General features: G+C 71.6%; 57 protein-coding genes, 1 tRNA gene and 1 riboswitch (3 of these 59 running past the window's edge). Of the genes, 29 read left to right on the top strand and 29 right to left on the bottom strand.

Annotated elements, in window-relative coordinates; genetic code table 11:
- A protein-coding gene (gene def, locus ELI80_RS05440) for a peptide deformylase (protein WP_236641347.1) crosses the window boundary here: on the top strand, positions 1-3 show its 3' end. The gene continues 525 nt to the left of window position 1, outside the view; the window shows 3 of its 528 coding nt (coding positions 526-528); its start codon lies beyond the left edge, outside the window; it ends in the stop codon at positions 1-3.
- Positions 1-496 carry the 3' portion of a peptide deformylase gene (def, locus tag ELI80_RS05435; RefSeq protein ID WP_236641346.1) on the top strand. The gene continues 5 nt to the left of window position 1, outside the view, so 496 of the gene's 501 nt are visible here — the last part of the coding sequence; its start codon lies off the left edge, out of view; its stop codon occupies positions 494-496. The genes def (ELI80_RS05440) and def (ELI80_RS05435) overlap by 8 nt, the downstream gene beginning before the upstream one ends.
- 5 nt (positions 497-501) lie before the next feature.
- Positions 502-1002 carry a peptide deformylase gene (gene def, locus ELI80_RS05430; RefSeq protein ID WP_136650097.1) on the top strand — a complete coding sequence of 167 codons (501 nt, stop codon included), beginning with the start codon at positions 502-504 and terminating at the stop codon, positions 1000-1002.
- 66 nt (positions 1003-1068) lie between these two features.
- On the top strand, positions 1069-1992 hold the full coding sequence (gene fmt / locus ELI80_RS05425; protein WP_136650096.1) for a methionyl-tRNA formyltransferase: 924 nt from the start codon (positions 1069-1071) through the stop codon (positions 1990-1992).
- A gap of 63 nt (positions 1993-2055) precedes the next feature.
- On the top strand, positions 2056-3441 hold the full coding sequence (locus ELI80_RS05420; RefSeq protein ID WP_236641345.1) for an MATE family efflux transporter: 1386 nt from the start codon (positions 2056-2058) through the stop codon (positions 3439-3441).
- Positions 3442-3577: 136 nt separating this feature from the next.
- Here the strand turns inward: ELI80_RS05420 and ELI80_RS05415 are convergent, their stop codons facing one another.
- Positions 3578-4408, bottom strand: coding sequence for an ABC transporter permease (locus ELI80_RS05415; protein ID WP_236641344.1), 831 nt, complete (start codon positions 4406-4408; stop codon positions 3578-3580).
- A gap of 122 nt (positions 4409-4530) precedes the next feature.
- Between ELI80_RS05415 and ELI80_RS05410 the strand changes: the two genes are divergently transcribed.
- Complete coding sequence (locus ELI80_RS05410; RefSeq protein WP_136650094.1) at positions 4531-5307, top strand: GcrA family cell cycle regulator; 777 nt, start codon at positions 4531-4533, stop codon at positions 5305-5307.
- Positions 5308-5328: 21 nt separating this feature from the next.
- On the opposite strand, the gene ELI80_RS05405 is transcribed toward ELI80_RS05410, so the two are convergent.
- Positions 5329-5934 (bottom strand): AAA family ATPase, encoded by a 606-nt coding sequence (locus tag ELI80_RS05405; protein ID WP_136650093.1) that lies wholly within the window; start codon positions 5932-5934, stop codon positions 5329-5331.
- A 65-nt stretch (positions 5935-5999) separates the two neighbouring features.
- On the opposite strand from ELI80_RS05405, the gene metG reads away from it, so the two are divergent.
- From metG to argF, 4 genes are all read left to right on the top strand, one after another.
- Positions 6000-7718 carry a methionine--tRNA ligase gene (gene metG, locus ELI80_RS05400; protein WP_136650092.1) on the top strand — a complete coding sequence of 573 codons (1719 nt, stop codon included), beginning with the start codon at positions 6000-6002 and terminating at the stop codon, positions 7716-7718.
- An 18-nt stretch (positions 7719-7736) separates the two neighbouring features.
- The gene (locus tag ELI80_RS05395; RefSeq protein ID WP_136650091.1) at positions 7737-8516 is read left to right on the top strand and encodes a TSUP family transporter; all 780 of its coding nucleotides are present in this window, start codon (positions 7737-7739) and stop codon (positions 8514-8516) included.
- Between the two features lie 54 nt (positions 8517-8570).
- Positions 8571-9491, top strand: coding sequence for an arginase (gene rocF, locus ELI80_RS05390; protein ID WP_136650090.1), 921 nt, complete (start codon positions 8571-8573; stop codon positions 9489-9491).
- A 247-nt stretch (positions 9492-9738) separates the two neighbouring features.
- A complete protein-coding gene (gene argF / locus ELI80_RS05385; protein WP_136650089.1) occupies positions 9739-10665 on the top strand; it encodes an ornithine carbamoyltransferase in 927 nt (308 codons plus the stop codon).
- 406 nt (positions 10666-11071) lie between these two features.
- Here argF and ELI80_RS05380 read toward each other — a convergent pair whose 3' ends face one another.
- Genes ELI80_RS05380 through ELI80_RS05370 form a run of 3 tightly spaced genes read right to left on the bottom strand, consistent with a single transcriptional unit; the run spans position 11072 to position 13448 of the window.
- The gene (locus ELI80_RS05380; protein ID WP_136650088.1) at positions 11072-12184 is read right to left on the bottom strand and encodes a CaiB/BaiF CoA transferase family protein; all 1113 of its coding nucleotides are present in this window, start codon (positions 12182-12184) and stop codon (positions 11072-11074) included.
- 8 nt (positions 12185-12192) lie between these two features.
- Positions 12193-12891, bottom strand: a complete 699-nt coding sequence (locus tag ELI80_RS05375; RefSeq protein ID WP_136650087.1) for a DsbA family protein — start codon at positions 12889-12891, stop codon at positions 12193-12195.
- Entirely contained in the window at positions 12888-13448 is a 561-nt protein-coding gene (locus ELI80_RS05370; protein ID WP_236641343.1) for a DUF721 domain-containing protein, read from the bottom strand. The genes ELI80_RS05375 and ELI80_RS05370 overlap by 4 nt, the downstream gene beginning before the upstream one ends.
- 92 nt (positions 13449-13540) lie before the next feature.
- Here ELI80_RS05370 and mutY point away from each other — a divergent pair, with 92 nt between their 5' ends.
- Complete coding sequence (mutY, locus tag ELI80_RS05365; protein WP_136650086.1) at positions 13541-14566, top strand: A/G-specific adenine glycosylase; 1026 nt, start codon at positions 13541-13543, stop codon at positions 14564-14566.
- A gap of 3 nt (positions 14567-14569) precedes the next feature.
- On the opposite strand, the gene lpxK is transcribed toward mutY, so the two are convergent.
- The 11 genes from lpxK to fabI all read right to left on the bottom strand — a co-directional run bounded on the left by lpxK (position 14570) and on the right by fabI (position 25731).
- On the bottom strand, positions 14570-15553 hold the full coding sequence (gene lpxK / locus ELI80_RS05360; RefSeq protein ID WP_136650085.1) for a tetraacyldisaccharide 4'-kinase: 984 nt from the start codon (positions 15551-15553) through the stop codon (positions 14570-14572).
- A gap of 16 nt (positions 15554-15569) precedes the next feature.
- A complete protein-coding gene (locus ELI80_RS05355) occupies positions 15570-16769 on the bottom strand; it encodes a 3-deoxy-D-manno-octulosonic acid transferase (RefSeq protein ID WP_136650084.1) in 1200 nt (399 codons plus the stop codon).
- 17 nt (positions 16770-16786) lie between these two features.
- Positions 16787-17035 (bottom strand): DUF4170 domain-containing protein, encoded by a 249-nt coding sequence (locus ELI80_RS05350; protein ID WP_136650083.1) that lies wholly within the window; start codon positions 17033-17035, stop codon positions 16787-16789.
- Positions 17036-17110: 75 nt separating this feature from the next.
- Complete coding sequence (locus ELI80_RS05345) at positions 17111-17851, bottom strand: ABC transporter ATP-binding protein (RefSeq protein WP_136650082.1); 741 nt, start codon at positions 17849-17851, stop codon at positions 17111-17113.
- Complete coding sequence (locus tag ELI80_RS05340) at positions 17848-18861, bottom strand: FecCD family ABC transporter permease (protein ID WP_236641342.1); 1014 nt, start codon at positions 18859-18861, stop codon at positions 17848-17850. The genes ELI80_RS05345 and ELI80_RS05340 overlap by 4 nt, the downstream gene beginning before the upstream one ends.
- On the bottom strand, positions 18858-19718 hold the full coding sequence (locus ELI80_RS05335; RefSeq protein ID WP_136650080.1) for an ABC transporter substrate-binding protein: 861 nt from the start codon (positions 19716-19718) through the stop codon (positions 18858-18860). Before ELI80_RS05335 ends, ELI80_RS05340 begins: the two co-directional genes overlap by 4 nt.
- A 1-nt stretch (position 19719) precedes the next feature.
- A complete protein-coding gene (locus ELI80_RS05330) occupies positions 19720-21627 on the bottom strand; it encodes a TonB-dependent receptor plug domain-containing protein (protein ID WP_136650079.1) in 1908 nt (635 codons plus the stop codon).
- A 146-nt stretch (positions 21628-21773) separates the two neighbouring features.
- A riboswitch (cobalamin riboswitch) is annotated at positions 21774-21986 on the bottom strand.
- 18 nt (positions 21987-22004) lie between these two features.
- A complete protein-coding gene (locus ELI80_RS05325; RefSeq protein WP_136650078.1) occupies positions 22005-23543 on the bottom strand; it encodes a phospholipase D-like domain-containing protein in 1539 nt (512 codons plus the stop codon).
- 93 nt (positions 23544-23636) lie between these two features.
- Positions 23637-24143 carry a xanthine phosphoribosyltransferase gene (gene gpt / locus ELI80_RS05320; protein ID WP_136650127.1) on the bottom strand — a complete coding sequence of 169 codons (507 nt, stop codon included), beginning with the start codon at positions 24141-24143 and terminating at the stop codon, positions 23637-23639.
- Between the two features lie 54 nt (positions 24144-24197).
- The gene (locus ELI80_RS05315) at positions 24198-24833 is read right to left on the bottom strand and encodes a LysE family translocator (protein WP_136650077.1); all 636 of its coding nucleotides are present in this window, start codon (positions 24831-24833) and stop codon (positions 24198-24200) included.
- Between the two features lie 34 nt (positions 24834-24867).
- Entirely contained in the window at positions 24868-25731 is an 864-nt protein-coding gene (gene fabI / locus ELI80_RS05310; RefSeq protein ID WP_136650076.1) for an enoyl-ACP reductase FabI, read from the bottom strand.
- Positions 25732-25794: 63 nt separating this feature from the next.
- Here fabI and pdxH point away from each other — a divergent pair, with 63 nt between their 5' ends.
- From pdxH to ELI80_RS05290, 4 genes are all read left to right on the top strand, one after another.
- Positions 25795-26394, top strand: coding sequence for a pyridoxamine 5'-phosphate oxidase (gene pdxH / locus ELI80_RS05305; RefSeq protein ID WP_136650075.1), 600 nt, complete (start codon positions 25795-25797; stop codon positions 26392-26394).
- Between the two features lie 228 nt (positions 26395-26622).
- A complete protein-coding gene (locus ELI80_RS05300) occupies positions 26623-27309 on the top strand; it encodes a cold-shock protein (protein WP_236641341.1) in 687 nt (228 codons plus the stop codon).
- Between the two features lie 6 nt (positions 27310-27315).
- On the top strand, positions 27316-27837 hold the full coding sequence (locus ELI80_RS05295) for a DUF192 domain-containing protein (RefSeq protein ID WP_236641340.1): 522 nt from the start codon (positions 27316-27318) through the stop codon (positions 27835-27837).
- A 106-nt stretch (positions 27838-27943) separates the two neighbouring features.
- Positions 27944-28020, top strand: a tRNA-Pro gene (locus tag ELI80_RS05290).
- A gap of 228 nt (positions 28021-28248) precedes the next feature.
- Here ELI80_RS05290 and ELI80_RS05285 read toward each other — a convergent pair.
- The 6 genes from ELI80_RS05285 to ELI80_RS05265 all read right to left on the bottom strand — a co-directional run bounded on the left by ELI80_RS05285 (position 28249) and on the right by ELI80_RS05265 (position 34660).
- Positions 28249-28539, bottom strand: a complete 291-nt coding sequence (locus tag ELI80_RS05285) for a hypothetical protein (protein ID WP_136650073.1) — start codon at positions 28537-28539, stop codon at positions 28249-28251.
- Between the two features lie 57 nt (positions 28540-28596).
- Positions 28597-28770 (bottom strand): hypothetical protein, encoded by a 174-nt coding sequence (locus ELI80_RS16015; RefSeq protein WP_161596427.1) that lies wholly within the window; start codon positions 28768-28770, stop codon positions 28597-28599.
- Between the two features lie 66 nt (positions 28771-28836).
- A complete protein-coding gene (gene trpE / locus ELI80_RS05280; RefSeq protein WP_136650072.1) occupies positions 28837-30366 on the bottom strand; it encodes an anthranilate synthase component I in 1530 nt (509 codons plus the stop codon).
- Positions 30366-32411, bottom strand: coding sequence for a peptidylprolyl isomerase (locus tag ELI80_RS05275; protein ID WP_236641339.1), 2046 nt, complete (start codon positions 32409-32411; stop codon positions 30366-30368). Before ELI80_RS05275 ends, trpE begins: the two co-directional genes overlap by 1 nt.
- Before the next feature lie 121 nt (positions 32412-32532).
- Positions 32533-33708: an aminotransferase gene (locus ELI80_RS05270; protein WP_136650071.1), complete on the bottom strand. Its 1176-nt coding sequence runs from the start codon at positions 33706-33708 to the stop codon at positions 32533-32535.
- 1 nt (position 33709) lies between these two features.
- Positions 33710-34660: a hypothetical protein gene (locus ELI80_RS05265; RefSeq protein ID WP_136650070.1), complete on the bottom strand. Its 951-nt coding sequence runs from the start codon at positions 34658-34660 to the stop codon at positions 33710-33712.
- A 117-nt stretch (positions 34661-34777) separates the two neighbouring features.
- Here ELI80_RS05265 and ELI80_RS05260 point away from each other — a divergent pair, with 117 nt between their 5' ends.
- From ELI80_RS05260 to lexA, 7 genes are all read left to right on the top strand, one after another.
- Complete coding sequence (locus ELI80_RS05260; RefSeq protein ID WP_136650069.1) at positions 34778-35440, top strand: anthranilate synthase component II; 663 nt, start codon at positions 34778-34780, stop codon at positions 35438-35440.
- Entirely contained in the window at positions 35437-36468 is a 1032-nt protein-coding gene (trpD, locus tag ELI80_RS05255; RefSeq protein WP_136650068.1) for an anthranilate phosphoribosyltransferase, read from the top strand. Before ELI80_RS05260 ends, trpD begins: the two co-directional genes overlap by 4 nt.
- On the top strand, positions 36465-37181 hold the full coding sequence (locus tag ELI80_RS05250) for a uracil-DNA glycosylase (protein ID WP_236641338.1): 717 nt from the start codon (positions 36465-36467) through the stop codon (positions 37179-37181). The genes trpD and ELI80_RS05250 overlap by 4 nt, the downstream gene beginning before the upstream one ends.
- Positions 37178-37981, top strand: coding sequence for an indole-3-glycerol phosphate synthase TrpC (trpC, locus tag ELI80_RS05245; RefSeq protein WP_136650067.1), 804 nt, complete (start codon positions 37178-37180; stop codon positions 37979-37981). Before ELI80_RS05250 ends, trpC begins: the two co-directional genes overlap by 4 nt.
- Complete coding sequence (gene moaC / locus ELI80_RS05240; protein WP_136650066.1) at positions 37978-38451, top strand: cyclic pyranopterin monophosphate synthase MoaC; 474 nt, start codon at positions 37978-37980, stop codon at positions 38449-38451. The genes trpC and moaC overlap by 4 nt, the downstream gene beginning before the upstream one ends.
- A complete protein-coding gene (locus ELI80_RS05235) occupies positions 38448-39629 on the top strand; it encodes a molybdopterin molybdotransferase MoeA (RefSeq protein WP_136650065.1) in 1182 nt (393 codons plus the stop codon). The genes moaC and ELI80_RS05235 overlap by 4 nt, the downstream gene beginning before the upstream one ends.
- 106 nt (positions 39630-39735) lie before the next feature.
- A complete protein-coding gene (gene lexA / locus ELI80_RS05230) occupies positions 39736-40542 on the top strand; it encodes a transcriptional repressor LexA (protein ID WP_136650064.1) in 807 nt (268 codons plus the stop codon).
- Positions 40543-40915: 373 nt separating this feature from the next.
- Here lexA and hemC read toward each other — a convergent pair whose 3' ends face one another.
- Positions 40916-41896, bottom strand: a complete 981-nt coding sequence (gene hemC / locus ELI80_RS05225) for a hydroxymethylbilane synthase (RefSeq protein ID WP_136650063.1) — start codon at positions 41894-41896, stop codon at positions 40916-40918.
- A gap of 61 nt (positions 41897-41957) precedes the next feature.
- On the opposite strand from hemC, the gene hemE reads away from it, so the two are divergent.
- Together hemE and ELI80_RS05215 are read left to right on the top strand one after the other, a co-directional pair.
- The gene (hemE, locus tag ELI80_RS05220) at positions 41958-43067 is read left to right on the top strand and encodes a uroporphyrinogen decarboxylase (protein WP_136650062.1); all 1110 of its coding nucleotides are present in this window, start codon (positions 41958-41960) and stop codon (positions 43065-43067) included.
- 4 nt (positions 43068-43071) lie between these two features.
- Complete coding sequence (locus tag ELI80_RS05215; RefSeq protein WP_136650061.1) at positions 43072-43941, top strand: EamA family transporter; 870 nt, start codon at positions 43072-43074, stop codon at positions 43939-43941.
- Between the two features lies 1 nt (position 43942).
- Here ELI80_RS05215 and hemF read toward each other — a convergent pair whose 3' ends face one another.
- Positions 43943-44809: an oxygen-dependent coproporphyrinogen oxidase gene (gene hemF / locus ELI80_RS05210; RefSeq protein ID WP_136650060.1), complete on the bottom strand. Its 867-nt coding sequence runs from the start codon at positions 44807-44809 to the stop codon at positions 43943-43945.
- A 78-nt stretch (positions 44810-44887) separates the two neighbouring features.
- Between hemF and ELI80_RS05205 the strand changes: the two genes are divergently transcribed.
- Positions 44888-45298 (top strand): hypothetical protein, encoded by a 411-nt coding sequence (locus ELI80_RS05205; RefSeq protein ID WP_136650059.1) that lies wholly within the window; start codon positions 44888-44890, stop codon positions 45296-45298.
- Positions 45299-45301: 3 nt separating this feature from the next.
- On the opposite strand, the gene ELI80_RS05200 is transcribed toward ELI80_RS05205, so the two are convergent.
- The gene (locus ELI80_RS05200; protein ID WP_136650058.1) at positions 45302-46321 is read right to left on the bottom strand and encodes a class I SAM-dependent methyltransferase; all 1020 of its coding nucleotides are present in this window, start codon (positions 46319-46321) and stop codon (positions 45302-45304) included.
- Between the two features lies 1 nt (position 46322).
- The gene (gene clpS, locus ELI80_RS05195; RefSeq protein WP_236641353.1) at positions 46323-46652 is read right to left on the bottom strand and encodes an ATP-dependent Clp protease adapter ClpS; all 330 of its coding nucleotides are present in this window, start codon (positions 46650-46652) and stop codon (positions 46323-46325) included.
- A 247-nt stretch (positions 46653-46899) separates the two neighbouring features.
- Here clpS and ELI80_RS05190 point away from each other — a divergent pair, with 247 nt between their 5' ends.
- From ELI80_RS05190 to ELI80_RS05180, 3 genes are all read left to right on the top strand, one after another.
- Positions 46900-48645 carry a D-alanyl-D-alanine carboxypeptidase family protein gene (locus ELI80_RS05190; RefSeq protein ID WP_268939840.1) on the top strand — a complete coding sequence of 582 codons (1746 nt, stop codon included), beginning with the start codon at positions 46900-46902 and terminating at the stop codon, positions 48643-48645.
- Positions 48646-49046: 401 nt separating this feature from the next.
- Complete coding sequence (gene polA / locus ELI80_RS05185) at positions 49047-51905, top strand: DNA polymerase I (protein WP_136650056.1); 2859 nt, start codon at positions 49047-49049, stop codon at positions 51903-51905.
- On the top strand, positions 51905-52957 hold the full coding sequence (locus ELI80_RS05180) for a cation diffusion facilitator family transporter (protein WP_136650055.1): 1053 nt from the start codon (positions 51905-51907) through the stop codon (positions 52955-52957). Before polA ends, ELI80_RS05180 begins: the two co-directional genes overlap by 1 nt.
- Positions 52958-52988: 31 nt before the next feature.
- Here the strand turns inward: ELI80_RS05180 and ELI80_RS05175 are convergent, their stop codons facing one another.
- Positions 52989-53234: a zinc-finger domain-containing protein gene (locus ELI80_RS05175; protein ID WP_136650054.1), complete on the bottom strand. Its 246-nt coding sequence runs from the start codon at positions 53232-53234 to the stop codon at positions 52989-52991.
- A gap of 103 nt (positions 53235-53337) precedes the next feature.
- On the opposite strand from ELI80_RS05175, the gene ELI80_RS05170 reads away from it, so the two are divergent.
- Positions 53338-54282 (top strand): ABC transporter ATP-binding protein, encoded by a 945-nt coding sequence (locus ELI80_RS05170; RefSeq protein WP_136650053.1) that lies wholly within the window; start codon positions 53338-53340, stop codon positions 54280-54282.
- A gap of 9 nt (positions 54283-54291) precedes the next feature.
- Here ELI80_RS05170 and ELI80_RS05165 read toward each other — a convergent pair whose 3' ends face one another.
- Positions 54292-54672 carry an HIT domain-containing protein gene (locus ELI80_RS05165; protein WP_136650052.1) on the bottom strand — a complete coding sequence of 127 codons (381 nt, stop codon included), beginning with the start codon at positions 54670-54672 and terminating at the stop codon, positions 54292-54294.
- Between the two features lie 29 nt (positions 54673-54701).
- Positions 54702-54716, bottom strand: the final stretch of a protein-coding gene (locus tag ELI80_RS05160) for a DUF5928 domain-containing protein (protein ID WP_136650051.1). The gene runs 1563 nt beyond the window's last position; 15 of the gene's 1578 nt are visible here — the last part of the coding sequence; the start codon falls outside the window, past its right edge; the stop codon is at positions 54702-54704.

Genomic DNA, 54716 nt, shown 5'->3' with positions numbered 1-54716 from the left:
TGACCGGACCCCCGCGCTGACCGCCCCCGGCGACGTGCTGGCGATCGTCCGCCACCCCGACCCGCGCCTGCGCGAGGCGTGCGGGCCTGCCGCGCTGATGCCGCCGCCCGAACGCGAGCGCCTGGCCGCCGACATGCTGGCGACCATGTACGCCGCGAAGGGACGCGGCCTTGCCGCGCCGCAGGTCGGACGGGCGGTGCGGATGTTCGTCATGGACGCGGACTGGAAGTCCGGGGCGCCGTCGCCCCTGATCATGCTAGACCCGCATGTCCTGTCGCGCTCGGACCGGATCGAGACGGCCGAGGAACAATGCCTCTCGATACCGGACACGCCGGTGCGGGTGGCGCGCCCGGCGGCCGTGCGGATGCGCTGGTTCGATCTGTCGGGCCGCGCGTTCGAGGACGAACTGACCGGCGCCGAGGCGCGGATCGCGCAGCACGAATTCGACCATCTCGACGGGATCCTGATCGTGGACGACGTCCGCAGCGGGGGCTGAACGCCGTGCCGGTCCGCCCCTTCGTGCCCTACGGCGACCGCCGCCTGCACACGCCCGCCGCGGCGGTGGAGGCGATCACCGACGAGGTGCGCGGCATCTGGGCCGACATGATCGACACGATGGACGCGATGCCCGGCGTGGGCCTTGCCGCGCCGCAGATCGGGGTCACGCTGCGGCTGGCGGTCGTCGACGCCTCGGACCAGCGCGGGCAGGCGGTGCGGATGGCGAACCCCGAGGTCCTGCACGCCTCCGTCCAGCTGCGCGCCCATGACGAGGCGAGCCCCAACCTGCCCGGCGTCTTCGCCCGGATCGAGCGCGCCCGCGCCGTGACGGTGCGGTTCCTGAACGAGCGGGGCGAGGTCGAGGAGCGCGACTTCGTCGGTCTGTGGGCGACAAGCGTCCAGCACCAGATCGACCATCTGGATGGGCGGATGTATGTCGATCACCTGTCCACGCTGAAGCGCAGGATGCTGGTCGCGAAATCGGCGAAGCTGTCGCGGCGCTGACGTCCCGGCTTCCGGCGCCCCGCGCTTCGCGCTACCAGTCCGCAAACGCTGACAGGGGGACTGCCGATGCGTGTCGTGTTCATGGGAACGCCCGCGTTTTCCGTGCCTGCGCTTCAGGCCATCGCCGCCACGCACGAGGTCGTCGCGGTCTATTCCCAGCCGCCGCGCGCCGCCGGACGCGGGCAGAAGCCCCGCCCCTCGCCCGTGCAGGAGGCCGCGGAGGTCCTTGGCATACCCGTGCGCGTCCCCGAACGGCTTCGCGCGCCCGAGGATCAGGCGGCCTTCGCCGACCTGCGCGCGGACGTCGCCGTGGTCGTCGCCTACGGGCTGATCCTGCCGCAGCCGGTCCTGGACGCGCCCCGGCTCGGCTGCCTCAACATCCACGCCTCGATCCTGCCGCGCTGGCGCGGGGCCGCGCCGATCCACCGGGCGGTGATGGCGGGGGACGCAGAGACCGGTGTCGCGATCATGCAGATGGAGGCGGGGCTGGACACCGGCCCCGTGCTGGCCGAAGCGCGGACGCCCATCGGCCCGACCGACACCACCGGCGACCTGCACGACCGCCTGGCCCGCATGGGCGCGGCGCTGATCGTCGGGACGCTGGCCCGCCTGCCCCTTCCCGCCGTGCCGCAGCCGGACGCGGGCGTCACCTACGCCGCCAAGATCGACAAGGCCGAGGCGCGGATCGACTGGACCCGCCCCGCGCCCGAGGTGGACCGGCTGATCCGCGGCCTGTCGCCCTTCCCCGGCGCCTGGTGCGAGATCGCGGGCGAGCGGGTGAAGCTCTTGCGGTCCCGCCTCGTGCCGGGCAAAGGCGCCCCCGGCGAGGTGCTGGGCGGCTTCGTTGTCGCCTGCGGCGGTGCAAACGGGACGGGCGGCGACAGCAGGCCCGGCGCGGTCGAGGTGCTGGAGGCGCAGCGCCAGGGCAAGCGCCCGATGCCTGCCGCCGAGGTGCTGCGCGGCCTGACCCTCCCCACCCGGCTGGACTGACGCGGGGCGGGGCGCCCGATCCGCCCGTCTTGTCTCGTTCACGGCGCCATGCGATGGGGGCGCATGGCCCCGATCCGTCCCCACGTCGCGCCGACGCTGATGCTGGCCTTGCCGCTGATCGGCAGCCATCTCGCGCGCATGGCCATCGGCGTGACCGACACGCTGCTGGTCGCCCGGCTGGGCGTGGATTCGCTGGCCGCGCTGGTGCTTGCCACCTCGCTGTTCCTCGTCGTCTACATGGCGGGCAGCGGCTACGCGATGGGCCTGATGGCGCGGGTTGCGGACGCCCTGGCGCGGGGCGACGACACCGAGGTCCGCCGCGCCACCCGCATGGCGCTGTGGCTGTCGATCCTGCATTCCGCCGTGATGGCGCCGCTGATGTGGCATTCGGGCGCGGTGCTGACGGCCTTCGAGCAGGAGCCGCAGGTCGCCGCGCTGGCGCAGGAATGGCTGCGGGTCATGCTGTTCGCGATGGCGCCGGTGCTCTGCGCGATGACGCTGAACAGCTACCTTGCCGCGCTCGGCCGCGCGGGGATCGTGATGTGGATCACCGTGCTGGGCCTGCCCTTGAACGCGCTGTTCAACTGGCTCCTGATCTTCGGTCCCGGCCCCTTCCCCGCCTGGGGCATCACCGGCGCGGGGATCGCGTCGCTCGTCGTGAACTGGCTTCAGTTCGGCGCGCTCGCCCTGTTCGCGGCCTGGCTGCCCGCGGCGCGGCGCTTCGATCTGTTCCGCCGCTTCTGGAAGCCCGACTGGACCGCGATGCGCGAGATCTTCGTGCTCGGCCTGCCGATCGGGCTGACGACCGTGGCCGAGATCGGGATGTTCGCCGGCACCAACCTGATGATGGGCTGGTTCGGCCCCGAGGCGCTGGCCGCCCACGGCATCGCCCTGCAGCTCGCCTCGATCGCGTTCATGGTCCATATCGGCCTGTCGAACGCGGGCACGATCCGCATCGGCGCGGCCCGCGGCGCGGGCGACCGCGAAGGGCTGCGGGCCGCGGCGGCGACGGTGATGCTGATGTCCGTGGCCTTCGCCGCGCTGACGATGGCATTCTTCATCCTGACGCCGGGGCCGCTCGCGTGGCTTTACCTCAACCCCGCGGATCCGGCGGCGCCGCGGATCGTGGCGATGGCGGCGGTCCTGATGGTCTATGCCGGCGCGTTCCAGATCGTCGATGCGATGCAGGTGGTCGGGCTGGGCCTGCTGCGCGGGGTGCAGGACACGCGGGTGCCGCTGGTCCTGACGATCGTCAGCTACTGGCTGATCGGGATGCCGGCCGCCTACTTTCTGGCGCTCCACGGCGGGATGGGACCGCAGGGGCTGTGGGCGGGGCTGTGCGTGGGCCTGACCGCGGCCGCCGCGCTGCTTCTGCGCCGGTTCTGGGCGCGGGGCGACGGCTGGATCAGCGCGGGCGAGACCTGGCCCGAGGGCGCGACCCGCGCCTGAGGACGCGGCGGACGCCCGCGTTTTTGATGCGGGCGAGTCCAGGCACGCCCGGCCCGCGGTGAAAGCCTCGCGGCGCGCGCCCGATGGTGACGGACGACGCGGCCCCGGAAGGGAGCGGCTGCCGGTCAGGAAGCCCTCAGGGCTTCATCCGGTAGCCGGTCCTCAGCCAGCGCCAGCCGATCCAGTTCACCACGACCGAGGCCACGAGGCACACCGCCAGCCCGCGCCACGGCGGCGCGTCGCTGACGCCGGCGAAGCCGTAGCGGGCGCCGTCGATCAGGTAGAAGATCGGGTTCCAGTGCGACAGCGTGCGGAACGGCTCGGGCAGCGCCTCGACCGAGTAGAACGTGCCCGACAGGTAGGACAGCGGCGTCACGATGAAGTTGGTGATCGCCGCCATCTGGTCGAACTTCTGGGCAATGATCCCGGCCAGAAGCCCAAGGCCCCCCATGATCAGCGCCCCCAGGACGACGAAGGCCACCGCCCACAGCGGCCGCGCGGGCACGAGGCCCAGCGTCAGCGCCAGCCCCGACGCGATCACCAGCGCCACCAGCCCCGCGCGGAACAGCGAGCCGACGAGATAGCCCGTCAGGATCTCGCCCGCCGACAGGGGCGGCATCAGCGTGTCGACGATGTTGCCCTGCATCTTGGCCGAGATCATCGAGGACGAGCTGTTGGCAAAGGCGTTCTGGATCACCGTCATCATCAGGATGCCCGGTCCCAGGAAGGCCACGTAGGGCATCCCCATGATCTCGCCCCGGTCGCGGCCGAGCGCCAGCACGAACACGACGATGAACAGCCCCGCCGTGATCAGGGGCGCGAAGATCGTCTGCTGCCAGACGGCCATGAAGCGGCGCACCTCGCGCTCGATCAGGGTCCGCAGCCCCAGCCAGTTGACGCGGCCGAAGCGGCGCACGCCCATCTCGCCCAGAAGCTCGCGATCGAGGTCGGTGGAACGCCGGGTCATCTTGCGCGTCATCCTTGAATTCCGGGGGGTCAGGGCTTATTCCCAAGCATCCCGGTTTAAAGACGGCCCTCGGCGGATGTGCAAGCCCGTGCGATCCGGCCGGTCACCAAGGAAGGCTATCCATGTCCTGGACGGATGAACGCGTCGAGACCCTGAAACGCATGTGGGCCGAAGGCCTGTCGGCCAGCCAGATCGCCAAGGACTTGGGCGGCGTGACCCGCAACGCGGTGATCGGCAAGGTGCACCGGCTGGGCCTGTCGAACCGGACCGAGGGCGGCGAGGCGCCGGGCGCCGCCGCCCCGGCCCCGGCTTCGGCCCCGGCCCCGGCGGCCGAACAGCAGCCTGCGGCGCCGGCACCCGCGGCCGCGCGCGCCAGGCCGGCCGCGAACCGCGCGTCCCGCCCCGATGCCGCCGCCGCCGATCCTGGCCGCGACCCTGGCCGCCCCGCCCCGGACGAGCCCGGTCCGCAGCCCGAACCCGAACCCGACGTCGACCGCCCCGAACCCGCCGTCGAGGAACCGGACGAACGCGACGATCCCGCGACCGGCCCCGACCGGATCGAGGTCGAAGATGCGGAGGACGAGGACGACGCGCCCGTGCTGGCCTTCAACCCGCCGCGCCGCCCCATCGTCCCCGCCGGGCAGCCGCTGCCGCCCCAGCCCTCGGCCAACGAGATCTCGCCCGAGGCGCTCGCTTCGGTCCGCGAGGTCGAGAAGAAGGCGCGCAAGCTCACGCTGATGGAACTGACCGAGCGCACCTGCAAATGGCCGATCGGCGACCCCGCGACCGACAAGTTCTGGTTCTGCGGCCTGCCGAGCCAGCCCGGCAAGCCCTACTGCGAGGCCCATGTCGGCGTCGCCTTCCAGCCGATGAGCGCACGGCGCGACCGGCGGCGGTAGGCACCCGCGGGCCGCCTGCGGCTAGAACAGCCACGCGAAGGCCGCGCGATGGCGGGAATGGAAGGCCTTGCGGTGCAGGATCGGCCGCGGCCCGTGTTCGCAATGTGCCAGCACGGTGCGGACCACCGATCCGAAGGGCATGCGGCAGGTGTTCAGGACCGGCACGCCCGCCGCCGCGGCATGCTGGCGGAACTGCTCGGCGCGGGCGACGACGGCGTTGCCGATCTGGTGCGGGGTGCCGCGCACCCTCAACCGCTCGAACCGCATCGCATCGTCGCAGTCCAGCATCAGCGCGACGACGCCGGGCGCGCCCCTTTCGCCGGCAACCTCGGCCAGGAACGGCACCATCATCTGGCCTTCCAGCACCGCGACGGGATGACTGCTCTCGCGCAGACGGCGCATCCAGCGCCCGATCGTGGCGCGCTGCCAACCCAGTTCCGAGCCGTGTTCGCGCCGCATCGTCTCGAAGTCCGGGATGCCGATGTCGTCGAAGCCGAATACCGGAAGCGCCGGCCTCAGCCTGCGGACATGCTGCGCGACGGTTGTCTTGCCCGCACCGGAGGCGCCGGTCAGCGCCACGAGCAGGGGACGGGGAAGCAGGGCGCGGGCCGGGTGGACGAAGCTCATGGGGTGCGGCTTCTCCTTTCAAAAAGCGGCAGCTATAAGCGCCGGACACACGATACAGGCTGACAATGGCGCGCCATCTCATCACCTCTGCCATCCCTTATATCAACGGCATCAAGCATCTGGGCAATCTCGTCGGCAGCCAGCTGCCCGCCGACCTGTTCGCCCGCTACCAGCGCGCGCGCGGGGCCGAGGTGATGTTCGTCTGCGCCACCGACGAACACGGCACCCCGGCCGAGCTGGCGGCCGCCAAGGCCGGGCTGCCGGTCGCCGAGTTCTGCGCCGAAATGCATGAAGTCCAGGCCGACATCGCCCGCCGCTTCGGGCTGTCGTTCGACCATTTCGGCCGCTCCTCCAGCCCGCAGAACCACCGGCTCACACAGCATTTCGCGGGCAGGCTGGCCGACAACGGCCTGATCGCCGAGGTGAGCGAGCGGCAGGTCTATTCCAACGCCGACGGCCGCTTCCTGCCCGACCGCTATATCGAGGGCACCTGCCCCAACTGCGGCTACGACAAGGCGCGGGGCGACCAGTGCGAGAACTGCACCAAGCAGCTGGACCCGACCGACCTCATCGAGCCCCGCAGCGCGATCTCGGGGTCGAGCGACCTCGAGGTGCGCGAGACGAAGCACCTGTACCTGCGCCAGTCCGCGCTGCGGCAGGAACTGTCGGACTGGATCGACAGCAAGACCGACTGGCCGGTCCTGACGACCTCGATCGCCAAGAAATGGCTCAACGACGGCGACGGGCTTCGCGACCGCGGCATCACCCGCGACCTCGACTGGGGCATCCCCGTCCGCAAGGGCGACGAGCCCTGGCCCGGGATGGAAGGGAAGGTCTTCTACGTCTGGTTCGACGCGCCCGTCGAATACATCGCCGCGACCGCCGAATGGGCCGACGCGCGCGGCCTGCCCGCAGCCCAATGGCGGCGCTGGTGGCGGCTGGACGAAGGCGCGGACGACGTGCGCTACACCCAGTTCATGGGCAAGGACAACGTGCCCTTCCACACGCTGTCGTTCCCCGCGACGATCATCGGGTCGGGCGAGCCGTGGAAGCTCGTCGACTACATCAAGTCCTTCAACTACCTGACCTATGACGGCGGCCAGTTCTCGACCAGCCAGGGCCGCGGCGTGTTCATGGACCAGGCGCTGTCGATCCTGCCCGCCGACTACTGGCGCTGGTGGCTGCTGAGCCACGCGCCCGAGGGTTCGGACAGCGAGTTCACCTGGGACAACTTCCAGGCCTCGGTGAACAAGGACCTGGCCGACGTGCTCGGCAACTTCGTGAGCCGGATCACCAAGTTCTGCCGCTCGAAGTTCGGCGAGGTCGTCCCGGAAGGCGGCGATCACGGGCCCGACGAGACCGCGCTGATCGACGCGCTGCAGGTCCGCATCGGCGCCTATGCCGGGTTCATGGAAGCGATGGAGATCCGCAAGGCCGCGGCCGAGCTGCGCGCGATCTGGGTCTTGGGGAACGAATACCTGCAGGCGGCCGCGCCGTGGTCGACCTTCAAGACCGACGAGGCGAAGGCCGCGATGCAGGTCCGGCTGGGGCTGAACCTGATCCGGCTTTACGCCGTGCTGTCGCAGCCGTTCATTCCCTTTGCGTCCGACACGATGCTGGCGGCGATGAGGACGAGCGACCGCAGCTGGCCCGACGACGCGGAGGCTGCGCTTCGCGCCCTGCCCCCAGGCCACGCCTTCGACGTGCCCGAGGTGATGTTCGCCAAGATTTCCGACGAGAGCCGCGAGGAATGGCAGGAGCGGTTCAGGGGCGTCCGGGACTGATGGCCACCGATCGCCGGAATGGCTGATCCCGGCTGGATCCAGCTTGCCGCGTTCTGGCTGCTGGCCGCCGCCGGCGCATGGACGCAGACGCTGACCGGCTTCGCGCTGGGGCTGCTCGTGGTCAGCGGCGCGACGCTGTTTCACCTGCTGCCGGTGCAGGTCACGGCCCAGATCGTGTCGGTGCTGGTGCTGGTGAACGGGGCGATGGTGCTGTCGCGCGACCACCGCGCGGCGGACCGGCCCGCGCTGATCGCGTCGTTGCTGGGCGCGCTGCCCACGATCGCGCTCGGCTACTGGCTTCTCGGCCTGATGGCGACGGGGGCGCTAAACTGGCTGCGGCTGATCCTGGGCGTCTTCATCACCGCTGCGGCGCTGCAACTGGTGGGCAAGCCCCATCCGTGGCCCGAGCGGTCGGGACCGGGCGGGTTCGTCGCCGCCGGGGCCGCGGGCGGGATCATGGGCGGGCTGTTTGCCACTTCGGGGCCGCCGGTCATCTGGCTCCTTTATCGCCAGCCCCTGCCCCTGCAGTCGGTGCGGGTGACGCTGGTCAGCTTCTTCGTGGTGACGCAGGCATGGCGGCTGGGGCTGTCGGTCGCGGACCAGAGCGTGAGCCGCCTTGCCGTGATCGCCGGCATCGGTGCAATGGCCGCGACCGGGGCGGGCACCTGGGCCGCCCGAAGGTTCCCGCCGCCGGTCACGACGTTGACGATCCGCCGCGTCGCGCTGGGGCTGCTGCTTCTGTCCGGCATCGCGCTGATCGTCACGGCGGCGCTGGCGCTGTCGCAGCGGGCCGGTTGACGAACCCGGCCCCTGCCCGCAAGTTGCGCGCGACAACGAACACAGGCGGGAACGATGACCCATTGCATCCTGATCGGCGCGCCGGTCGACAGCGGCCAGCAGCGCCCCGGCTGCCTCATGGGACCCGCCGCCTACCGGGTGGCGCGCCTGCCGGACACGCTCGCAGCGCTCGGCCACACGGTCGAGGACCGGGGCGACCTGACGCCCGGCGAACTCGGGTCCGAGACGGTCGCGAACCCCGCCGTCCACCACCTGTCCGAGACGCTGGGCTGGACCCGAGAGATTGCCCGCGCGGGGCGCGATGCCTGCGGGTCGGGGCTGCCGATCTTCCTTGGCGGGGACCATTCGCTGTCGCTGGGCAGTGTCTCGGGCGTCGCCGCGCACGCGCAATCGGTCGGGCGGCCGCTGTTCGTCCTGTGGCTCGACGCCCATTCCGACATCCACACGCCGGTGACGACGCAGTCGGGAAACCTGCACGGAACGCCGCTCGCCTATCTCGCCGGGCGGCCGGGCTTCGATCACTTCCCCGCCTTCCCCGCGCCGGTGCCGGAAGCGAACATCTGCCTGTTCGGGATCCGCAGCGTGGACCCGGCGGAGCACGCGGCGCTGGAAGCATCCGACATCACCGTCAACGACATGCGGGTGCTGGACGAGTTCGGCTTTGCCGTGCCCATGCGCGCCTTCCTCGACCAGGTGCGGGCGGCGAACGGGCTGCTGCATGTCAGCCTCGACGTCGACTTCCTCGACCCCACCATCGCGCCTGCGGTCGGCACCACGGTGCCGGGCGGCGCGACCTTCCGCGAGGCGCATCTGGTCTGCGAGCTGATCCACGAGAGCGGGCTGATGACCTCGCTCGACCTGGTGGAGCTGAACCCGTTCCTCGACGAGCGCGGGCAGACCGCGAAGATGATGGTGGACCTCGTGGGCAGCCTGATGGGGCGCAAGGTGTTCGACCGTCCCACCCGCTCGGCCTGACGGGGGCCGGACGTCGGGGCTTGACCCCGCCCCGCCGCGCCTGTGAAGTGCGTCGGTCATGTGTGCCAAGCCTTACGCCCCGCCGGCAGTCCCTGCCGGCCTTGCCGTTTTCCCCGGTCCCCACACGGGCATCGTTCCCGGCCCCAATCCCGGCTGTGCCGTGACCGAACGCGCCCATCGCGCGCACCGACGATAGGCCCGCGCCCTTTCGCCGCCACGCCCGAACGCGCTCGCCCAGGATCACGACATGCAGAGCTTCCTCGACATCCACACCACCTCTAAGCAGGATCTCAGGTCCATCATCGACGGCGCCCGCCGGATGAAGGACGCCCGCAACGGCGCCCCCAAGGGCACCCCGGACGCCGAGCAGCCGCTCGCGAACCGCATGGTCGCGCTGATCTTCGAGAAGCCATCGACCCGCACCCGCGTCAGCTTCGACCTGGGCGTGCGGCAGATGGGCGGTCAGACGATGGTGCTGTCGGGCGCTGAAATGCAGCTTGGCCACGGCGAGACGATCGCCGACACCGCGCGGGTCATGTCGCGCTACGTCGATCTCATCATGATCCGCACCTTCGAAGAGGCGACGCTGCAGGAGATGGCGGAACACGCCAGCGTCCCGGTCATCAACGGGCTGACGAACCGCACCCATCCCTGCCAGATCATGGCCGACGTGATGACGTTCGAGGAACATCGCGGCCCGATCGCGGGCAAGAAGGTCGTCTGGTCGGGCGACGGCAACAACGTCTGCGCTTCGATGATCCACGCGGCGGGGCAGTTCGGCTTCGACTTCACCTTCACCGGCCCGCCGCCGCTGGACCCCGAGCGCGAGTGGCTCGACTTCGCCCGCGCGCAGGGCGTCAAGGCCGAGATCGTGCGCGATCCCGCGAAAGCGGTCGAGGGCGCCGACCTGGTCGTGACCGACACCTGGGTCAGCATGCACGACCCGCAATCGGCCAGGGAACGCCGCCACAACCAGTTGCGCGGCTACCAGGTCAACGCGGCGCTGATGGGACGGGCCCGGCCCGACGCGCTGTTCATGCACTGCCTGCCCGCGCACCGCGACGACGAGGTCACGTCCGAGGTGATGGACGGCCCGAACAGCGTGATCTGGGACGAGGCGGAGAACCGGCTGCACGCCCAGAAGGCGGTGATGCGCTGGTGCCTCGGCATGTGACGGGAAGACCGGGGCCGCGCGCCCATCGACGGGCACCTGCCGGTGATTACGGCGAAAAGCGGCGGGCGTGCGGAGGCGAGGGTCAGTCTTGAAGGAAGGTTCGCGAAGGCCAGCTGCCACTGGCCGCCGCGAACGGCGGTGGGCTTCGGCGACAACGTGATCGCCCCTGAAGGGCGACATCAACTGCCGCGCCATGCCGATGCCGGCGCCTCCGTTTTCGTGCTCCAAGAGCGGCTGACGATCCGGCTGCGACGGCGACGTGCATCTTGACCTCGGCGCGATGCGTCGCCCCGCCACCGTCGAGCATCGCACGATTGCCGACGGACCCCGCACCTGCCGTCGTATGATGCCACCGGCCCCGCCCGGCCCGGACGATCCAAGCCGCGCGGGCAAAGATCCAGCCCGCCTACCCCTCGCTCGAGCCCAGCCGGGGCGAGGCGCGGTCGAGCGCGAGGTCGGCGTCGGAAAACCGGATCGGGGTGCGGACGCCGGGGATCCCCTCGGGGTCGATCCGCATGCCGCGGGCGATCACCTGCGGGTCCGCGAACACGTCCGCCATGTCGTTGATCGGTCCCGCCGGCACGCCCGCGCGTTCCAGCGCCGCCAGCAGGTCGTCCCGGCGCCAGCCGCGGGTCACGGCGGTCAGTGTTTCCGTCAGCCGGTCGCGGTTCGCAACCCGGTCGGCGTTCGTCAGGTAGTCCGGCGCCTGGGCCAGCGCGGGAAGGCCCAGCACCTCGACCAGCCGGCGGTACTGGCCGTCGTTCCCCGACGCGATGATGATCCAGCCGTCGGCGCAGTCGAAGACCGCGTAGGGCACGATGTTGGGATGCGCGTTCCCCAGCATCCCCGGCGTCTTGCCGGACACGAGGTAGTTCATGGCCTGGTTCGCCATCACGGCCGTCGCCACGTCCAGCAGCGCCATGTCGACATGCTGCCCCTGCCCGGTCCGCTCGCGCTGATGGAGCGCCGCGAGGATCCCCGCGACGCCGTATATTCCCGTGAACAGGTCCACGACCGCGACGCCGACCTTCTGCGGCTGGCCGGACGGGTCGCCCGTCACGCTCATCATCCCTGACATGCCCTGGATGATGTAGTCGTATCCGGCGCGCGACGCATAGGGGCCGTCCTGTCCGAAACCCGTGATCGAGCAGTAGACGAGGCGCGGGTTCACCGCCCGCAGGCTGTCCCAGTCGAGCCCGTATTTCGCAAGGCCGCCGACCTTGAAGTTCTCGATCAGCACATCCGCGCCGCGGACGAGGTCGCGGACGGCCGCCTGCCCCTCGGGCGTGCGGAAGTCGGCCACGACCGACCGCTTGCCGCGGTTCGCCGCGTGGAAATAGGCGGCCGAGCGGTCGCCGTCCCGTTCCACGAAGGGCGGGCCCCAGCGGCGGGTGTCGTCGCCCTCCGGGGCCTCGACCTTGATGACTTCGGCGCCGAGGTCCGCCAGCACCTGCCCGGCCCAGGGACCGGCGAGGATGCGCGCAAGCTCGACGACCTTCAGCCCGGACAGGGGTGCCACGGGCGGCCTCAGTTCGTCGCGGGTTGCGAGGTCGCGGCGAGCTTTTCGTCGATCTTGGCCTTCAGCTCGTCCCAGGGGCCGTTCGCGACCTTCTCGCCGCCGATAATGAAGGTGGGCGTACCCTCGATGCCGTCGGCGGTGGCGTTCTGCTGGAACGTCGCCACCAGCTGTTCGACCTTGGCCTGGTCGGCCCAGCACGCGTCCATCTGCGCGTCCGAGAACCCGGCGGCCGCCCCCGTCTTGCGGAGGTTGGCAACCAGATCGTCCCCGGTCTTGGCGTTCATCCACGACTTCTGCTGGCCGAACAGCATGCCCGAGACGGCGTAGTACTTGTCGTCGCCGCCACAGCGCGCCAGCACCCCGGCCCACAGGCCGACCTGGTCGAAATAGACGTCGCGCTGGATGAACCGGACCTTGCCGGTGTCGATGTATTCGGCCTTGAGCTTGGGAAAGTTCTCGTCGTGGAAGGCCGCGCAGTGGGGGCAGGTGAAGCTTGCGTATTCAACCACGGTGACGGGGGCCGACGCCTCGCCAAGGACCACGTCGGGCAGCACCTGCACCGGGGCGGCGGCAGCGGCGGCGGCGGGCGCAGTCGTGGCGGCGGCGTCGGCCGGGGCCGCCGGGGTGGCCTGCGTCTGGGCAAGCGCCGGCAGCGCGGCAAGCGACAGCGCGGCGGCGGATGCCAAGGCGCGGAGGTTCGGGGTCATGGCGTGGCCTTTCGGTCGGTTGCGTCCCGGCGGGACAGGATGTTCAGCGCCAGCTGCCGCATCGCGGCGGCAAGCCGGGGGTCGTCGAAATCGCAGGCGATGCGGTCGCACGCGGCGAGGGTCGCGGGCGCGGGCGGGGCCGGCGGCGCGGCCTTCGCGGGCGCGAACACGGCCTGCCCCTCGGCAAAGCCTTGGGGCGCGGTCTGGGTGATCGTCACCCGCGCGATGGCGTTGAAGCCGTAGCAGGCGTTCACCTTGTCGCGGATCATCGGCAGCTGCATCTGCACCAGCGGCGCCTGCGGGCCAGTCGTGAGCACCGTCAGCGTCCCGCCGAAGCCCTTGCCGTGCGAGATGCGGACCGGCCGGGTGCAGCGGGCGATGTCCTCGCCCACGACCTCGGCCCATTGGGTGAGCAGGCGCGTCATCGCGAAGCCGCGCCCCTCGGCGCCGCTGCGGATGCGGGACGCCACGAGCGACGCGGCCGGCTCGAACCCCCGCATCCGCCGGCGGGGGGGCGCGTCGGCGCCGGCGTTGCGCGGTCTGGTGGAACGGGCCATGGCGCCTTCGCGTGGGTGGCAGGTCGCGCACAATCTGGACGCATGCGCGCCGGGATGCCAGACCGCCGGGGCCAACGAAGGGGAAAGTTTGCGTGAGTCGCCCGTCACCCGCCACGCCGGCCCCGGTCGCGCCCCTGCTGCTCGCCTGGTATGACCGCCACGCGCGCGACCTGCCCTGGCGCGCCGCCCCCGGAACGCCCGCGATGGACCCCTATCGCGTCTGGCTGTCCGAGATCATGCTGCAGCAGACGACGGTCGCGGCGGTGCGCGACTACTTCCACCGCTTCACCGCGCGCTGGCCCACGGTCGAGGCGCTGGCTGCGGCCGGCGACGCCGAGGTGATGGCGGCGTGGGCGGGGCTCGGTTACTACGCGCGCGCCCGCAACCTGCTGGCGACGGCGCGCGCGGTCGCGGCGGCCGGCGGCTTTCCGGACACGCGCGACGGCTTGCAGGCGCTGCCGGGGATCGGCCCCTACACCTCGGCCGCGATCGCGGCGATTGCCTTCGACCGGGCCGAAACGGTCGTCGATGGCAACGTCGAGCGGGTGGTGGCGCGGCTTTTCGCAGTGGAAACGCCGCTGCCCGCCGCAAAGCGGGAACTGACGGCGCTCGCCGGAACGCTGACGCCCGCGGCGCGGCCGGGGGATTTCGCGCAGGCGATGATGGACCTTGGCGCGACGATCTGCACCCCGCGCAACCCGGCCTGCGGGATCTGCCCCTTGATGGAACCGTGCGCGGCGCGCGCGGCCGGGGTCCAGGCCGAGCTGCCGCGCCGGACGGCGAAGACCGCCAGGCCCGTGCGCGACGGCGTCGTGTGGGTGGCGCTGGATGACGCCCGCGTGCTGGTGGAACGGCGGCCGCCGCGCGGGCTTCTGGGCGGCACGCTCGCCTTTCCAACGACCGGCTGGGACGGGACCGACCTGCCCCCGCCCCTGGATGCGGCGTGGGAGGAGGTGGGCGAGGTCCGCCACGTCTTCACCCATTTCGAATTGCGCTTGCGGGTCAGGCGGGGGGCGGCCGGGGGCAACCCGGCGCGGGGCGCGTGGGTCGCGCGGCGCGACTTCGACCCGGCCGCGCTGCCTGGCCTGATGCGGAAGGTGTGGGCGCTGGCGCGTTGAGCGTCAGTCGAACAGCGCGTCGAGCCGGCGGTCGAGTTCGGCCGGGTCGTCGAACCGAAGCCGCGCGGGAAGCGTCAGCACCTTGCCCCGGAAATCGTCGGGCAGCCGCGCCGCGTCCTTTTCCGTGGTGACGAGCTGCGCGCCGAGCATCCGCGCCTCGCCCTCGAGCCGGGTCAGCAGCCGGGGCGAGAACGGCTGGTGGTCGGCCAGCGCCTCGGCGCGCACGATCTCGACGCCTTCGCGGGCGAGCGTGGCGAAGAACTTTTCCGGATGGCCGATGCCGGCGAAGGCGAGCGCGCGGAGGCCGGTCCAGTCCATCCCCGTTTTCAGCGGTTGCAGGCGCGCCGTCAGGTGCGGCACCGGCAAGGCCGGCCAGCGCGCCGCGAACTGACGCTGCGCGTGCCCGCCGCCGATGCTCAGCACCATGTCGGCGCGGGCGAGGCCGGTGGCCACCGGCTCGCGCAAGGGGCCGGCGGGCAGGCAGCGGCCGTTGCCCCAGCCCTTCGCGGCGTCGACCACGACGATGGACAGGTCGTGCGCCAAGGCCGGGTCCTGGAAGCCGTCGTCAAGGATAACCGCCTGCGCGCCCGTATCGCTGGCCGCGCGCGCGCCTGTCACGCGGTCGTCCGCGACCCAGACCGGCCCGAAGGCAGCCATCAGCCGCGGCTCGTCGCCCACCCGGGCGGCGGCGTGGCGCAGCGGATCGACCCGCAGCGGTCCCTTTTCGGTGCCGCCATGGCCGCGGCTCACGACATGGGCGCGGATGCCGCGGTCCGACAGACGCTGGACCAGCGCGATCACCGTCGGCGTCTTGCCGGTTCCGCCCGCGTTGAGGTTGCCGACGCAGATCACCGGCACGCCGACCCGGGCGCGCCCGCCCCGCGACAGCCTGCGCGCGGTGCCCGCCGCGTAGATCGCGCCCAGGGGCGCCAGCGCCGCGGACCACGGGCCCGGCTGCCGGAACCAGAAACCGGGCGCGCGCGCCATCAGGCCTTGCTGCCCATCAGGACACGACGCCGTCGATGTCCGACAGGATCACCGCCGCGACCTGGTTCGCGACCGCGGCCCCGCTGGTCTCGACGCCCCAGGCCGCCTGCGCCATCCGCGCGGCCACGTCGGGCGCGGTCAGGTCGGATGCCGCCGCCGCCAGCGCCGCGGGCGAATCGACCAGGCGCGCGGCACCTGCCGATCCCAGTTGCCGCCACTCGGCGACATGGGCCGCGATTTCCGGCCCGTGGATGATCGCGGACCCCAGCGCCGCGGGCTCGAACGGGTGGCGCGGCGCCACGCCCGCGTCGGGCGCAAGCGTTCCGCCCATGTAGGTGACCGAGGCGAGGCGGTACCACAGGCCGAGCTCCGACTGGTCCTCGGCCACCAGCACCTGCATGTCGGCGGTCGGCTCGTCGTCCATCGCGCGGCGGGCGACGGTCAGCCCCGCATCCTCGATCATGCCCGAAAGCGCGGGCTCTTCCAAAGGCCGCAGCGGCGCCACGATCAGAAGCGAGCGGTGGCGGTAGGCGAGCACCGCCAGATGCGCGTCGATGACCGCCTGCGCCTCGGCCAGGGGTATGCCCGCGGCAAGCCAGATGTGGCGGTTGCGAAGCTGCGCCAGGAGTGCTTCGTATTCACGGCCGTTGCAGGGCAGGACGCGGCGGATGGGGGCAAGCTGGCCCGTCACCTCGATCCGCGCGGGGGCGATGCCCTGCCGCAGCGCCTCGATCCGGGACGCGGTATCGGGCACCAGAAGCCGCGAGACGCGGCTGAGCGCGCCGCGCGACAGGTTTCCGCGCCACCACGGATCATGCGCGCGCGTGAGCGGCGCCGACTGGATCAGCGTGACGGGAACGCCCGCCTCGTCGGCGGCGGCCAGCAGCGCGCGGGGCAGGTCCGCGTCCAGCAGCACGATGGCCGATGGCGCGGCCTGCGCGATCAGCGTGCGCGCCGCGCCCGCGTCGGCGGGCACCTTCGCGATCAGCTGCACGAGGTCCGGCAGGTCGGCGGCCGCGGCCTGCCCCAGCGTGCCGAGCCGCACGTCCGTTCGCCGCGCCGCGATCGCGCCTGCGACCGGCCCGGCCGCGCTGCCACCGCCATGCAGCAGCACCAGCGGCCCGTCGCCCGGCGGCAGGACCGGAACCTGCGCCGTGCCCTCGGACGGCTGCGGGCGCAGCCGCCGCCACAGCGCAAGGTCGGGCATCATCGGCATCGGTGGGCCGTCATGTCTCAGGGGACGAGCTCGCCCGTGGGGCTCGCCTCGCGCTTCTCGTCGTAGAGGCGGTGCAGGTGGGCGATGAAGTAGCGGGTCTGGGCACTGTCCACGGTGCGCTGCGCGTTCGCCTTCCACGCGGAAAAGGCCGATTCGTAGTCGGGGAACACGCCGACGACGTGGATCGCGGCGGGGTCGACGAATTCCTGGCCGTCGGTGTCGACCAGCTCGCCCCCGAAGACGAGGTGAAGCCGCTGCTGGGTCATGGGTCATCCCTTCTGTCAAGCGTTGCCGCTTGCTAGCCGAAGGGCGGATGAAATCAAAGACCGTTCCGACCGCCGTCAGCCGGGCAGCGTCACGAATACCGGCCCGTCCGGGCCGTCGAGGAACGCCCCCGACACGCCGAAGCTCGCGCGCAGGTTCTCGGGGGTCAGCACCTCGGCCGGCCGGCCGTCCGCGGCGATGCGGCCCCGGTCCAGAAGCACCAGCCGGTCGCACCAGCGGGCCGCCTGGCCAAGGTCGTGCATCGAGGCCACGACCGCCCGTCCCTGCCGCGCGAGGTCGGAAAAGACCCGCATCGCCGCGATCTCGTGCGCGGGGTCGAGGGCGGCCGTCGGCTCGTCCGCGAGGATCAGGGGCGTGTCCTGCGCGAGCACGCGGGCGATCAGCGCGCGGGCAAGCTCGCCCCCCGACAGGCGGGTGGCCGGGCGCTGCGCGAGATGCGCGAGGTCCATCCGGTCCAGCGCCGCGCGCACGGCGGCGTCGCCCGCGCGGCGGTCGTGATGCGGGCGACGGCCAAGGCGGACCAGCGTTTCCACCGTGACCGGCCACGCCACGTCGCGCGTCTGCGGCAGGTAGGCGGCGCGGCGCGCGCGGGCGGCGGGCGGCAGCGCGGCAAGGTCGCAGCGCCCCTGCGCCGGGATCAGCCCCAGCGCCGCGCGGATCAGCGTGGTCTTGCCCGCGCCGTTCGGGCCGATCAGGCCGACGAAGCTGCCCGGCTCGATCCGCAGCGACACCGCGTCCAGCGCCAGCGCCTCGCCCCGCCGGACGCTCAGGCGCTCGATGGCGAGCGCGGGCGTCATGCGCCCCGCCTGATGCGGTGGATGAGGTGCAGGAACACCGGCGTGCCGACCAGCGCCATCATCACCCCGAGCTTCAGGTCGCGCTCCGGCAGGATCAGGCGCACCGCGATGTCGGCGGCGAGCACAAGCGCCGCGCCGCCCAGCGCCGACGCGGGAAGAAGCCGGGACGGCAGCCCGCCCACCGCGCTGCGCAGCAGGTGCGGCACCACCAGCCCCACGAAGCCGATGGCGCCCGCGACGGCGGTCGTCGCGCCCACGGCCGCGGCGACGCCAAGCACGATCGTCAGCCGCAGGCGCGAAAGGTTGACGCCAAGGGACGACGCCGCCTCCTCGCCCAGCGTCAGGGCGTCCAGGTCGCGCGCGGCGAAGACCAGCAGCGCCCAGCCCGCGGCCATGACCGGCAGCGCGGTCCAGACCTCGGCCCAGCTGCGGTCGGCGAGCGAGCCCATCAGCCAGAACACGATCTCGCTGGCGGCGAAGGGGTTGGGCGACAGGTTCAGGACCAGCGAGGTCAGCGCGCCCGCGAAGGCCGACACCGCGACCCCGGCCAGGATCAGGCCGAAGCTGCCGCCGCGCCCGTGTTCCAGCCCGCCCTGCCCCGCGCCGCCCGCGATCCCGAGGATCAGCGCCACCGCCACCAGCGCGCCGGCGAGGCCCGAGAGCGGCAGCGCCAGCACCGCCGTCGCGGCAAGCCCGGTGTGGATCGCCAGCACCGCCCCCAGCGCGGCCGAGGCAGAGACGCCGATCAGCCCCGGCTCGGCCAGCGGGTTGCGCAGGAACCCCTGGATCGCGGCGCCGGCCAGTCCCAGGCTCGCCCCGGCCATGAGGCCCAGCACCGCGCGCGGCAGCCTGATCTCGCGCATCACCAGCGTCAGCGGGCCGCCGTCGTCGTGAAACAGCGCGACGAGGCTGTCGCGGATGCCGGCGTCGGCCGGGCCGGTCAGGACCGAGGCCGCGAACAGCACCGCGCAAAGAAGCGCCAGCGCCGCAAGGAGGGCGCGGTTGCTCACCGCGACGGCTCCCCGGTCTGGCCGGACAGGCGGGCGCGGGTGCTGCCTAGTTCGCGCGCGAGGTCCAGCACGGCGGGCAGGCCGCAGATCCATTCGCGGTCGTCGACCTCGATCCGCTCGGCCCCCGACCGGGCGAGCGCGGGGTGGTGGACCACGTCGTCGGCCCGCGCGGGGGCGCTGCCGGACGGGCCGACGACGACCGCGTCGGGATCGGCCATGAGCAGAAGCTCAAGCGGGATCATCGCGCCGACCTCGAGCCCCAGCCGCTCGGCGAGAAGCGAGAACCCCGCCGCGCGCAGCACGTCGGACGACAGCGTCCGGGTGCCGGTCATGTAGCCGTTCGCGGCCCAGGTCGCCGCCACGGGCGCATCGTCGCCCGCCGCCCGCCGCAACGCCGCGAGGTCGCGCCGGAAGTCCCGTGCCATCGCGGCCGCCTGATCCGCCCGGCCCAGCGCGTCGCCCATCTGCAGGATCGACGCGGTGATGCCGTCGAGCGAGACTTCCGGCTCGAACGTCACGACCGGCACGTTCAGCCGTCGCAGCATCGACAGGGTCGCGGGGGTGGTGAAGGTGCTGGCGAGCACCAGGTCCGGCCGCATGAGATAGATCTCCTCGGCCCGGCCGTGATTGGCGGGGAAGTCGCCCGCTTGCTCCGCCATCAGCGACGTGCGCGGGTCATGGGCCAGCGCGGACACGGACAGCAGCTGCCCCGGCGCGGCAAGCGCCATGGCCAGCTGGTCGGTGCAGAGATTGATCGACACCACCCGCCGGGGCACCTCCGCGCCCGCCGCTGCGCCCGCCGCCGCGCCGAGGGGCGCGAGCGCGACGGCGGCGGCGAAGGCCCAGCGGATCAGCATCTCACCACCGCGATTCGAGCCCGATCCAGCCCGCCCGACCCTGGTTCGCGTAGCCCCACGAGCTGGAATAGTCCTCGTCGAACAGGTTCTCGACCCGGGCGGTCACGCGGGCGCGGTCGTTCAGGTCGTAGGTGCCGGCGATGTTGACGACCGTGTAGTCGGGCAGTTCCTCGACGCCGTAGCTGCCGAAGAACGTCTGGTCGTAGCTGTCGCGGACGTGCAGCACGTCGCCCGAGACCGTCGCGCGACCGTCCAGCAGCCGCGCCGTCGCGTTCAGCGCCAGCTTGTGCTGCGGCCGGCGCGCCTCGACCGTGCCGTCGGCGTTGAACGCTTCCAGATAGGTGTAGGTCGCGCCCAGGGACACGGCGCCGGTCGCGTCGTAGCTGCCCGCGATCTCCACCCCCTCGCGGGTGCTGGTGCCGTCCTCGTTGAAGAAGTTGGTCCCGTCCGGCAGGGCTGCGCCCGAGAAGGTGATCTCGTTCTTCAGCCGCTCGTTGAAGTAGGTGAGGTCGATCCTGCCGCGCCCGCCCGCCAGCGTCGCCTCGACGCCGATGTCGAAGGCGCGGTTCTCCTCGGGTTCCAGGTTCGGGTTGCCGACATAGCCGAAGCCGCCCAGCAGCTCGAAGTAGTCTGGGTTGACGATACCGGTGCCGGCCGAGGCATGCAGCCGCCACGGCGTCCCGGGGGCGCGCCACGACCCGGCGAGGGCGTAGCTCGTCTTCGACCCGAACACGTCGTTGTCGTCGTGGCGCAGGCCGAACTGCAGGTCCACGCCGTTCGCCAGCGCCGCGCGGTATTCGATAGCGGCCGAGGTGTTGCGGCGCTCGTTGTCGTGCGACAGGCTGTTTTCGTCCTTCCGCCGGTCCAGCGCGAGGGCGAGCGTCCGGGTGGCGTCCGCGGCGGTGCCGTCGATCCCGACGATGCCGCGCCAGCGCAGGGCGCGGGTTTTCGCCTCGGTCGCATCTGCGCCGTTCTGGCTCAAATCGAGGCGCGTCTCCTCCCAGCTCAGGCGGCTGGCCATGCGGCCGTCGAAGGTGGTCGCCTGGGCAAAGATTTCCGCGCCCAGCTCGTCGCGGTCCGCGTAGTCGTCGCTGTCCACGACATATCCGGCCGCATCCGCGGCGGGAAACGCCGTGGCATCGTAGTTGTAGTGCTCGTCGGCGCGGCGCACGCTGAAGCCCAGCGTCGTGTCGGGGGTCACGTTCAGGTCGCCCGACAGCGTCGCGCTGTTGCGGCGGATCGCATCGTCCTCACCGCCGTCGCCGGACACGTCGAAGCCGCGGTCGTGGCGGGCCGATCCGCTGAAGGACAGCCGCCCGCGCTCGCCCGAGATGCCCGTTGACAGCCACGTCGCGGCGCCGTTCCCGACCTCGAACCCGGCGCGGGTGCCCTGCCCCCGGCGTTCGGTGATGATGTTGATGACGCCGGCGGCGGCGCTCGCGCCGTAGAAGACCGACTGCGGGCCGCGCAGCACCTCGATCCGCTCGACAGTGGCGGTGTCGAGGCCGGACAGGATGTACTGCCCGTCGCCCGCGCCCGCCTCGATCCCGTCGATCAGGATCATGGTGTGGTTCGCCTCGGCCCCGCGGGTGCGGATCTCGGTGAAGCCGGGGCCGGTCGCGGTGACGGCGATGCCCGGCACGGTGCGGAGCGCGTCGCGGACCGACAGGATCCCGCGCTCGCGCAGGTCCTCGCCCTGAAGCGTGGTCGAGGCGCGGCCGTAGGACAGGCTCTCGAGCGGCGAGAACCCGGCCGACAGGACAACCGGGTCCAGCGTGATCGCGTCGGGCACGAGGGGGCTTGCTGATTCCTGCGCCAGCGCGGCGGCGGGCATCGCGGCACCGATCGCAAGGGCGATGCGGCACAGGCGAAGGCGTCTGGTCGGCGTGGGGGTCGTGCGCGAGGTCATGTCCCGGTTCCTTGCGGTGCGTGGCGGATCGTCGCCCGCCGGTTGGCCTTGGTCCGGGGAACGCGCGCAGGGGGGATGCTCGGCGGGCCCGCAGACAGTGAAGTCACCGCTGCGGCATGCCGCTTCCCCGGCGCGCCCCGCGCCGCGGAAAGGGTGGCGTCCAAGCAGGTCTCCTGGCTGGCGGATCAGCGCGGCGCCGGCCTTCCCAGGTCCGCGCGCGCGGCCCCCAGTGGCATGTCGACGCCGCTCACCGCTTACAGTTGCGGGGGCAGCCGCGGATCGGGCCGGACGGGCGTCGGGCCGTTGCGCGTTCCCTTTTCATCCGGGGCAGTCCCGGAACTCGGACGCGCTCACATATCCGTGCGAGTGGCGGGCGGTCAATGGCCCCGCCGGTCGGTCGGGGAGGAACCGGGCGCTTTCCCGGACCGCCGCCGCCAGGCCAGGACGCCCAGCCCCACCGCCGCCGCGCCGATCGTCAGGTGGCGGCCCGTGAACCCGGTCCGGCGCGGGGCCCCGCGGTCGTAGCGCGGGTCGAAGATGCGGGTGTCGGCCAGCCAGCGGGCGAAGACCCCCGCCCGCCTGCGCGGCACCTTGCGAAGCCCGCGACGGCGCCGGTGATTGAACGTCCGGATCGCGGCAAGCATGCCCCGCTTCTCGATGACGCGCGCGACCTGGTCCTCGGGCCGGCCCAGATGCTCGGCCAGAAGCGAGGCGCGGAGGCGGCGGATGCAGTCGCGGTGCGCGGGGGTGGATGCGATCAGCGTCACGTCCAGCTCGCTGTCGAACCCCATCGAGCGACGGTCGATGTTGCTGGACCCGACCCGCAGCATGGTGTCGTCCACGATCATCACCTTGGCGTGGATGTAGATCGGCTCGCCCGCAGCGTTCACGGGGTAGAGGATGCGAAAGCGGCGGTGGCGGTCGTGGCGCACCATCTGCCGGATGATGCGGCTGCGCGGCACGTGCATCGCCATGTCCTCGATCGCACCCTGCGCCGCGCGCGGGTTGATGACGACGACCTCGGGCCCGTCCCGCTCCCTCAGCCGCGCGGCGATGGCGCGGGCGATGCTGCCGGACGAGAAGTACTGCGATTCGATGTAGATGCTGCGCTTCGCGGACCGGATCGCGTCGAGATACATCGTCTCGATCTCGACGACCGGAACCGTGTCGCGGTCCGGCGCCTCGGTCCGGGAAATCCCGATCCTGACGTTCTCGAAGTCCGGCGCGAAGCCCTGCAGCCACATGTCGCGGGTGTCGGCGCGGGGCGGCGCCAGTTCTTCGTCGGTGGCGCGAAGCCAGCGCGCGCGGGCAAGATCGCCCAGGTCGCGGACCGCGGGGCCGTCGAACATGGCGGAGGCGTCGTGCCAGGGCTGCGCGATCTCGCCCGACTTCAGCCTGCGCCGCTGGTCCCCCGGCCGATGCTCGCGCGTGTCCCAGCGCCCGTCGGTCACGTCGATCCCGCCGCAGAAGGCGAGCGAGTCGTCCACGACCACGATCTTCTGGTGGTGGCACGCCCCGACCGGGTGGCGGCCGTCCAGGCCAAGGTGGATCTGGCTCGGGCTCAGCAGCTTGACGCGCAGCCCCGGGATGATCCGCGCGGGCGCGATCAGGACGCCGCCGCTCCACTTCAGAAGGTAGATGTCGAGCCGCGGCGAGCGGTCGACCAGCGCCTCAATGAACGGGCCCACGCGGTTGGGAAGCCCGTCGGGAGCAAGGCCGTCCCCGTCGCTCTGCCCCGGCAGCATCTCGATCTCGAAGTCGAAATCCCAGCCGATCATCAGCACCTGGTCGCGCGCCTCGATCATCGCCCGGCGCAGCGCGACGAAGTAGTCGGCCGCGTCGACGATGAGCGTGAACCGGTCAGCCCGGGCATGGCGCCAGACGTTGTGTCCCGGCGCGAAAGTCAGGTCGGTCATGTCGTCCCAAGCATGAGGATCGGCGTCCGGGGCCCGGAGCCGTGGCAGTGAACGCGCGCGGCTACCGCCCCGTTCCCGCGCGGGTGCAGCCCCTCAGTCGCTGCCGCGGTAGGGCTCGACATATTGCAGCGCGAGGTCCCACGGGAAGAAGATCCACGTGTCCTGGCTCACCTCGGTGATGTAGGTCTGGACCATCGGCTGGCCCTTGGGCTTGGCGTAGATTGTGGCGAAATGCGCCTTGGGATACATCTTGCGAACCAGTTCCAGCGTGCGGCCGCTGTCCACGAGGTCATCGACGATCAGCACGCCCTCGCCATCGCCCATCAGCCCGGCGTCGGGCGATTTCAGCACCGCCATGTCGCCCTGCTCGCCCTTGAGATAGGACTTGACGCTGATCGTGTCGACGATGCGGATGTCCAGCTCCCGCGCCACGATCATCGCCGGAACCATGCCACCGCGCGTGATCGCCACGACCGCGCGCCAGTCGCCCCCGCCCTCGGGCGCGGTGTCCTGAAGCCGCCAGGCGAGCGCGCGCGCGTCGCGGTGCAGCTGGTCCCAGCTGACGTGGAAACCCCGTTCGTGCGGCAGGCGGTCGGTCATGTTGGCGCGGGACATGCGGATCCTCGGTCTCGTGAAGCGTGGTCGATGGCGTGGTCAATGGCGGATGATGAGCGACAGTCCTAGCACACCGATCAGCCCGCCCGCGACCCTGTCGATCCACGTCCTGGCAAGGCCGTAGCCGCGGCGCACCGGCGCGGTCGCCATCAGGAAGGTGACGACGGCGTAGAACGTCACCTCGACCGACAGCGCGACGGCATAGATCATCCCGGCCGACGGGCCGTGGAGCGCGGGGAAGATCGACATGATGACGCCGGCGTAGAACAGGGCGGGCTTGGGGTTCGACAGGTTCAGCGCCATGCCCTGAGCGAAGCCCGGGCCGGCGACCGTCTCGCCCTCCATCGCGAGGGGGTCGGCCGCGTGGCGGACCATCTGGACGGCGATCCAGACCAGGTAGGCGCCGCCCGCGACCTTGAACGCGGTATAGAGCGATGGGAAGTTCCGGAACGCGATGGTCAGCCCGAACAGCGCGAACGCGCACCAGAGCGATGCGCCGAACGCCAGTCCCATCGCGTAGGGCATCGAGGCGTGGCGCCCGCGCGATGCGGCGGACCGGCTCGCCGCGATGATCGCGGGGCCGGGCGACAGGATGGCAAGCGCCATCGTCCCCACGAACAGTGAAAGCTGCCCCGCCGTGATGCCCGCGCCCAGCGCCGCGGAAACCCCGTCCATCACCCGACCGCCGGAAGGCCGGCAGGGGCGGTCATCACTCGGCCGCCTTGCGGTTCACGGTGGCGTCGATGTCGGGCGCGTCCACCGCCTTCATGCCGACGACGTGGTAGCCCGAATCGACGTGGTGGGTTTCCCCCGTCACCCCCGAGCCGAGATCCGACAGCAGGTAGAGCGCCGAGTTCCCCACGTCCTCGATCGTGGTGTTGCGGCGCAGGGGCGAGTTCAGTTCGTTCCATTTCAGGATGTAGCGGAAGTCGCCGATCCCCGAGGCGGCGAGCGTCTTGATCGGCCCCGCGCTGATCGCGTTGACCCGGATGCGGTCCTTGCCCAGATCCTCGGCGAGATAGCGGACCGACGCCTCCAGCGCGGCCTTGGCCACGCCCATGACGTTGTAGTGCGGCATCACCCGCTCGGCCCCGTAATAGGTCAGCGTCACCAGGCTGCCGCCGTTCGGCATCATCGCCGTCGCCCGCCGCGTGACGGCGGTGAACGAATAGACCGAGATGTCCATCGTCATCAGGAAGTTCTCGCGGCTGGTGTCGGCGTAGCGGCCGCGGAGTTCCTCCTTGTCGGAAAATCCGATCGCGTGGACCACGAAGTCGAGGGTGCCCCACTCGCGTTCCAGCGTCGCGAACAACTCGTCGACCGATTCCATGTCGCCGACGTCGCAGGGGATGACGAGCGAGGATCCCAGCTGCTCGGCCAGCGGCACGACGCGCTTCTTCAGCGCCTCTCCCTGGTACGAGAACGCAAGCTGCGCCCCCGCCCCCGCGAGCGCCCGCGCAATGCCCCAGGCGATCGACTTGTCATTGGCAAGCCCCATGACGAGCCCGCGCTTGCTTGCCATCAGCCCGGCCGTGGCCCCGTTCACCTGCGCCCCCGCGGCATCGCTTGACATGGCACTCTCCCCGCGTTTTCAACCTTGCGTGAGGATTAGGACAAAGCCGGAAGGGCAGCAAGCATGAGCGACCGCGACGGCATCTTCGCAGGCGACGATCCGTTCGCGCTGGCGCGCGCCTGGCTGGCCGAAGCGTCGGCGACCGAGCCGAACGATCCCAACGCGATCGCGCTTGCGACCGTGGACGCGGACGGAATGCCCGACGCGCGGATCGTCCTTCTGAAGGACATCGAGGCCGAGGCCTTCGTCTTCTACACCAACTACGACAGCGCCAAGGGCGCGCAGATCGCCGCCACCGGCAAGGCCGCCTTCGTGATGCACTGGAAGTCGCTGCGCCGGCAGATCCGGGTCCGCGGCACCGTCACGCGCGAGGACGGAGCGGTGGCGGACGCCTATTATCGCAGCCGCCCGCTTCAATCCCGCGTGGGCGCCTGGGCCAGCAGGCAGAGCCGCCCGCTGGAAAACCGGCAGGCGCTGCTGGACGAGGTCGCGGCGCACGAAGCCCGGCTCGGCCCCGACCCGGACCGCCCGCCCTTCTGGGGCGGCTTCCGCATCGCACCCACCCAGATCGAGTTCTGGGCCGACGGCGCCTTCCGCCTGCACGACCGATTCCGCTGGACCCGCACGGGCGACGGCTGGACCGTCGACCGGCTGAACCCGTGAAGATCAACTCCGACGACGCGGTGTCGCATAAATGTTACATATGGCTGCGATCAAACTGAGGTGATCAATCTCTGACACAACCACTGGCAGAGTCGCCTAAGGTAAACTACGTTGGAAGAGCAGGTGACTTGATCCAGCTTCACTTTCGGTTCATCACGTGCCGTCTGTCAGATGATTGCAGGATGGTGGCTCAGGGTGCATGAAGAAACGTCGGAACACGCCCAGCGCGTGTCCGGTTACGTCAAATGGTTCGATGCGAATCGCGGCTTCGGCTTTCTGGTGGACGACGCCGGAGGGGCGTATGTCCTGATCCACGGCAACGTCCTGCGCAAGTTCGGGCAGGGCTCGGTCGCCGAGGGGACGCGGATCGTCGTCGACGCCATCAGCGCCGATCGCGGCCGGCAGGCGGCGCGCATCATCGGCATCGACACCGCGTCCGAGGTTTCCACCGCCCCCATCGCCGACCTGTGCAACATCTCGCACGACGACCTGATGCGCCTGCCGCCGCTGCCCGCGCGGGTGAAGTGGTTCGATCGCGCCAAGGGCTTCGGCTTCGCCAACGTGTTCGGCCGCCGCGACGACGTGTTCCTGCACATCGAGGTCGTGCGCCATTCCGGTTTCGCGGACCTGGTGCAGGGCGAAGCCGTGGGCATGCGCGTCGTCGAGGGCCGGCGTGGCCTGATGGCGGCGCAGATGTTCAGCTGGGACCGGGCCGCCGAGGATTCGGCCGCCGCCGCGCCCCTGGCGGAGCCGCTGCTGCCGCACACCTACCGCCCCGAGACCCTGCTCGGCGACGACCTCGACGACCTGAACCTGCCCGATCACTGGAACCGCCGCGTGCCCGACCGCGCCCTTGAGGAAAGGCAGGACCCGTTGCGGGCGGCGGCGAGCTTTCCCCAGCTTGCGCGAAGGTAGCACCGATTGAAGCGCTTTCGCGTGCGGACGGCGCTGCCGGCGGCGCTCGCCGCGCTGCTGTCCGGCGCAGCGCCGGCATCGGCGCAGACCGCTCCTGCGCCGGTGTGCCGCGACCATCTCGCCACGCTGATCGTCGGCACCCGCGAGGTGCCGTTCGCCGTCGAGATCGCGGACGATCCGGCCGAGCGCGCGACCGGGCTGATGAACCGCCCGGCGCTGAAGCCCGGCACCGGCATGCTGTTCGTGTTCGACGAGGCCCGCCCGCAATCCTTCTGGATGAAGAACACGCTCGTCCCCCTGGACATTCTGTTCATGGACGAGGCCGGCGTCGTGCGTCACATCCACCCGGACGCCCGCCCGCTGGACCTGACGCCCCTGCCCGGCGCGGCCCCCGGCGATCCTGATCCCGACCGCCTGATGGTGCTGGAGATCGGCGGGGGCGAAGCCGCGCGGCTGGGGCTCAGGACCGGCGCCGTCCTGCGCCACCCGCGCCTGCCCCAAGCGACGGCCGCGGCCCCCTGCCCCTGAGCGGACACGCCGCACAATCTCCGGGCGGAAATGCCGCCACAAACCGCGCCGCCGCCCGAGGTTGCCCCTTTCGCCGCCCCCGCGCTGCGGCTACAAGTCCGGCGTTCGGGGCGTGGCGCAGCCTGGTAGCGCGACGGTTTTGGGTACCGTAGGCCGGAGGTTCGAATCCTCTCGCCCCGACCATCGCGATAGATGCGTTACAGGGCTGTAACGCCGTTTGCTTTTGCCGTCGTCGGAACCGCTTTTCATGACCTCACGACATAGATAGCCAAGCGTCCGCTAGTCCCGGAATCGCATGTAAGCGGTGCGGCCAGCAACTGGTCTACGCCGACCGCCATGCATGTTCACCGCCACAAAAGCGGCGGTGAGCCGCCGCCGTCGCTTTCGTAAATCAGATGCCCTGATTCCGGGTCAGCCGTTGCGGCCGGTCTGGCCCGTGCCCGATCCGCCGGTCCCGGAGCTTGCGTTCCCCGGTTGCCCCGTGCCCGATGGCGTGGCGTCCGCCTCGGCGCTGCCTTCCTGGACGCCGGCCTTCAGGTTCTCGTCGCCGCCATGATTGTCCGGACCCTGCCCGGGAACGGCCTGCTTCTGCTCGCGCGAGGCCTCGGCGGTGTTCATCTGCTGCTTGTTGCGCTCGGCTTCCTCGCCGGTGACGTCCTGCACAGGGTTGTAGCGCGTGCGTTCGAAGGGAAGGTTGCCCATGGGTTGTCCTTTCTGCGGTGCCGGGTGTCCCGGCGATGCGGCTGTAAGCCGCCGTATTCAGCCGACCGGAGGCGTCGCGCCGCCTGTCATGTCTTCGGGGCCCTGTGGTTCGGTCGAGCGGGTGCCGTTCGCGGGGATTCCGTCGCGCACTGCGTCGCCTTCGCCGGAATCCTGCAGGATCCCGCCCTCGGACGGCTTCTTGTTGGGGTCGCGGACCTGTTCGGGTCTCATCGCACTCTCCTTCCATTGGACTGGTCCAACGGTCGGCGCGGCGCGGGGGTTCCGCGAAGGGAGAGGTCAGCCGTTCCCCGGAACGAAGCGCGCCGCGCCTTCGGCCGCGCGGATCAGGGCGCGGGACTTGTTCACCGTCTCGGTGAACTCGGATGCCGGATCGCTGTCGTAGACCACGCCGCCGCCCGCCTGGATGTAAAGCGTGCCGTCCTTGACCACCCCGGTTCTCAGCGCGATGCACATGTCCATCTCGCCGTTCGCGGCGAAATAGCCGACCGCGCCGCCATAGACGCCGCGCTTCTCCGGCTCCAGCTCGTCGATGATCTGCATGGCGCGGACCTTGGGCGCGCCGCTGACGGTGCCCGCGGGCATCCCCGCCAGCAGCGCCGACAGCGCATCCTCGCCCTCGCGCAGTTCGCCCACCACGTTCGAGACGATATGCATGACGTGGCTGTAGCGTTCGATGATGAACTGCTCGGTCGGGCGCACCGTGCCCGTCCGCGCGACCCGGCCCACGTCGTTGCGGCCAAGGTCCAGCAGCATCAGGTGCTCGGCCAGCTCCTTTTCGTCGGCCAGCAGGTCGGCCTCGTTGGCGCGGTCCTCCTCCTCGGTCGCGCCGCGCGGGCGGGTGCCGGCGATGGGACGGATCGTCACCTCGCCGCCGCGCAGGCGGACGAGGATTTCCGGGCTGGCGCCGACGATCTGGAAGCTGCCCGTGCCCTGCCGCGCGGCGTCCGGCTTCATGTTCAGGAAGAACATGAACGGTGACGGGTTGGTGCGGCGGAGCGAGCGGTACAGCGCGAAGGGCGGCAGCGGGAAGTCCAGCGCCCAGCGCTGCGACGGCACGACCTGGAAGATGTCGCCCGCCCGGATGTAGTCCTTGGCCCGCTCGACCGCGGCAAGGTAGTCGTCGCGCGAAAAGTTCGAGCGCGGCTCGCCCGCGCGGCCGCTTTCGCCCAGCGGGCGATGCGTCACGGGCAGGTGGTCGAGGCTGCGCAGCGCCTCCATCACCCGTTCGGCCGCCTGCGCGTAGGCGGCGCGCGCGGGCAGGCCCGCGTCGTGCCAGGCGGGCGCGCACAGCGTCACCTCGCCCTTCACGCCGTCCAGCACCGCCACGACCGAAGGCCGGATCAGCATCGCGTCGGGGGCGCCGATCGGATCGGGGTTCACGTCGGGCAGGTGCTCGACCAGCCGGATCATGTCGTAGCCGAGATAGCCGTAGAGCCCCGCCGCGCCCGCCGGGATGCCGTCGGGCATGTCGATCCGGCTTTCCGCGATCAGCGCCCGCAGGCTGTCGAGCGCGGGGCGCGCGTCGGGCTCGAAGGTTTCCGACCACAGCGCCTGCCGGTTGATGCGCGCGCGCCCGTCGCGGCATTCCCAGACGAGGTCCGGCTTCATGCCGACCATGGAATACCGGCCGCGGATCTCGCCGCCGGTGACGCTTTCCAGCACGAAGCTGTTTGGCTGCGCGGCCGCGAGCTTCAGCATCAGGCTGACCGGCGTGTCGAGGTCGGCGGGCAGGCTTACGGTCACCAGCTGGCTGCGCCCCTGCGCCCAGCCCGCCTCGAACGGGGGAAAGTCAGGCGAGAGGTCCACTATTGAATCCGCGCGTTTGCGGCGGCGATCGCGGCCGCGTTGATCTGCACGCCGCGCGCCGCCTGCAGCGCACGGGTATAATAGTCGAAGAGATCGCCCCGCAGCGAATCCGTGAGCCGGCGCGATACGGCCTCGGTCGTGGCCTTTGCGTCCTCGGCGGTCAGGTCGGCGGGGTTGATCCCGTCGAGCCGCACCAGGAAGACGCGGTCGTTGGCGGTCACGACCTCGGCCTCGCCGGGCCGGGTCAGCTCGAAGGCCGCGGTGACGAGCTCGGGCTCGGCCCCGTCCAGCACGGTGTCGCGGGTCACGTTCGTGGCAGCGATGAGCTGCGGCGCGGCGACCGGGGCGGGCGCCGCGGGCTGTCCCGGCGCTGGCTGTCCCGCTGCTGGCTGTCCCGGCGCGGGCGGGGCCGCGGCGCCCGCGCCGGTCGCGACGGTCTGCGCGGCTGGCTGAGTTCCAGACGTTGCTCCAAGCTGCGTTCCGGGTTGCGTTCCGGGCTGCGGGGCGGCGGGTGCCGCCGGCACCGGCGCGGTGGACGGCGCCATCGTCGCCAGCTTGCGTTCGTCCGCAACCGCCTGAAGCCGGCGCAGCCGTTCGGCGGCCGTCCAGTCGGCCAGCACCGCCTCGCGCGCGTCCTCGAACGGGATCAGCGCCGGGGCGACGACGTTGTCGAGCCGCATCGCGAAGATCCCGCCATCCTCCAGCGGGACGAGTTCCGGAAAGTCGCTCTGCGTGATGGCCGCGGCGCGCTGGCGGAACTCCGGGTAGGCGGCGATGCTGCCGTGTGCCTGCTCGGCCCCGGCGGTCCAGTCGATCTTGCCGATCTCCATCGGCGTTTCCTCGGCCAGAGCTTCCAGCTCGGCGCCGCCGGCAAGAAGATCCTCGTATGCGGCGGTGTTGTCGTCGATCTGGCGGCGGGCCGCGTCGGCCGCGGCCTCGGCGCGGAGGTCGGGCAGCGCCTGTTCGAAGGTGATGTTCACCGGGTCGAGGATCGCGTTCATCGACACGAGCGCGGGCCCGAGGTCGGTCTGGACCGGCCCGACGACGCCCGGCTGGTCCAGCGCGAACACAGCCGCGCCCGCCGCGCCCAGATCGGCCTCTGCCACCTCGCCCAGGTCGATGTCGGTCAGTTGCAGCCCGCGTTCGTTCGCCAGCTGCTCGAAGGACGCCTGGCCCGCGTCCAGCCGCGCCCTGGCGGCCTGCGCCTCGACCTCGTCCGGATAGACCAGCCGCTCGACCATGCGGCGCTCGGGCTGCTGATACTGCGCGATGTTCTGCTCGTAGATGCCCCGCAGCGCCTGGTCGTCCAGCTGGACCGTGTCGGCCAGCATCTCGGGCGTGAGCCAGGCGTAGGTGATCTGGCGCGTCTCGGGCGCGGTGAAGCGGGGGCCGTTCGCCTCGTGCCAGGCGCGGAGCGTGGCTTCGTCGGGGGGCATGATCGGCGCGGCCAGGTCGGCGTCGGTCAGTTCCTGCCAGGCGAGGTCGCGCGTTTCCAGAAGCCAGCCCGCGGTGCGTTCGGCCACCACCTGGGGCGCCGTGACGCCGTCCGTCACGGCGGATTGCAGGATCAGGCGGGCCTGGTCCATTCGGACGTTATGCTCGAACGAGGCAGGGGTCAGGCCCTGGCTCCGCAGCACCTGGTTGTAGCGGTCGGCGTCGAACTGCCCGGTCAGGCCCCGGAAGGCATCGGCGTTGCGGATCTGTTCCGCCACCATCTGGTCGCCCACCGAGACGCCGAGCCGGTTCGCCTCGTCCTCCAGCGCGGCGGCGGCGAACAGGCGAGCCTGCACGACCTGCGGGAGGCCAAGCTGGCGCGCCTGCTCGGCGGTGAGGTTCTGGCCGGTCTGCGCCTCGAACGCCCGCATCTCCTGATCGATGGCGCGCAGGTAGTCGTTGGTCTCCACCGGCGTGTTCCCGACCTCGCCCAGCTCTCCGGCCCCGCCGCCGGCGAAGTTGGTGACGCCGAAACCGCCCAGGCCCAGCAGCAGCATTCCCATCAGCAGCCAGACGATCGTGGACTTGCCCCTGGTGCGCATGCTGGTCATGTGGTTCCTGTCCCCGTCTGGCGGCCCCCGTCCGGCGGCCATGGTTCGATGGACGCAGTCTTTATGGCCCCCGCCCCCGCCCGGCAAGGCTTCGGGCGTCAGTCCTGCGCGAGCCGGGGCGTCAGGGCCGGAACGCGGCGAGGCGGTCCATCAACGCGGCGATCCCGGCTTCGTCCGCGTTGGCGAAGGCGATGCGGACATGGCGCGCGGCGTCCGGGTCGCCGTCCGGCATGAACATCGTGCCGGGCAGAAGCAGGACCCCCGCCTCGGCCACCAGGCGGCGGGCGAGGTCGTCCGAGGACAGCGCGAACGGATGTTCCACCCATGCGAAATACGCGCCGCACCCCTTCAGCCGCCACCCGTCCAGCCCCGCCATTCCCGCCTCCATCGCGGCGCGGCGGCGCAGGATCTCGACCCGCTCACCCGCGATCCAGCCGCGCAGGTTCCGCATCCCCCAGACCGCGCCGATCTGCCCCAGCTGCCCGGTCGAGATCGCGACCGTGTCGAGGAACTTCTCGACCTCGACCAGCCGTTCGCGGCTCGCCACCAGCGCGCCGACGCGGTGCCCGGTCAGGCGGTAGGCCTTGGAGAAGGAGTAGAGCTGGATCAGGGTGTCGCCCCAGCCGGGATCGCCGAACAGGTCGTGCGGCGCGCCGGACCGCGAATCGAAGTCGCGGTAGGTCTCGTCGATGACAAGCGCCAGCCCGCGGGCGCGGCACAGGTCGAAGAAGGCGCGGATGACCTCGGCCGGGTATTCCGCGCCCGACGGGTTGTTGGGGCTGACCAGCACGATCGCGCGGGTGCGGGGCGTGACGAGCGCCGCCGCCTGGTCCACGTCGGGCACCATCCCCTGCCCGCAGGACAGCGGCACCGTGGTCACCCCCTGCATGTCCAGCCACATCTTGTGGTTGAAGTACCACGGCACCGGCACGATCACCTCGTCCCCCGGCCCCGCGAGCGTCGCCAGCGCCGCGCAGAAGGCCTGGTTGCAGCCCTGCGTGATCGCGACGCAGGCGGGATCGACCGCGCCGCCATAGGCCGTGGTCCACTGCGCCGCCACCTCCTCGCGCAGGTCGGCGTTGCCGAGGACGGGGCCGTAGAGATGCGCGTCCGCGCGGTGCAGCGCGGCGTCGGCCATCGCGCGGCGCAGATCCTGCGGCGGCGGATCGACGGGCGCCGCCTGGCTCACGTTGATGAGCGGGCGGTCGGGAGGAAAGGTCACGCCGTCCAGCCAGCGCCGCGCCTCCATCACGGGGGGGCGGAAGGTTGCGGCGAGCGCGGGGTTCAGCGGCAGCATGTCAGTTCCGTTCGATCGCGCGAAGGTCCGAAAGGTCGGGCGGCGTGGACAGGTCCGGCCCCGGCGCGGGCATGGACGGGGTGCGGGCGGCGGAGGGACGCGCGGCGGCGATGCCGCCTGCGGGCGCGGCGTCGCCCGATGCAGCACTCGGCGCGGCACTCGGCGAGCCCGCCCGCGCGGCGGGGTCCGGGGCGAGCGGGACGGTCGTGGCGATCCTGTCGGCAGCGGCTTGCAGGGGCGCGGCATCGCCTGCCGGGATATCCGGCGCCCCGGCCAGTTCCGGCCGGCGATCAGGGACGGGGGTCATAACCTTGCCGGGCGGCGGCACGGGGATCGCGACCTCGGCTACAGGCGCCGGCGGCAGGTCCGGCTCGTCGGCGACGGGCGCGGGCGCCGCGGGGGCCGAGGGCGCAGGCGCCTCCGCCGGGGGCGCGGCGGGCGGTTCGGCGGCGAGGGACGCGGGCGACGGGCTGGGTTCGTCCGCGGGCAGCACGGTGACCGGCGGCGCGGCCGTGGCGGGGGCGGCGCGCGCGTCGAGCGGGCGCGGGGCCGAGGGTTGCAGGTCGGTGCCGCGCGCGAACTCCGACCCTGCGGGCAGCGGCAGCGACGTGGCGGCGGGCGGATCGCCGGGGGACGACCCGGACTGCATGGTGATCGAGACGCTGTCCGCGGGGACCACGTCTTCGACCGGCGCGTCATCGGGCCCGGCCGCTGCCGCGACCGAAGCCTCGGCCGAAGGCTCGCCCGCAGCCCCGACCGAAACGCGGGCCGGATCGGCGGGCTCGGTCCCCGCTGGCGCCGGCCTTTCGGCCCGTTCCGTCATCACCTGCCCCGCCCCGACCTCACCTGTCCCGTCCCGCCCGGCAAGCGGCATCGCCAGAGACAGGGCCGCCAGCGCCGCCCCGCACAGCAGCGTGCCGTGCACCAGCCCCTTCAGAAATGCGCCCGTCATGTCCCCGCCTTCACCGTTGCCGCCTCACCGGCGCCCGCGCCCCGGCGGCCGCGGCCGTCTTGCCCCTGACGGAGCTTTGGCCCATCTATAGCCCACCGTTCAAGCGGAGCCACCCCCATGCCGGACCTCGCCCCAAGGCTGTCGCAGCCCGCCGTTCCAGGAACCACAAGGGTCCTGATGATCGACAACTACGACAGCTTCACCTGGAACCTCGTCCACTACCTGGGCGAAGCGGGCGCCGAGGTCGAGGTCGTCCGCAACGACGCCCTGACGGTCGAGCAGGCGCTGGCGCGCGGCGCCGCCGGGATCGTCGTGTCCCCCGGTCCCTGCGCGCCCGCGCAGGCCGGCATCATCGTCCCCCTGATCCGCCGCGCGGCCGAGACGGGCCTGCCCGTCATGGGCGTCTGCCTTGGCCACCAGGCCATCGGCGAGGCGTTCGGGGGCCGCGTCGTGCGCGCGGACCGCATCGTCCACGGCAAGGTCGACGACGTCGGCCACGACGGCACCGGCCTTTTCGCCGGCCTGCCCTCGCCGCTCCGCGCGACGCGCTACCATTCGCTGACGGTCTGCCCGGGCAGCCTGCCCGATTGCCTGCGCGTAACCGCGACGGCGGCCGACGGCACCATCATGGGCCTTGCCCACCGGACGCTGCCGATCGAGGGCGTGCAGTTCCACCCCGAAAGCATCCGCTCCGAACACGGGCACGAGATGATCGGGAACTTCCTGCGCCGCTGCGGCAACGCTGGCGCAGGGGCGGGCGCGGGCGCGGCTGCGGCATGACCGACACCGCGACCGACATCCGCCCGCTGATCGGGCTTGCAGCATCGCGCCCGCTGACGGCGGACGAGGCGGGTGCCGCCTTCGCCGCGCTGTTCGACGGCGCGGCCACCCCCGCGCAGATGGGCGGGCTGCTGATGGCCATGCGCGTCCGCGGCGAGACGGTGGAGGAGATCACCGCCGCCGCCGCCGCCATGCGCGCGCGGATGAACCGCATCACCGCGCCCGAAGGCGCGATCGACATCGTCGGCACCGGGGGCGACGGCAAGGGGACGCTGAACATCTCGACCGCAACGGCCTTCGTGGTGGCCGGGGCGGGCGTTCCGGTCGCCAAGCACGGCAACCGGAACCTGTCGTCGAAATCGGGCAGCGCCGACGCGCTGACGCATCTCGGGCTCAACGTCATGGGCGCGCCCGACGCGTCGCAGCGCGCGATCGAGAGCTGCGGCATCTGCTTCATGATGGCGACGATGCACCACCCCTCGATGCGCAACGTGGGGCCCGCGCGGGCCGAACTCGGCACCCGCACGATCTTCAACCTGCTGGGCCCGCTGACCAATCCCGCGGGCGTGACCCGGCAGCTGACCGGCACCTTCTCGACCGACTGGCTGCGCCCGATGGCCGAGGTGCTGCGCGAACTCGGCTCGCGCTCGGTGTGGATCGTCCACGGCGGCGACGGCACCGACGAGCTGTCGATCGCCGCCCCCAGCCGCGTCGCGCAGCTGAAGGACGGCGCGGTGACGGAGTTCGAGATCTCGCCCGAGGATGCTGGCCTGCCCGTCCATCCCTTCGACGACATCGTCGGCGGCGAGCCCGCGCACAACGCCGCCGCCCTGCGCCGCCTGCTGAACGGAGAGCCGGGGGCCTACCGCGACGCGGTTCTCTTGAACGCAGCGGCGGCGCTGCTGGTCGCGGGCCGGGCCGCCGACCTGCGCGAGGGGACGGAGATCGCGCGCGCCTCGATCGATTCCGGCGCGGCGAAGGACCGGCTCTCGCGCCTCGTCGCGGCGGTCGGGACGCCCGCGGCTTGACCGCGCAGCCCGGCCCCGCGCCTGGACCCCGCATCCCGGACGCCTGGGCGCACCTGCCCTTCTTCCGGCAAGACTGGCCCGCGATTCGGGGCCGGCTCGCCGCCATCGACTGGCTCCCCGGCCCCAGCCGCGTCTTCGCCGCCCTCGACGCCGTCGCGCCGAAGGACGTCCGCGTGGTCATCCTCGGCCAGGACCCCTACCCCACGCCGGGCCACGCCAACGGCCTCGCCTTCTCGGTCGGCCCCGGCGTGCCGCTGCCGCGCTCGCTGGCCAACATCATGGCCGAATTGCGGGCCGACACGGGGTGTGCACCCGCCGGCGGCGACCTGTCGCACTGGGCCCGGCAGGGCGTCCTGCTGCTGAACACCTCGCTTTCCGTGCCGCCGGGTGGCGCGGGCGCCCACGCCCGCTGGGGCTGGGACCGCCTTGCCCGCGAGGCCATTGCCGAGGCGCAGCGCCACGGCCCCGTCGCCTTCATCCTGTGGGGCGGTCACGCCCAGAAGGCGGCCGCGGGCCTTCCCCGCGCGGGCGACCTGGTGATCGAATCCGCCCACCCGTCGCCACTCTCGGCCCGGCGCGGCTTCTTCGGCTCGCGCCCGTTCAGCCGCACGAACGACTGGCTGGCGGCCCAAGGGGGCGCGCCGATCGACTGGGCAGGCGCCCCCGACAGCGGTTGCGCATCGCCTGTCGCGGCAGCTATCACCGGCTCATGAACATTCTCGACCGCATCAAGGCCTACAAGCTTGAGGAAATCGCCGCGGCCAAGGCCGCCCGGCCGCTCGCGGCGGTCGAGGATGCGGCGCGCGCCGCCCCGCCCGTCCGTGGCTTCGCCGCTGCCCTGACCGGCGCCGCGGCAACCGGCCCGGCGCTGATCGCCGAGATCAAGAAGGCCAGCCCCTCGAAGGGCCTGATCCGCCCCGACTTCGACCCGCCCGCGCTCGCCCGCGCCTACGAGAACGGCGGCGCGGCGTGCCTGTCGATCCTGACCGACGGCCCGAGCTTCCAGGGCGCGCCCGAGTTCCTGATCTCCGCCCGAGCCGCCTGCGACCTGCCGGTGCTGCGCAAGGATTTCCTGCACGACCCCTATCAGGTCGCCGAGGCGCGCGCCTGGGGCGCGGACTGCATCCTGATTATCATGGCGTCGGTCGACGACACCCTCGCCGCCGAGCTTGAAGACGCCGCGACCCACTGGGGCATGGACGCGCTGATCGAAGTGCACGACGAGGGCGAACTCGACCGCGCGCTCCGACTTAAGTCGCAGCTGATCGGAATAAACAATCGCAACCTCAAGACGTTCGACGTCGATCTTGATACGACGCTTCAACTCGCGCCGCGGATCACCGAGGGGCGCGACGTGGTCTGCGAAAGCGGGCTTTTCACGCACGACGACCTCGCGCGGATGATGGACGCGGGTGTGCGCCGGTTCCTGATCGGCGAAAGCCTGATGCGGCAGGACGACGTGACGGGCGCGACCCGCACGATCCTCGGCGCCGCGCCGGTGGACCGGCCATGACGCTGACCCATTTCGACGGCGCGGGCCAGGCCCACATGGTCGACGTGTCGGGCAAGGAACCGACGGCGCGCGAGGCGATCGCAGAGGCGCTGGTCGTCATGTCGCCCGGAACCCTCGCGCTGGCACAGGGCGGCGCGGCCAAGGGCGACGTGCTGGGCGTCGCCCGCCTCGCCGGGATCATGGGGGCCAAGCGCACCGCCGACCTGATCCCGCTGTGCCATCCGCTTCCCTTGGACAAGGTCGCGCTGGATTTGGCGCCCGACCCGACGCTCCCCGGCATCCGCATCACCGCGACGGCCCGGACCACCGGACGCACCGGCGTCGAGATGGAGGCGCTGACAGCCGCCACCGTCGCCGCGCTGACCGTCTACGACATGCTCAAGGCCGCGCAGAAGGACATGCGGATCGAAGGGGTGCGCCTGCTTCAGAAGACCGGCGGCAAGTCCGGCACCTTCCGGGCCGCGCCGTGATCCCGGTCGACGAGGCGCTCGCGCGGGTCCTTTCGCTCGCCCCGGCGCCGCAGCCCGAGGACGTCGACCTTGCCGACGCGCTCGGCCGGGTGCTGCTGGAACCTGCGGTGTCGCGGATGACGCAGCCTCCGTTCGATGCCGCCGCGATGGACGGCTACGCGGTCCGCTCGGCCGACCTGCCTGGCCCCCTGCCCGTCGTGGGAGAGGCGGCGGCCGGCCGTCCCTGGACAGGCACGCCCAGGCCCGGCACCAGCATCCGCATCTTCACCGGCGCGCCGGTGCCGCCCGGCTTCGACCGGGTCGTCATGCAGGAACACGTCGCCCGCGACGGCGACGCGATCACCGTGGCGGCAGGCGCGACAGGACCGCACATCCGCGCCCGCGGCAACGACTTCGCCGAAGGCGACAGCCTGCCCGCCGGGCGCCGCCTGGGTCCCGCCGACCTGGGCCTGCTGGCCGCGATGAACGTGCCTCGCCTGACCGTGGCCCGCGCGCCCACCGTGGCCATCGTCGCCGGCGGCGACGAGCTCGTGCCCCCTGGCACCACCCCCGGCGAGGGGCAGATCATCAGCTCGAACGACCTGACGGTCGCGGCGCTCGCGACGCAGGCGGGCGCGCAGGTCCGGATCATGCCGCTTGCCCGCGACAGCGAGGAAAGCCTGCGCGCGATCCTGACGGACGCGGCCGATGCCGATATCGTCGTCACGATCGGCGGCGCGTCCGTGGGCGACCATGACCTGATCGGCCGGGTGGCCGCCGATCTCGGGGTGGATCAGGCGTTCTACAAGGTGCGGATGCGGCCCGGAAAGCCGCTGATGGCCGGGCGGCTGGGTGGCTCGGCCATGCTGGGCCTGCCGGGAAATCCAGTATCTGCCGCGGTTTGCGCGGTCCTGTTCATGCAACCCCTCATCCGTCAGATGCAGGGAACGGAGGCCGCGCCGCCTGTGCGTCACGGAGTGCTGGGCCGCGACCTTCCGGAGGAGGGCGAGCGCACCCACTATCTGCGCGCGACGCTGGAGCACGGCGTCGGGGGAACCGTCGTGACGCCCTTCGCCGACCAGGACTCGGCGCGGCTGTCGCTGATGGCTCAGGCGGACGCGCTGCTCGTGCGGCCGGCCGACGATCCGGCGCGCAAGGCGGGCGAGCAGGTCGCGTTCATTCCGCTTGACCGCGCTTAACCAATTCTTCAGCGAATCAGCTTAGTCGTTGACCGGACAGGGGATTGCGCCTAGAACAATCCTCGAACATCGACCATTTCGACGACAACAGGACAGGCGGCGGACCATGCTGACGCGCAAACAGATCCAGCTTCTCGAATTCATCCAGGTGCGGATGGCCCGCGACGGCGTCCCGCCTTCGTTCGATGAAATGAAGCTGGCGCTGGACCTGCGGTCGAAGTCGGGCATCCACCGCCTCGTCACCGCGCTGGAAGAGCGCGGCTTCATCCGCCGCCTGCCGCACCGCGCGCGGGCGCTGGAAATCGTGCGCCTGCCGGAAAACCTGCGCGCGGGGATCAAGGGCGACCTGACGGCGGACAACCAAGCTACGGACGACTTGGTGACAGATGGCGGTGGCGGGCTCGACGATGGGGTGACCGGCTTCACCCCGCAGGTGATCGACGGCGACAAGCCCGCGCGCGACACGGCCCGGGGCGCCAGCTTCCGTCCGCCGCTGCCGCGCGGCGCGCGGACGATCGTCGACAGCCCGGCCACCGAGCTTCCGGTGATGGGCCGGATCGCCGCGGGCGTTCCGATCGAGGCGATCTCGGAAGTGTCGCACCACATCGCGGTCCCCAGCTCGATGCTGTCGGGGCGCGAGCATCACTACGCGCTGGAAGTGCGCGGCGATTCCATGATCGACGCGGGCATCAACGACGGCGACGTGGTGGTGATCCGCGAACAGGATCACGCCGACAACGGCGACATCGTGGTGGCGCTGATCGAAGGGGCGGAAGCGACGCTGAAACGCTATCGCCGTCGCGGCGGCATGATCGCGCTGGAAGCGGCGAACCCGGCTTACGAGACCCGCGTCCTGCCCGAGGACAAGGTCCGCCTGCAGGGCCGGCTGGTGGGTCTGATCCGCAGCTACTGACGGCCGACCGGCGCGCCTCGATCCGGAACGCACCTGGCAGGCAGGCCAGCGGAAGTTTCGTTTCGATATCGTGGACCAGATCGGCTCAGGGATCCTGAGGAACACTCCGGTCCTCGGCGCTGCTTTCTTCGACGTGGCAGGCAAGTCCGTCCTTCTCGGCGGCAACCCGGACGCCTCCCGCCCCTGCGCGAGTTCAGCAGGCAGCAAGGGCAACGGGCGCGCTCTGCCGCGTTGCGTATGGATGTCCTTCTCCGCAAGCCGGGCATACGGAGAAGGCTCGGCACTCGCGGCCAGGACAGGCAAGCGTAGTCAACCCGGCCGCAAATCCATCAAGCCCATCGCACGAACAGCCCGGGAAACCCCTACGCGCCGATCAGGACTTCGGCGGCGAGCCTCTATCGGTGCTGATGCCGGTCAGCTCGAAGAACGCGGGCGGGGCGCGGCGCAGCAGTTCGTCGGCGAGGTCGGCGCCCATCGCGGGGCCGTCGCCCGGCTGTCCCTCGCGTTCACCCGACAGGCACAGCGACCCGTCCGGCAGAAGGATCTGCCCGCGCAGGCGCAGGGTTCCGCCTGACTCCAGCTCCGCCAGCCCCGCGATCGGCGTCTCGCAGGATCCGTCAAGCCCCGCGAGCAGCGCGCGTTCCGCCCCGACCCGCAGCGCGGTGGCAAGGTCCGACACCGCCGCGACCAGCGCTGCGGCGACCGGATCGTCCGCCCGCCGCTCGATCCCGATCGCGCCCTGGGCGATCGCGGGCAGCATCTCGCCGGTCCCGATCGGCCGCGCGATCCCCGCCATGTCCAGCCGCGACAATCCCGCCATCGCAAGGAACGTCGCGTCGGCCACGCCGTCGTCCAGCTTGCGCAGGCGGGTCTGGACGTTGCCCCGGAACTCGACCACCTGCAGGTCCGGGCGCGCGTGCATCAGCTGCGCGCGCCGCCGCAGGCTGGACGATCCCACCCGCGCCCCCGCCGGCATCTCGGCGATCGAGCCGTAGAGCCGGCTGACGAAGGCGTCGCGCGGATCCTCGCGCGGCAGGTAGCAGTCGATGACCAGCCCGTCGGGCTGCAGCACCGGCATGTCCTTCATCGAATGGACCGCAAGGTCGATCTCGCCGTCGAGCAGCGCGTCCTCGATCTCGCGCGTGAACAGGCCCTTGCCGCCGATCTCCTTCAGGGGCCGGTCGGTGATCCGGTCGCCGGTGGTCTTGATGACGACGATGCGGAACGCGTCCTCGGGCAGGGCGTGGGCGGCCATCAGGCGGGCGCGGGTCTCGTGCGCCTGCGCCAGCGCGAGCGCCGAGCCGCGGGTGCCGATCCGCAGCGGGCGGGTGGGGTCGGGAAAGCTGGTGATCATCGACCCCGGTTACGCCCGCGGGCGCGCCTTGACAACGGGGCGGGCGTGGCGATGAAGGGTCATGGACATCAACCGACCGCCGCCCGCCGGCGCCGCCCCCCCCGGCCCCCGCCCCGCCAAGACCATCCTGCGCGCCCTCGCGGGCGAGACGCAGCCGGTCCCGCCGATCTGGATGATGCGGCAGGCCGGCCGCTACCTGCCCGAATACCGCGCAACGCGGGCGCAGGCGGGCGACTTCCTGTCGCTCTGCTACAACCCCGATCTCGCGGCCGAGGTCACGCTGCAGCCGATCCGCCGCTACGGTTTCGACGCGGCGATCCTGTTCGCCGACATCCTGCTGGTGCCGCAAGCGCTCGGCCTCGACCTGTGGTTCGTCACCGGCGAGGGACCGCTGCTTTCCACCGCCACGACGCCGGCCGAGGTCGCCGCGCTGAAACCCACCCCGGCGATCCACGACACGCTGTCGCCGATCTATGAAACCGTCCGCATCCTGCGCCGGGAACTTCCCGCCGAGACGACGCTGATCGGGTTCGCGGGCGCGCCCTGGACCGTCGCCACCTACATGATCGCGGGCCGCGGCACCAAAGACCAGGGCCCGGCGCGTGCGCTGTTGACGGCGGACCGCGCCACCTTCGCGGCGCTGATCGACCGCGTGACGGACGCGACGATCGAATACCTGTCCGCCCAGATCGAGGCCGGGGCCGAGGTCGTGAAGCTGTTCGACAGCTGGGCGGGTAGCCTGCGCGGGCCGGATTTCGACGACTTTGCCGTCGCCCCGGCCGCGAAGATCATCGCCGCGCTCAAGGCCCGCCACCCCGCCGTCCCCGTGATCGCCTTCCCGCGCGAGGCGGGGCCGCGCTACGCCGGCTTTGCCCGCGCGACCGGGGCCGACTGCGTGGCCCTGGACAACTCGGTCGACGCGACCTGGGCCGCGCAGAACGTGCAGCGCGACGGATGCGTGCAGGGCAATCTCGCGCCGCAGCACATGGTGACGGGCGGCCAGGCGCTGGTGGACGAGACGCGGCGGATCGTCCGGGCGTTCTCGGGCGGGCCGCACATCTTCAACCTCGGCCACGGCATCACCCCGGACGCCGACCCCGAGAACGTGGCCCTGATGGTCCGCACGGTGCGCGAGGCCCGCGAGGGTTGCGAGGCCGGCGAGGGCCGCTGAGCGCATGTGGATCGCGGCCACGCTGATCGCGTCGATCGCGCAGACGGGCCGCAACGCCGCGCAGGCCGACCTGACCGCCCGGATCGGGACGATGGGCGCGACCGGTGTGCGGTTCCTCTTCGGCCTGCCCTTCGCCGCGCTGTTTCTGGCCATCGTCGGATCGCTGCACCCCCTGCCCGCGCTGAACGAAACGGCCGTGGCCTGCGCCGCGGCCGGCGCGGCGGCGCAGGTGGCGGCCACCGCGCTGATGCTGACGGCGATGCAGCAGCGCGGCTTCGCTGTCGCCACCGCGCTCATCAAGACCGAACCGGTGAGCCTTGCCATCATGGGCGCGGCGCTTCTCGGGGACGCCCTGACGCCCGCCCGGCTGGCGGCGATCGCGCTGGCCACCGTGGGGGTGCTCGTCACGTCGGGCACCGCGTGGCGGCGGGCGGGCGCGCTGCCCATCCTGATCGCGGTGCTCGCGGGGACGCTGTTCGGGCTGTCCGCGATCGGCTTCCGCGGCGGCATAATCGCCCTCGGCGATGGCGGCTATGTGGCGCGGGCGACCACCACGCTGGTCCTGTCGCTGACGCTGCAGACGGCGATGGTCGGCGCGTGGCTCGGCCTGCGCGATCCCGCCGCGCTCAGGGGCATGGCCGCGGCGTGGCGGCAGTCGCTGGGCGCGGGGTTCCTTGGCGCGCTCGCCTCGCAGTTCTGGTTCATCGCCTTCGCGCTCGCCCCGGCCGCCAACGTCCGCACGCTCGCGCTGATCGAGGTGCCGTTCGCCGCCCTCGTCGGCCGCCGCCGGTCCGAACCCCTCTCTCCCCGTCAGGCGGCGGGGATGGCGCTGATCGTCGCGGGAGTCGGCTGGCTTCTGTGGACGGCGCGCTAGCTCAGACCCACTTCGCCAGCGGCGGCAGGCTCATCAGCACGGCGTCGGCGTTGTGGCCGGTTTCCAGCCCGAACTTCGTGCCGCGATCGTAGACAAGGTTGTATTCGGCATAGAGCCCGCGATGGACCAGCTGCGCGTCGCGGTCGGCCTCGGACCAGGGCTGGCGCGCGCGCCGCTCCGCCAGGGGCAGGAAGGCGGGCAGGAACGCCTCGCCCACTGCCTTGGTGAAGGCGAAGTCCGCGGCCCAGCCGCCGGTGTTCAGGTCGTCGTAGAAGATGCCGCCGACGCCGCGGGCGCGGCCCCGGTGGGGGATGAAGAAATACTCGTCCGCCCAAGCCTTGAAGCGGTCGTAATAGTCCGCGCCGTGGGCGGCGCAGGCGGCGCGCAGGGTGTCGTGGAAATGCGCGGTGTCCTCGCCGTACTCGATGCAGGGGTTCAGGTCCGACCCGCCGCCGAACCACCAGGCAGCGGGGGTCCAGAACATGCGCGTGTTCATGTGCACGGCGGGCGCGTGCGGGTTGCGCATATGCGCGACGAGGCTGATGCCGGACGCCCAGAAGCGCGGGTCGCTTTCCATCCCCGGAACGCCGCGCGCGGCCATCGCGGCCTGCGCGCGGGGGGCGAGCGTGCCGTGCACCTCGGACCAGTTCACGCCGACCTTCTCGAACACCCGGCCGCCGCGCATGACCGACATGATGCCGCCGCCGCCCTCGCCGGCCTCGCCGCGCCGCGTCGGGGTGACCTCGAACCGGCCGGGGGCGCCGTCGCCGCCCGCGCGATCCTCTAGCGCCTCGAAGGCCGCGACGATCCGGTCGCGCAGCGCGTGGAACCACCCGGCCGCCTCGGCCCGTTCCGACAGCATTTCCATGGGGCACCCCTTCGTGAGTTGCGCGTCCGCCGGTCGCGGCGCTACGCTGAAAGCGAACACTTCGTAAAGGCGCCCGGCATGACCCGCAACATCACCCTGACCGCGCTGGCGTGCCTGATTGTCGCAGCCTGCGGCACGCCCCAGGAACAGTGCATCTCGCGCAACACTCGCGAATACCGCACGGTGTCGAGCCTGCTGGCCGAGGTCGAGGGGAACCTCGCCCGCGGCTATGCCTGGGCGGAGCGGCCGGTGACGCGGCTGGGCGTGGGCCATTGCCGCGACTTCGTCCGCAGCAAGGACGGGAGGGTGGTGCCGACCTATCGCACCTGCTTCCGCGACGTGACCGAGATCGAGCGTTATCGCGTCCCGATCGACCCCGCGGCAGAGACGCGCAAGCGCGACAACCTGGCCGCGCGCGCGGCGTCGCTGTCGGCGGGGGCGCAAAGCGCCGTCCGCGCCTGCCGCGCCGCCTATCCCGAACGGCAGTAGGCGTCAGCGCCGGCGCAGACGCGGCCTGGCCGGGGCAGCCCGGCGGGCGCCGGTCGCGCTGATGATCTTGAAGCGATTGTCGCCGCCGATTTCGGCCACGTCGGCGAAATGCTCGGCCAGCGCCGCCTCGTAGGGCAGGTGCCGGTTCGCGACCATCCACAGCCGCCCCGCCCCGGTCAGCAGCCCCGCCGCCGCGCGGATGAAGCGCGCGCCGAGCTTCGGGTCCGCCGCGCGACCGTCGTGAAAGGGCGGGTTCATGACGACGCCGTTCACCGGCTCGGGCAGGGTGAAGCTGGTGGCGTCGGCCCAGTGGAACCGCGCCCGGGCGTCGGCGACGTTGCGCCGCGCGCAGGCGAGCGCGTCGGCGTCCGCCTCGACCAGGTGCAGCGCCTCGACGCCGGGGCGCGCGAGCACCTGGGCGGCGAGCCAGCCCCAGCCCGCGCCAAGGTCCACGACGCGGGTGGGCATCTTCGCGGGCAGATGCGCAGCGAGCAGTTCCGACGCCGGATCGACCCCGTCGGCGGAAAACACGCCGGGCCGGGTCACGAAACCGCCGGGCAGTTCCATGTCCGTCGCGGTCCAGTCCGCGGGAAGCCAGCCGCCGCCCGGCACGGTCACGCGAAAGATCTTGCCGTGCGCGCGCGACTGCACGTCGTCCACCGGCGCGAGGCCGCGCAATTCCTTCAGCATCGAATCGATGCCGTCCGTCTTCTGCCCGTCGATCCACAGGAAGGCGCCGGCCGGCAGCGCCGCGGCGGCGGCCGCGATCCGCGCGCGCGCAAGCGCCCGTGCGCGCGGCAGGAACACCACGGCCGACCGCGGCGCCGGGGCGTTCCGCGACAGATCGGCGAGCGTGGGCACCAGCGCGAACCCGCGCGCGGCCAGCGCGTCATGGTCGGTGCGCATCGCCTGAACGATGGTGGTGCTGGCAGGATCGAAGCCCGACAGGTCGCTGTCGGCGCGCGCACCGATGAGCAGCGCCGGGGCCTCGGGCGCGATCAGGTCGAGACGGGAACCTGCCACGCTATTCCTTTTCCATCGTGCACTGCAGCGGGTGCTGCTGGCGGCGCGCAAGCTCCATCACCTGCGCGACCTTGGTTTCAGCAACCTCGTGGCTGAAGACGCCGACCACGGCGATGCCCTTGCGGTGGACCGTCAGCATGATCTCGATCGCCTGCGCGTGGGTCATCATGAACAACCGCTCGAGGACGTGGACCACGAACTCCATCGGGGTGAAATCGTCGTTGAGAAGCAGCACCTTGTACATCGGCGGGCGCTGCGTCTTCGGCTTGGTCTTGACCGCGAGATCGGCGTCGTCCCGGCCGTTGTCAGGTCCGTCGGGCGTGCTGTTCAGGCGTTGATCGGTCACGGCGAAAGGCGTCCTGGGGCTGTCGGGGGCTTGGCCTGAATATAGCGCACGGGACCGGCAATGAAAGGGCACCCCGGGCATGGCGCGCGGCAGCACGGCGCCGCCCTTCGCGCGGCGGTTGAAAAATGATTGCACGTGTCGGGTTTTCCGGCCCCCTCTTCGGTGCTATTGTCTGAGTATTAAAGAATGGCGTGCAACAAAGAACGCGCCCACAGGCAGGAAGACCGGGACAGTGAAGCAGTTTATCCAGACCCTTCTGTTGGGGTGCATCGCGCTGTTTGGCGCCGTTGCCCCCCATGCCGCCGGCGCGGCCCCATTCGCGGCTTTCGTGATGGATGCGCGGACCGGCAAGGAAATCTACAGCAAGAACGCGGATGCCCGGCTGCACCCCGCGTCGCTGACCAAGATGATGACCCTGTACATGGCGTTCGCCGCCATCGAGCAGGGCAAGGTCCGGCTGGACTCCAAGGTCACGGTGTCGTCGCACGCGGCGGCCCAGCCGCCCTCGCGCGTCGGCCTGCGCCCCGGCCAGAAGATCGAGCTGCGCTACCTGATCCGCGCCGCCGCCGTGAAGTCCGCCAACGACGCCGCGACCGCGATCGGCGAGGGTCTCGGCGGGTCCGAGGCAAAGTTCGCGGCGCAGATGACCGCGACGGCGCGCGCTTTGGGGATGCGGAACACGACGTTCCGCAATGCCAACGGGCTGACGGTCGAAGGCCACTACAGCTCCGCCCGCGACCTGACCACGCTCGGGCGGCGGCTGTTCTACGACTTCCCGCAGTACTACAACATCTTCTCGCGCCGCACGGCGGATGCGGGGATCGCCACGGTGTCCAGCACGAACCGCCGCTTCCTCGACAGCTACCAGGGCGCGGACGGGATCAAGACGGGCTACACCCGCGCCGCCGGCTTCAACCTGACCGCCTCGGCGCAGCGCGGCAACAAGCGCATCATCGCGACCGTGCTGGGCGGAACCTCGACCGCGATGCGGAACGCGACGATGGCGCAGCTGCTGGATACGGGCTTCGGCGCCGTTCCTTCACAGGTGCGGGAGATACGGCCCGCCGGTCCCGTCCTGACCGTTGAGAAGAAGCGCGTCGTCCAGGTGGCGCGGGCAGACGTCAAGCCGGTCGCGCCGGTCGCGATCCCGGTGGGCGTCCGCCCCGCGGCGCGCGCCAGCACCGTCCCGCAGGCGGCGGTCGCCGCAGCCGGCGCCCCGGCCGCGCGCGTCGTGGCGGCAGGCGCTCCCGCGAGCGGCGTCGTGGCGAGGGCGAAATCGCCCGACACCAGCGCCTTCGGCCTGACGGCGAGCGAGCGTCCGAAGCCGCGCGGCAGCCGCGGCGGCACCGCCGTCGCCAAGGCCAGGGCGGGCTCGACCGACGATGCCGTCGCCATCGCGCTCGCCCGCGACGAGGTGGACGCCGGGGCGGAAGCCCGCGCGGACGCGCCGCCGCCCGCTGCGGCCGCCTCGACCTCCGGCCTTGCCGATTCCGCGCGTCCGCCCCGGGCCCGCAAGCGCGCCGACGCGGCGCCGGCCACGGCGGCGACGATCCACGTCGCCAGCGCCGAGGCGCCGGTGATCGAGGACGGCGAAGTCGTCGAGGAAGGCGACAGCAGCGACGACAGCATCGCGCTGAGCCGGTCGCAGAAGCCCGCGCGCCGGTCCGACACCATCATCCTCGCCGCGATGGAGGCGCCCGAGGACGCCCCCGCGAAACTGGAGGTCGTGTCGCGCGCAGGGTCGGGCAAGGGCAAGTACGGGGTGTCGCTCGGCCACTACAAGTCGCGCAGCGAGGCGGAACAGCGGCTGCTGAAGACCGCGCTGCAGGAAAGCGCCGCGCTCGACAACGCCACCCGCGGCATCGCCGACACCAAGCGCGGCTTCGAGGCGCATTTCGTCGGCCTCAGCAAGACGGCGGCCGAACTGGTGTGCGGCAAGCTGAACGCGCGCCGCCAGGAATGCTCCGTGCGGCCGTAACGGCCGAGGCGGGGCAACACGGAACCGGGCAAGGCGGAGTCGGGCAGGACGAGGCCGGGCAAGACGAGGCCGAGCGAGGCGGAGCCCGGCAGGACGAGGCGCCCGGAGACCGACGAATGACCGAAAAGGCGTGGCCGCAGGGCCGCGCCTTTTCCGATTCCCGCCTCGATTCCGCAGGGCGGGCACGTGACCGACCGCCGCCTGCGATCCGCCCGGCAAGGCGCCCCTTCGAAGCGGACGCCGGATCCCCGATCCCCGCATCCCGGGCCGTTTGCGCGCGTCGCCCCGGCGTGGCAGAACGGGCGCCACGAACAGGCGCCGCCCGCGCCCCGCGCGCGACTGCCAGCAGCAGTCGGGGACGGCAGCGACGGGCGGCGACGCAGACGCAGGGGACGACCGGCATGACCAGCGACACCGCCTCGGGCAGCAGCAGCAACGCGGGCCGCGCGGCCGACGACGAAGCGGGCGCCTTCGGCAAGGGTAGTCATCTGCACCTGATCGACGGCTCGGCCTTCATCTTCCGCGCCTACCACGCGCTTCCGCCGCTGACCCGCAAGTCCGACGGCCTGCCGATCGGCGCGGTCGCGGGGTTCTGCAACATGCTGTGGAAATACATCGAGGAGGCGCGCGGGACCGAGGCGCCGACCCATGCCGCGGTCATCTTCGACCACTCCGCCCGCACCTTCCGCAACGACATCTACGGCGACTACAAGGGCAACCGCCCCGACCTGCCCGAGGAGCTGAAGCCGCAGTTCCCGCTGACCCGCGACGCGACCCGCGCCTTCAACCTGCCCTGCATCGAGATCGAGGGGTTCGAGGCCGACGACATCATCGCCGCCCTGTCCTGCCAGGCGCGCGATGCGGGCGGGCGCGTCACGATCATCAGCTCGGACAAGGACCTGATGCAGCTCGTGGGCGACGGGGTCGAGATGCTGGACCCGATCAAGAACAAGGCGATCGGCCGCGACGAGGTGTTCGAGAAGTTCGGCGTCTACCCCGAGCGCGTCGTGGACGTGCAGGCCCTTGCCGGCGACCCGATCGACAACGTCCCCGGCGCGCCGGGCATCGGGATCAAGACCGCGGCCCAGCTGATCCAGGAATACGGCGACCTGGAAACGCTTCTGGACCGCGCAAGCGAGATCAGGCAGCCCAAGCGCCGCCAGACGCTGATCGACCATGCCGAGCAGATCCGCATCTCGAAGCGGCTGGTCAAGCTCGACTGCGACATGGCGCTGGACTTCACGCTGGGCAGCCTCGAGGTCCGCCGCCCCGACGCGCCGACGCTGATCGACTTCCTGAACCTGATGGAGTTCCGCACGCTCACCAGCCGGGTGGCCGAACGCTTCAAGGCCCCCCTGCCCGAGGTCGTGCCCCCTGCCCCGGTGGCCGACGCCCCCGCCGCGCCCGAGTTTCCGCCGGTGGACTGCGCCGCCTACGTCACCATCCGCGACGCGGCGACGCTGCGGACCTGGGTCGACGCGATCCGCCAGCAGGGGTCGGTCGCGCTGGATACCGAGACGACGAGCCTCGACGAGATGCAGGCGGAACTGGTCGGGATCTCGATCTGCCCGGACATCGGGATGGCGGCCTACATTCCCTTGGGCCATGTCGCCGGGGAAGCGGACCTGTTCGGCGGCGGTGCCCGCGCCGCGGGGCAGATGGACATGGACGAGGCGCTGGCGATGCTGAAGCCGCTGCTCGAGGATCCCGCGATCCTCAAGATCCTGCACAACGCCAAGTACGACTGGAAGCTGCTCGCCCGCCACGGCATCGCGGTCGCGCCGGTCGAGGATACCATGCTGATGAGCTACGCGCTGAACGCGGCGCTGCACAACCACGGCATGGACGAGCTGGCCGAGCGTTACGTCGGCCACCGCTGCCAGCCGATCAAGGACCTGATCGGCACGGGGCGGAGCCAGAAAACCTTCGCGCAGGTGCCGATCGACAAGGCCACGGCCTACGCTGGCGAGGACGCGGAGATCACGCTGCGGTTGTGGCGCATCTTCCGCCCGCAACTGCCCGCGGCGGCCGTGACGACAGTCTACGAGACGCTGGAACGCCCGATGATCCCGGTGCTCGCGGGGATGGAGATGGCGGGCGTCCTGATCGACCCCGCGCATCTGCGGGCGATGTCGGGCGCCTTCGCGCAGAAAATGGCGCAGATCGAGGACGAGGCCTACGGGCTTGCGGGGGGCAAGTTCAACCTGGGCTCGCCCAAGCAGCTGGGCGAGATCCTGTTCCGGCAGATGGGGATGACCGCGGGCCGGTCGGGCAAGTCGGGGGCGCTGTCCACCGCCGTCGACGTGCTGGAGGACCTGGCCGCCGAGGGGCACGAGCTGCCCGCCAGGATCCTCGACTGGCGGGCGATGTCGAAGCTGAAATCGACCTACACCGACGCGCTGCCGACCTACGTCAACCCGGAAACGGGCCGCGTCCACACCAGCTACTCGATCGCCGGGGCGAGCACCGGCCGCCTCGCCTCGACCGACCCGAACCTGCAGAACATCCCCGTCCGGACCGAGGAAGGCCGCCGCATCCGCGAGGCGTTCATCGCCGCGCCGGGGCGGAAGATCGTGTCGCTCGACTATTCGCAGATCGAGCTCAGGATCCTCGCCCACACGGCCGACATCCCGGCGCTGAAGCAGGCCTTCCGCGACAACATCGACATCCATGCGATGACCGCGAGCCAGATGTTCGGGGTGCCCGTCGAAGGCATGGACCCGATGATCCGGCGGCAGGCCAAGGCGATCAACTTCGGCGTGATCTACGGCATCTCGGGCTTCGGCCTTGCCCGGAACCTGCGGATCCCGCGGGCCGAGGCGCAGGAATTCATCGACACCTACTTCAAGCGTTTTCCCGAAATCCGCGCCTACATGGACGACACGGTCCGCAACGCCAAGCGCGACGGGTTCGTGCGCACCCTGTTCGGCCGCCGCATCAACACGCCCGGCATCAACCAGACCGGCCCCGCGGCGGGCGGCGCGAAGCGCGCGGCGATCAACGCGCCGATCCAGGGGACGGCCGCCGACATCATCCGCCGCGCGATGATCCGCATGGACGCCGCGATCGAGGGGCTGCCCGCGAAGATGCTGTTGCAGGTCCACGACGAACTGGTGTTCGAGGCCGACGAGGGCGCCGTGGACGACCTGATCGCCCGCGCCCGCGAGGTGATGGAAGGTGCGGCCGCCCCCGCCGTAAGCCTGTCGGTGCCGCTGGTGGTCGACGCGGGCCAGGGGAGCAACTGGGCCCAGGCGCACTGATGGGAAGCCATCACGCCCACGGCGGTGCCGGCGGCCATCCCGACGGGCACCCGCATGGCCATTCCCACGGCCCTTCCCACGGCGCGGGCCTTGGCGACCGCGCGCTGTTGTGGGCGGTCGCGATCAACCTCGCGCTGACGGCGGCGCAGATCGTGGGCGGCTCGGTCGCCGGATCGGTCGCGCTGGTCGCGGACGGCGTCCACAACCTCAGCGACGCGATGGCGCTGGTGCTGGCGTTCGGCGCCCGCCGTCTCGCGCGGCGCCCGGCCACGCCGGAATGGAGCTTCGGGTGGAGCCGGACGGAAATCCTTGCCGCGTTCGTCAACTACATCGCGCTGATCGCCGTGTCGCTGTGGCTGATGGTCGAGGCGTTCGGCCGCCTGCTGGACCCGCCGCAGGTCGAGGGCGGGCTGGTCATGGCGCTCGCGGCCTTTGCGCTGGTGGTCGATCTTGGCACCGCATGGCTGACGATGCGGCTTGCGAAGGAAAGCGTGAACATCCGCGCGGCGTTCCTGCACAACCTCGCCGACGCCGGGGTCTCGGTCGCGGTGCTGATCGGCGGGGCGCTGATCTGGGCGTTCGGCTGGCGCATCGCCGACCCGGTGCTGACGATCGCGATCTCGGTCGTGATCCTGTGGCACGTCCGGGGCGACATGGGGCCGGTCCTGCGGATGCTGATGCTGGGCGCGCCCGCAAGCGTGGACACCGACGCGATCCGCGCCGACCTTGCGGCGCAGCCGGGCGTCGTGGGCGTGCACCACCTGCATGTCTGGCAGATCGACGAGCGGCGGATGTCGGCCGAACTGCACCTCGTCGTCGCGGACGGGGACGATCCGCACCCGATCCGCCACCGCATCAAGGCGCGGCTTGCCGAGCGGTTCGACATCGCCCACTCGACGGTCGAGATCGAGACGCCGAACACCGGCTGCGCCGATCCGTCCTGCGCCGGGCCGGGCGGGGCGCTGGACGCGGGCCACGCGCACGGTCACGACCATGACGCCCACGACCATGACGCCCACCCGCACTACGGAATGACCGGCCATCGCCACTGACCGGGGCGCCTGCCCCGGTCGAAAGCGGACGTCAGTGCCCGTGCCCGGCGTTCGCGCGGTCGAACACGAACCGCTTGTCGCAGTAGCCGCAATCGACGAACCCGACGTCGGGCGAGATCGCGAGCCAGACGAGCGGATGGCCCAGCCCGAACGCCTCGTCCCCCGCGCAGCTGACGCGCCAGGACGTCACCATCTCTGTCACCGGCGCGGGCAGCGGCTCGGCGGCCGGGTCCTGGTTGGTGGACAGCGACTCCTGGGTCGGGCTAGGGTGCGGCATCGGCGGCGGCTCTCTTGTGCAGACGGGCGGAGCCCGGTTTAAGGGTGCAGCCATTCTAGCCATCGCGCACGGTCCCACAAGCCCGCGCCCGGAACGGAACACCATGCCCGAGACATCCCGCCCGCCCCGCGACGCGATCCGCCTGACCGCGCTGCGCAAGGCCTATGCCGCGGCCGGCAACTCGCCCGTCAAGCACGCGCTCAACGGGATCGACCTCGCCATCCCGGCGGGGTCGATCTTCGGCCTGCTGGGGCCGAACGGTGCGGGAAAGTCCACGACCATCAACATCATGGCCGGGCTCGTGAACAAGACCTCGGGCAAGGTCGAGATCTGGGGCTTTGACCAGGACGTGAACCCGCGCCAGTCGCGCGCCGCGATCGGGGTGATGCCGCAGGAACTGAACATCGACCCGTTCTTCACGCCCCGCGCCAGCCTGGAAGTGCAGGCCGGGCTTTACGGCGTGCCGAAGGCCGACCGGTGGACGGACGAGATCCTCGACCTCGTGGGCCTGACCGCGCAGGCGGAAAGCTATACCCGGCAGCTGTCGGGCGGGATGAAGCGGCGGCTTCTGCTGGCCAAGGCGCTGGTCCACAAGCCCCGGATCCTCGTGCTGGATGAGCCGACCGCGGGCGTGGACATCGCGCTGCGCGAGATGCTGTGGACGAACGTGCGCCGCCTGAACGAACGCGGCATGACCGTGATCCTGACGACGCATTACCTCGAGGAAGCACAGCAGATGTGCGACGAGATCGCGATCATCAACCACGGGCAGGTGGTCGCGCACGACAGCACCGCGCGGCTGCTGGGGCGGACGGACAGCAAGACGCTGGTGATCGACCCCGGCGACTGGGCGGGCGACCTGCCAGCGCTGCCCGACGGCGTCACCGCGCAGCGCCGCCCCGACCGGATGCTGGCGCTGAGCTACGCGCCGACGCGGATGCAGGCCGACCAGATCGTCGACCGCCTGCGCGCCGCGGGCGTCCCGATGCTCGACCTGCAGACCGAGCAGCCGGACCTCGAGGACGTGTTCCGCCAGCTCACCGGCTGACGGCGTCCGTCAGCGCGGCGACACCATCCGGCCCATGTCGTGCCCGCCCATCAGGTGCAGGTGGAAATGCGGGACCTCCTGCACGCCGTGCTCGCCCGAGTTCGTGATCGCCCGGAACCCCTTGCCGCCTTCCGCAAGCGAAAGGCCCTGGTCCCTGGCGACCTGCGCCACCAGCCGGTTGAAGCCCACGATCTCGGCGTCGGACGCGTTGGCGGCGAAGTCGTCGTAGCTGACGTAAGCCCCCTTCGGGATCACCAGCAGGTGGACCTGGGCCTGCGGGCGGATGTCGCGGAACGCGATGGCGTGGTCGTTCTCGGCGACCCTGTCGCTGGGGATCTCGCCGCGCAGGATTCGGGCGAAGATGTTCTGGTCGTCATAGGCGGCGCGCATGGGCATTTCTTCCTCGGGCGGTTGCAGGATCAGTCGGCGAACAG

The sequence above is a fragment of the Paracoccus aeridis genome, assembly GCF_004923205.2.
GTDB classification, from domain to species: Bacteria; Pseudomonadota; Alphaproteobacteria; order Rhodobacterales; family Rhodobacteraceae; genus Paracoccus; species Paracoccus aeridis.
The sequence above is the reverse complement of the archived record's forward strand: the minus strand, read 5'-3'. Positions and strand labels throughout refer to the sequence as shown.

What these genes read in the sequence shown, in the direction of transcription:
- ELI80_RS05170 (WP_136650053.1), top strand. Translation starts at nt 53,338, where the DNA reads ATGCCCGAGACATCCCGCCCGCCCCGCGACGCGATCCGCCTGACCGCG.
- argF (WP_136650089.1), top strand. Translation starts at nt 9,739, where the DNA reads ATGCAGAGCTTCCTCGACATCCACACCACCTCTAAGCAGGATCTCAGG.
- trpD (WP_136650068.1), top strand. Translation starts at nt 35,437, where the DNA reads ATGACCGACACCGCGACCGACATCCGCCCGCTGATCGGGCTTGCAGCA.
- ELI80_RS05325 (WP_136650078.1), bottom strand. Translation starts at nt 23,543, where the DNA reads ATGACCGACCTGACTTTCGCGCCGGGACACAACGTCTGGCGCCATGCC.
- polA (WP_136650056.1), top strand. Translation starts at nt 49,047, where the DNA reads ATGACCAGCGACACCGCCTCGGGCAGCAGCAGCAACGCGGGCCGCGCG.
- ELI80_RS16015 (WP_161596427.1), bottom strand. Translation starts at nt 28,770, where the DNA reads ATGAGACCCGAACAGGTCCGCGACCCCAACAAGAAGCCGTCCGAGGGC.
- rocF (WP_136650090.1), top strand. Translation starts at nt 8,571, where the DNA reads ATGACCCATTGCATCCTGATCGGCGCGCCGGTCGACAGCGGCCAGCAG.
- ELI80_RS05335 (WP_136650080.1), bottom strand. Translation starts at nt 19,718, where the DNA reads ATGCTGATCCGCTGGGCCTTCGCCGCCGCCGTCGCGCTCGCGCCCCTC.
- ELI80_RS05375 (WP_136650087.1), bottom strand. Translation starts at nt 12,891, where the DNA reads ATGACCCCGAACCTCCGCGCCTTGGCATCCGCCGCCGCGCTGTCGCTT.
- ELI80_RS05405 (WP_136650093.1), bottom strand. Translation starts at nt 5,934, where the DNA reads ATGAGCTTCGTCCACCCGGCCCGCGCCCTGCTTCCCCGTCCCCTGCTC.
- ELI80_RS05175 (WP_136650054.1), bottom strand. Translation starts at nt 53,234, where the DNA reads ATGCCGCACCCTAGCCCGACCCAGGAGTCGCTGTCCACCAACCAGGAC.
- ELI80_RS05345 (WP_136650082.1), bottom strand. Translation starts at nt 17,851, where the DNA reads ATGACGCCCGCGCTCGCCATCGAGCGCCTGAGCGTCCGGCGGGGCGAG.
- ELI80_RS05330 (WP_136650079.1), bottom strand. Translation starts at nt 21,627, where the DNA reads ATGACCTCGCGCACGACCCCCACGCCGACCAGACGCCTTCGCCTGTGC.
- ELI80_RS05410 (WP_136650094.1), top strand. Translation starts at nt 4,531, where the DNA reads ATGTCCTGGACGGATGAACGCGTCGAGACCCTGAAACGCATGTGGGCC.
- ELI80_RS05395 (WP_136650091.1), top strand. Translation starts at nt 7,737, where the DNA reads ATGGCTGATCCCGGCTGGATCCAGCTTGCCGCGTTCTGGCTGCTGGCC.
- ELI80_RS05350 (WP_136650083.1), bottom strand. Translation starts at nt 17,035, where the DNA reads ATGACCCAGCAGCGGCTTCACCTCGTCTTCGGGGGCGAGCTGGTCGAC.
- ELI80_RS05275 (WP_236641339.1), bottom strand. Translation starts at nt 32,411, where the DNA reads ATGACCAGCATGCGCACCAGGGGCAAGTCCACGATCGTCTGGCTGCTG.
- ELI80_RS05165 (WP_136650052.1), bottom strand. Translation starts at nt 54,672, where the DNA reads ATGCGCGCCGCCTATGACGACCAGAACATCTTCGCCCGAATCCTGCGC.
- ELI80_RS05215 (WP_136650061.1), top strand. Translation starts at nt 43,072, where the DNA reads ATGTGGATCGCGGCCACGCTGATCGCGTCGATCGCGCAGACGGGCCGC.
- moaC (WP_136650066.1), top strand. Translation starts at nt 37,978, where the DNA reads ATGACGCTGACCCATTTCGACGGCGCGGGCCAGGCCCACATGGTCGAC.
- ELI80_RS05270 (WP_136650071.1), bottom strand. Translation starts at nt 33,708, where the DNA reads ATGCTGCCGCTGAACCCCGCGCTCGCCGCAACCTTCCGCCCCCCCGTG.
- ELI80_RS05420 (WP_236641345.1), top strand. Translation starts at nt 2,056, where the DNA reads ATGGCCCCGATCCGTCCCCACGTCGCGCCGACGCTGATGCTGGCCTTG.
- gpt (WP_136650127.1), bottom strand. Translation starts at nt 24,143, where the DNA reads ATGACCGACCGCCTGCCGCACGAACGGGGTTTCCACGTCAGCTGGGAC.
- trpC (WP_136650067.1), top strand. Translation starts at nt 37,178, where the DNA reads ATGAACATTCTCGACCGCATCAAGGCCTACAAGCTTGAGGAAATCGCC.
- lexA (WP_136650064.1), top strand. Translation starts at nt 39,736, where the DNA reads ATGCTGACGCGCAAACAGATCCAGCTTCTCGAATTCATCCAGGTGCGG.
- ELI80_RS05355 (WP_136650084.1), bottom strand. Translation starts at nt 16,769, where the DNA reads ATGCCGATGATGCCCGACCTTGCGCTGTGGCGGCGGCTGCGCCCGCAG.
- hemE (WP_136650062.1), top strand. Translation starts at nt 41,958, where the DNA reads ATGGACATCAACCGACCGCCGCCCGCCGGCGCCGCCCCCCCCGGCCCC.
- fmt (WP_136650096.1), top strand. Translation starts at nt 1,069, where the DNA reads ATGCGTGTCGTGTTCATGGGAACGCCCGCGTTTTCCGTGCCTGCGCTT.
- fabI (WP_136650076.1), bottom strand. Translation starts at nt 25,731, where the DNA reads ATGTCAAGCGATGCCGCGGGGGCGCAGGTGAACGGGGCCACGGCCGGG.
- pdxH (WP_136650075.1), top strand. Translation starts at nt 25,795, where the DNA reads ATGAGCGACCGCGACGGCATCTTCGCAGGCGACGATCCGTTCGCGCTG.
- ELI80_RS05205 (WP_136650059.1), top strand. Translation starts at nt 44,888, where the DNA reads ATGACCCGCAACATCACCCTGACCGCGCTGGCGTGCCTGATTGTCGCA.
- hemF (WP_136650060.1), bottom strand. Translation starts at nt 44,809, where the DNA reads ATGGAAATGCTGTCGGAACGGGCCGAGGCGGCCGGGTGGTTCCACGCG.
- ELI80_RS05285 (WP_136650073.1), bottom strand. Translation starts at nt 28,539, where the DNA reads ATGGGCAACCTTCCCTTCGAACGCACGCGCTACAACCCTGTGCAGGAC.
- ELI80_RS05370 (WP_236641343.1), bottom strand. Translation starts at nt 13,448, where the DNA reads ATGGCCCGTTCCACCAGACCGCGCAACGCCGGCGCCGACGCGCCCCCC.
- metG (WP_136650092.1), top strand. Translation starts at nt 6,000, where the DNA reads ATGGCGCGCCATCTCATCACCTCTGCCATCCCTTATATCAACGGCATC.
- lpxK (WP_136650085.1), bottom strand. Translation starts at nt 15,553, where the DNA reads ATGGCGCGCGCGCCCGGTTTCTGGTTCCGGCAGCCGGGCCCGTGGTCC.
- ELI80_RS05315 (WP_136650077.1), bottom strand. Translation starts at nt 24,833, where the DNA reads ATGGACGGGGTTTCCGCGGCGCTGGGCGCGGGCATCACGGCGGGGCAG.
- ELI80_RS05180 (WP_136650055.1), top strand. Translation starts at nt 51,905, where the DNA reads ATGGGAAGCCATCACGCCCACGGCGGTGCCGGCGGCCATCCCGACGGG.
- ELI80_RS05260 (WP_136650069.1), top strand. Translation starts at nt 34,778, where the DNA reads ATGCCGGACCTCGCCCCAAGGCTGTCGCAGCCCGCCGTTCCAGGAACC.
- ELI80_RS05265 (WP_136650070.1), bottom strand. Translation starts at nt 34,660, where the DNA reads ATGACGGGCGCATTTCTGAAGGGGCTGGTGCACGGCACGCTGCTGTGC.
- ELI80_RS05415 (WP_236641344.1), bottom strand. Translation starts at nt 4,408, where the DNA reads ATGACCCGGCGTTCCACCGACCTCGATCGCGAGCTTCTGGGCGAGATG.
- hemC (WP_136650063.1), bottom strand. Translation starts at nt 41,896, where the DNA reads ATGATCACCAGCTTTCCCGACCCCACCCGCCCGCTGCGGATCGGCACC.